We start from the raw sequence: 55,966 nt of genomic DNA, 5'->3' as shown, positions 1-55,966 counted from the left end.
GCGGGCCGCCGATCGCCGCGACGTGGTCCGGGCCGCCGGTCGCCGCGGGGAACACCTTCACGAGGTCGGCGCCCGCCTCGAAGGCGTCGAGCGCCTCGGTCGGCGTGTACGCCCCGACCGCGATCGGCGTCCCGTAGCGGTTCGCGGTGCGGATCGCGCCGCGGTTCACCGTCGGCGTCACGAGGAACTCGGCGCCGGCGAGCTGCGCCGCGCGCGCGGTCTCCGCGTCGAGGACGGTGCCGGCGCCGACGACCGCGTCGTCGACGCGGTCGGCGATCGCCGCGATCGACGCCGTCGCGTCCGGCGTGTCCGCCGTCACCTCCAGCGCCGTCACGCCGGCGTCGACGACCGCGTCCGCGACTCGCACGGCGTCGTCGCGCTCGACGCCGCGGAGGATCGCGATCACGCCGCCGTCCGTGATCCGGTCGAGTCGGTCGGTTCGCATGCGTGGTACCTGCCCGCGGGGGGGCTTAAATCGGCCGTGTGGGGATCGGGCGCGGACGACCGCACCCGCCCGCTATTTAACCGGCGGACGGGCAAGTACGACCGAGGCGACGGACCGGTCCGCGTCGGACGGCGACGGCGACGGACGACGCCCGAGTCCCGCGGCCGTCGGACCGGTCCGGAGACCCCAACACACCATGCACATCACCGACTACGAGCTGTTCGAAGTGCCGCCCCGCTGGCTGTTCCTGAAGCTCACGACGAGCGACGGGACCGTCGGCTGGGGGGAACCGATCGTGGAGGGGCGGTCCCACACGGTCGTCGCGGCCGTCGAGGAGCTGCTCGACGACTACCTGCTCGGCGAGGACCCGGCGCGGATCGAGGACCACTGGCAGGCGATGTACCGCGGCGGCTTCTACCGCGGCGGGCCGGTCCTGATGAGCGCCATCGCCGGCGTCGACCAGGCGCTGTGGGACATCAAGGGGAAGGGGTTCGGCGCGCCCGTCCACGAGCTGCTCGGCGGTCGCGCGCGCGACCGGGTCCGCGTCTACCAGTGGATCGGCGGCGACCGGCCGGCGGACGTGGGCGAGGCCGCCCGCGAGAAGGTCGACGCCGGCTTCTCCGCGCTGAAGATGAACGCCACCCCGGAGCTGGAGTCGATCGACTCGCCGGCCGCGGTCGACGCCGCGGCCGACCGGATCGCGGCCGTCCGGGAGGCGGTGGGCGACGAGGTTGACGTCGGCGTCGACTTCCACGGCCGGGTGGCGAAGCCGATGGCCCGCCGGCTCGCGGCCGCGCTGGAGCCGTACGACCCGATGTTCATCGAGGAGCCGGTGCTGCCCGAGAACAACGACGCGCTGCCGGCGATCCGGGCGTCGACGACGATCCCGATCGCGACCGGCGAGCGGATGTACTCGCGGTGGGACTTCAAGGAAGTGTTGGAGGCGGACGCGGTGGACCTGATCCAGCCGGACGTCTCCCACGCCGGCGGGATCACCGAGCTGAAGAAGATCGCCTCGATGGCCGAGGCGTACGACGTGTCGGTCGCGCCGCACTGCCCGCTCGGCCCGATCGCGCTCGCGTCCTGCATCCAGGTCGACGCCTGCACGCCGAACGCGCTCATCCAGGAGCAGTCGCTCGACATCCACTACAACGAGACGAGCGACGTTTTGGACTACCTCGCCGACCCCTCGGTGTTCGAGTACCGCGACGGGTTCGTGGAGGTCCCCGACGGCGACGGGCTCGGGATCGAGGTCGACGAGGCGCACGTGCGCGAGCAGGCCGAGGAGGCGGTCGACTGGCACAACCCCGTCTGGCGCCACGACGACGGGTCGGTCGCGGAGTGGTGATCTCGATGGCGATCGACCCGCGGCGACGGGGGGAGAACCGATGACCCGTCGACCGGAGTCGCCGACCGAGGGCGCGGTCCCGGGCCGGTTCGCCGGCGAGACCGCGGTCGTGACGGGGTCGACTCGGGGCATCGGCGCCGGCGTCGCGGAGCGGCTGGCCGCCGAGGGGGCGAACGTCGTGGTCAGCGGGCGCTCGGAGGCGGCCGGCGAGGCCGTCGTCGAGCGGATCGCGGCGGGAGGCGAGCGAGGAGACGCGACGTTCGTCCGCGCCGACATGCGCGACCCGGACGACGTGGCCGCGCTGGCGGAGGCGGCCGCCGAGCGCTACGGCTCGGTCGACGTGCTCGTGAACAACGCCGGGGTCCAGACGGAGACGGCCGCCGACGAGGCGACGCTCGACGACTGGGCGTTCGTCGTCGAGACTGACTTCCGGGCGTACTGGCTGGCGGCGCGGGCCGCCCTCGAACACATGGACCGCGGCGCGATCGTGAACGTCTCGTCGAACCACGCGTACGCGACGATGCCGGCGCACTTCCCGTACAACGCGGTCAAGGCGGGCATCAACGGCATGACGCGGTCGTTCGCGGTCGACTTCGGCCCCCAGGTTAGGGTGAACACGGTCGTCCCCGGCTGGGTGGAGGTCGAGCGGACGCGCGAGGAGCTCCCCGAGGGGCGGCTGGAGGAGGTCGAGGCGATCCACCCGGCCGGGCGGATCGGGACGCCGGCCGACGTCGCCGGCGCCGTCTCCTTCCTCGCGAGCGATGACGCCGCCTTCGTCACTGGGGCGGCGCTGCTCGTCGACGGCGGCCGCGGCGCGGTGATGCAGGACGACACCCTCCCGGACTACCGGGCGCGAGAGGACGCGGAGTAGGCGGGGACCGCGCGGTTGAGACTGGGAGGCTGGGCACCGTGAGGGCTCCCGTCACACTCACTGTTCGTATATGATTGTGCCCCGCCCGGCACTCAGAAGTGACTCGCGAATCTCTAACGGGAGAATTAGTAAGTCCCGAAAATTAATACCCAAACTATATTATTAACGCTCGTAAATTAAGAGTATGAGCGAATCAAGGTCGAAAGACGAGACTGAATCAGGCGGTGAGGACACCTCAGCGACGGTGTCTGTATCGTCGTCGGGACAAGCAACGATTCCGAAAAAGTTCCGTGACAAGCTCGGTATTGACGCTCCGGGACAGGTGACGTTCCGCGAGACCGATGACGGTGAGGTGGTGATCGAACGCGTCCGGTCCGCGCAGGAGATGGCTGGATTCGCGGCTCGCTCTGGTGAGCCGTCGACAGACAATCCAGCGAGCGAAATGCTCCGTGAGAAGCGAGAAGCCGACAAAGCCGAGCGTGATTCCGAGTGAGCGGTCGCGAAGTCTACTCGCCGCCGCCCGAGATCGTCTTCGACGCCGAGCCGTTGGTGGCGCACGCGGATGAAGAACCGGGCTATGAGAAGGTTGCCGCATACCTCGATGCTGTTGCGGACGGGGTTTCACAAGGGTATTTGAACCGGGTGAACGCGACCGAAGTACGCTACATCCTCGGCCGAAAATACGGCGAATCCGTCGCTGACGAATACTTCGAGTGGCTCGGCACGATCGGTATCCATCCCACTCAAGGGCAACGCGTTTGGGAGACTGCTTCCGACTACATCCTCGACTACAACCCCGCACTCGGTGACGCATACGCACTCGCAACTGCTGACCGCCTTGGAGCGACGCTACTGATCGGTGGGGACGACGATTACAATGAGATAATTGCTGATGCCGACGCGTGCCTGTCCATCGAACGATTCCGGCACGGAAGCGCATACCCGGAGACCCACTGAGAGCGTGGGCCCGATACTTCTCATATACTGTGAGGGCTACTGACGCACCCGACACTCGTCGGTCGACGGCGATCACCCCCTCTTATAATCGGCCGAGAGTAGCACCCAATATGAACCCGTCCGAGACCTGCGCCGCGGGGTGGCGCCGATGACCGACCTCGTCACGTTCGGCGAGACGATGCTCCGGCTGTCGCCGCCGCGCGGCGAGCGGCTGGAGACGACGCGCGAGTTCACCGTCCAGGCCGGCGGGGCGGAGAGCAACGTCGCGGTCGGGGCCGCGCGGCTCGGCGCCGACGCCCGCTGGCTCTCGAAGCTCCCCGACTCGCCGCTCGGCCGGCGGATCGCGACCGAACTGCAGAGCCACGGCGTCACTCCGAGCGTCGCGTGGGCGGACCCGGACGAGAGCCGCGTGGGGACCTACTACCTCGAACACGGCGGCGAGCCGCGCGGGACGAACGTGATCTACGACCGCGCCGACGCGGCGATCACGACCGTCGAGCCCGACGAGCTCCCCACCGACGCGGTCGCGGAAGCGGACTGGTTCCACACGACGGGGATCACGCCCGCGCTCTCCGAGGCGACCGCCGAGACGACGGGCGCGCTGTTGCGGACCGCCGGCGAGGCGGGGACGACGCGCTCGTTCGACCTGAACTACCGGGCGAAGCTCTGGGACCCGGAGACCGCGCGGGCGGCCTACGAAGACCTGTTCGAGGACGTCGACACGCTGTTCGTCCCGCGGCGAGACGCCCGGGAGGTGCTCGACCGCGAGGGGGGCGCCGTCGAGATAGCCCACGGGCTCGCCACGGAGTTCGGCTTCGACACGGTGGTCGTCACCCGCGGGCTGGAGGGGGCGGTCGCGCTCCACGACGGCTCGGTGTACGAACAGGACGTGTACGAGGCGGAGACGTTCGACGCGATCGGCACCGGCGACGCGTTCGTCGCCGGCTTCGTCGCCGAGCGGCTGCGCGGCGGCGACCTCTCCGCGGCGCTCCGGTGGGGGTCGGCGACCGCGGCGCTGAAACGCACCACCGACGGCGACCTCGCGGTGACGACCCGGGCGGAGGTCCGCGGCGTCATCGACGGCGAGAGCGGGATCGACCGGTGAGCCGGGCGGCGCCGAGCGGAGACTGACGGACTCTCGGGGCGCTGCGCCGGCGCCCGGCGAGGGCGGGTCGGGCCCGGTTCAGGCGGTCAGAGGTCGACCGGGCCGCCGTCGGCGGCGCTCTCGGCGAGCGCGTCGATGACCGCCATGTTGGCGACCGCCTCCTCGCCGCCGGTCAGGGGGGCGCTCCCGTCGGCGACGCGCTCGGCGAAGTGCTCGACCTGGAGCCGGTACTGGTCGACGGCGGGGAACGTCTCGACGCCGTGCCGGCCGTCGATCTCGTACGTCAGTTCGACGGGCTCGTCGGTCGGCGCGTCGAACGCGCGCTCGACTTCGACCCAGCCGTTCGTCGCGTCGACGCGGTACCGCTGGACCAGCTGCGTGTCGAACCCGGACGCGACCCGCGCCGAGCGGCCGTCGTCGTACGAGAGCACCCCCGCGAGCTCCGTGTCGACCCCGGCGCCGCGGGTGTCGCCGGCGTGGGCGTAGGCGCGGTCGGGCTCGCCGAGTATCGTCCGCGCGATCGAGACGGGGTAACAGCCCACGTCCATCAGCGACCCGCCCGCGAGGTCGGCGTCGAGCCGCACGTCGTTCGGGCGGTCGTACAGCGGGAAGCGGAAGGTGGCCGTCACCGTGCGCACGTCGTCGAGGTCGTCCGCCGCGAGCGCGACGGCGCGCTCGGTGCGGGGGTGATAGCGGTACATGAACGCCTCCATCAGCGTGACGCCCCGCTCGTCGCAGCGGGCGACCACGTCGCGCGCCTCGTCAGCGTCTGCGGCCAGCGGCTTCTCGCAGAGGACGTCCAGCCCGGCGTCGGCCGCGCGTTTCGTCCACTCGGCGTGGCTTCCGTTCGGGAGCGGGACGTACACGGCGTCGAGCGCGTCGTCGTCGAGCAGAGCCCCGTAGGAGCCGTAGCTGCGTGGGATTCCGTTCTCGGTCGCGAACCGCTTCGCGCGGGCGGCGTCGCGGGACGCCACCGCGCCGACGGCGTGACTGCTGGCGGCGATCGCCGGGATCACCGCTTTACCGGCGATCGACGCGGTGCCGAGGACGCCGAATTCGAGGCTCGTCGAGCCGGCCGATGAATCGGACATGGCCGGGGCGACGCGCCCCCCGGGCAAGTCGGTTGGGGTCGGTGAGCGCGACGGCGGTCGGGTCCCAAGTCAATCGAGCCGGTCAGTCGCCTCGGCCCATCGCGTAGAACTCGTCGTTGGGGCGCATGTCGGCCACGGTCGCCATGCGGTTAGAGAGGTTGAAGAAGGCAGCCACAGCGGCCACGTCCCACACTTCCTCTTGTGAGAATCCGGCGTCGCGGAGTCGCTGGATATCTTCGGCGGCCACGCTCTCGGGGGAGTTGGTGAGTGTGACAGCGAAGTCCACCATCGCCATGTGGCGGTCCGAGATGTCCGCCTGTCGGTGGTTCGTCGCGAGCTGGTCGGCGAGTTTCGGTGCTCCGGCGTAGATACGACAGAGCGCCCCGTGACCGACCACGCAGTAGAGACAGTCGTTCGCGCCCGACACCGCCACCACGATCATCTCGACTTCCTCACGCGCGAGCGGCGTGTCTGTCACGAGCGCGTCGTAGTACGCGAAGAACGCGCGGAAGTGACTGGGCTTGTAAGCGAACGCCGAGAACACGTTGGGAGTGAATCCAGCGTCCTCGGTCTCCTCGTCAATCCTGTTGCGGAGGTCCTCCGGGAGGTCCTCGTACTCAGGCACTGGGAACCGTCGCATCGCGTCATCGTTCATGATCGCAGGGCCACGCTGAGACAACATAGCCGTTCCCCCTACCGATTCCGCGCCCGTCCGTCCGGAAGCGCGAACGCCTGCGCTCGCGGAACCTCCGGGAGGGCGCGACGTGACAGTTCCCGACGACACGCTTTTTGTTCACCGGTGACCCCCCGGCTGGGCGTTCTCGCGCCGTCGGCCTCGCTATCAGCCGCGCCTACGGCGGAACGCTCGCCGCCGACGACTGCCGAACCGACGAATCCCTCACCGTCGAGGCGACGAGTCATCGAGCGCGCTCGCTCGAAGAGCGTCGACCCGGCCCGAACGACTCCACGCAGGCGGCCTCGGTAGTCGGAGGTCCGCCGGCGGTGAATATTCACTACCGTGATAAACGGAACTCCGGCAGAGGTCACTCATACTCTGTCCGAAGCCGATTCCGTGCTCCGTCGCGCGTTTTGAAGTATCGCCGTTCGCCCTCCGCCGTTCGAACAGCCCAATCGTACGTCTCGCTATCAGGACGGTACCAGTGGTCAGCGTACACGTCGAACGCAGACGCGTCTCCGCCGTCCGAGTAGGTCTGTTCGTCGTCGGTATCGGAGGAGGCTTCGTTCGACCCTTCGGGGCTAGCGTCTGTCTCGGTCTCCGCCGCATCCTCGACGAGGAGCTCCTCCTCGACCAGATCCGTATCGACGATCATCCCCGGACCGTAGCCGTTGTCAAGCGCTGCTTCCGTGGCCGTCATCAGAATCTCTTGGATGTCTCGCACCGATTCGTCGTCGGAAGAGACCGGTTCGTAGGTCCCGTCGCTTTGCATCAGCCATCGACGGCGGTTGTCCGTTAGCGACGCCTCCAAGATGAACCGGAGCTGTTCGCGCAGTTGCGTGTCTTCGACCGGCGTGACCGCTTCCACTCGATAGTCGAGATTCCGGGTCATCCAATCGGCGGACCCGATGTACCACTCGGGGCTGCCCCCGTTCTCGAAATAGAACATCCGCGCGTGTTCGAGGAATCGACCGACGATCGAGTGGACGGTGATGTTCTCACTCAGTCCGTCGATACCGGGACGGAGTCGACAGATGTCCCGGACGATCAAGTCGATCTCGACGCCGGCCATCGAGGCACGGTAGAGTTCCTCGACCATCGACGGGTCCTCGAGTCCGTTTACCTTGACCACCATCCGTGCCCGTCGACCGGCGCGAGCGTGCTCGGCCTCGCGTCTGACCATCTCCGTGAACCGCTCACGCATCGTGACGGGCGCGATCAGGAGCTTCCGGAAGCGATCGTCGATCGTCGGTCCGGTAAAGAAGTTGAACACTTTCGTGAGATCGAACCCGATGTCCCGGTCGGCCGTCAACAGCCCCAAGTCGGAGTACCCTTTCGCGGTCCCGGAATGGTAGTTTCCGGTCCCGATGTGCGAGTAGAGCTGAACGCCGTCGTCTTCCTGGCGCACGACGAGTGCCGTCTTCGTGTGCGTCTTCAGTCCCACAGTGCCGTACGCGACGTGGATCCCTTCCTCCTCAAGTTGCCGTACCCATTCGAGGTTGTTCTTCTCGTCGAAGCGAGCCTTGAGTTCGACCATCACCGCGACCTGCTTCCCGTTGTCGGCGGCGTTGATGAGACTCTGAATGACCTTCGAGTCGCTCGCCGTTCGATAGATTGCCGCCTTCACCGCCAACACGTCGGGGTCGGTCGCCGCCGCGTTGAGGAACCGCTGAACGGTACCCTCGAACGAGTGATACGGATGATGCGCCAGGATGTCGCCGTTCTTGATCTCGTCGAATATCCGCGCCGTCTCGTCGCTGGCCTCGCTCGTCACCGAACCCAGTCGCGGATGCGGCTTGGGTGACCACGCCGGGAGTTTGAGGTCGGGCCGGTCGTGGTCGATGAGTTCGAAGAAGTCCTCGAAGTCGATCGGCCCCTCGCGGTGGAACACCTCCCGGTCGGCGACCTCGAGTTGATCTTTGAGAATCGCCAGCGACTCGTCGGGCATGTCGGCGTCGACCTCCAGCCGGACCACCGTCGCGAAGCGTCGCTGTTCGATAACGTCTTCGACCATATCGACGAGGTCTTCGGCGACCTCTTCGTTCCGCCGCACCTCTGCGTTCCTCGTCACCTTGAACTTCGAGACGTCACGGATGTCGAGGTCCGGAAGTAGCAGATCGAGATTCCGTTCGATGAGGTCCTCGATGAGAACGTACCGGTCTGCCTCACCGGGGACGGTGATAAAGCGGGGTTGGTTCGGCGGGACCTTGATGCGAGTGAACGTCGGCTCGTCGCTCCCGGTCGACGAGAGAACGGCGAGCGAAAGCGAGAGGTTGGAGATGAACGGGAACGGGTGAGCGGGGTCGAACGCGAGCGGCGTCAGCGTCGGTAGGATGGACTCCTCGAAGTGCGTCCGTAGCTGTGCTTGATTCTCGTCGGAGAGTTCGGCAGGGGTACAGATCTCGATCCCGTTGTCAGCGAGCGTGGGCTTGAGAACGGACTGCCAGTACGCTGACTGTTGTGTGAACAGTGGTCGCGCGGCGTCGAGCACCTCGACCCACTGCTCTTTCGGTGTGCGTCCGTCGGGCGTCGTCTTCGTCACGCCGGCGTCGATCTGCTGTTTGAGTCCGCCGACGCGCTTCATGAAAAACTCGTCAGTGTTCTTCGTGAAGAACGCGAGAAACCGGAGCCGTTCGAGCGGCGGATTCCGATCGTCCATTCCCTCTCGGAGAACTCGCTTTTGAAACGCCAACTCGGAGAGTTCTCTGTTGAGGTAGTACTCCGAGTCCGTGAGGTCTCTCTCGGTCACGGCATCACCCGCGCGGAGAGCGTCGATACCGCGGAGCGACTCCGGAACGTGTGAGATGTGAGCTGCCGTGCCGCCGCTGACACGGTGACGGCGGCTCCATCTGGACGAGTGAGCGGCGCTCGGTCGGTGAATCCACCTGAGCGTGGACGGTTACGCCTCAACATCGAACTAGAGAGACGAAACCTCGACGGAAGAGGTTGACGCTGACTGGGACCGTTCGCCGCCGGACAGTGCGCCGTCCGGGAGCCATGTGTCGTCGCGGCCGGTCCACTCTTTGGTCGGGAGTCGGCGGTGGCTCTCCGAGGGCACCACAATTTCGGTCGCGTCCGAAACGATCCCGTACTTCCGGATTGCCACCTTGGGTTCATCGAGATCGTGGCCGCGCAAGTGAGTCTCCGCCTGCGAGGACAGTTTCTGTTTCGAGTACTCGTTTCGTCGGCCTCCAAGCGCGCGGACAGCGTCACAGATCGGACACCGAAGGACCACGGCCGGTTTCATAGCCAATCGGTGAACTGCTAGCTATAAGAATCCCTATTAATAGGTCTATATATCAATATGATATATGTGACAATATACGGTCTAGCTCTCGGCCGAGGCCCAACGTTCGAAACGATCCTCGTGTGAACCGCTGTGCGTGTGTGATAGTGCTGCGGACGATATTCGCCTTGGTAGCCTCGTTGGAGGACCCATGTCTTGATAGCTAATGCTGGCGGAGCTCCGACGCGTCGGCGATCGTCTGAAACTGCGTCGGATCTCGGAGGAACCCCCGTCCTGCGTCGGCGATCGCCGACCGATCGATGTACTCGATGCCGTCGCCATACACCGCCAGGACCGGCTCGTCTCGGAGGTCGCCGATCGGGCGAGACGTGGTACACTCCACTGCGACGTACGTGTCTCCCGGCAGCGTCGGCGCGTCAGCGTACGCTCCCGGGAGGTCGTCTTGGTGAACGGCCGCCAGCATGTGACCGGGGAGGACCCCCACCGCGGTTCGATAGCCGAACGCCGGCTGGGAGAGCATTCCGGCCAGCAGGTACGTGAGGTCCTCACAGTCACCACGGCCGTCGACTAGGGTCTCCTCGACGGTTCGAATGTAGTCCGGCAGTCCCGTCGATTCCGCGTCGGTCACGTACTCGAGCGAGTGGACGAGTCCGATCGCTCCTTCAAACCGAACCGACTCGGGGAGCGACCGGTGAGCGCGGTCATCCGTCACGCTCGCGTCCGCGAGCAGGTCCGTGAGCCGCTCGGCGTGACCGCTCGCCTTCGCCGCCTCGAAGCCGCTCAGGTATCCGTGCGTCTCGTCGACCGCCTGTCTGTACGCGGACCGCTCGAGTCGAAACTCCAGACGCCACTCTCGCCCCGCCCGGTCCGTCCACTCGTACGTCATCGCGTAGCCGTCCGCGGTCCGTTCTCGGGAGGCCGCACCGCCCTCGTCGACGGGTGCTGGCCGCGTCGGTTCGGCAGAGAAGAGAGACGACGCCACGGACCGCAGATCGGACGGGTCGACCACAGAGGAGACGACGGCCCCGAACGCGACTCGATCCAGCGCGGAGCCAAGGAGTTCCCGTCGTTTCAGACCCACCGAGGGATCACCTCAACCTCACCCGTTACCGGGGAAGGCACCTGGGTACTCGTCGGCCGGGGCGGTGGACCTGTCCCGGGCGAACTGCGTCGAACCCCTCGCCCTTCTCTCCGGCCGCGCTCGGGGTGTGTTCGGGCGGTTACCGGAAGCATTCGGGCTCGATGACGGAGTCGAGATCAACCGTCACCCACGCCGACATCCGCTCGTCGTCAGTCGCGTCAGCCGGGAACACCGTGACCCGGTCGGGGCCCGACGAGCGCCTGTCGACCTGATGAACCAGATCTGTGTACGGGGGGGGTCGTCGATTTCGGTCCGGTCGTCTCGGGGGTCGTCGGCGTCCGATTAGTGTCCGTTGTCATCCGTTACTCGGTCGGGGCATTCGGCGGCCGGTGCTTGAACCCTTATAATAGGTGACCGAACGCGTCGGCATCTGACCAGTGGACTATATACTCGTCGTGACCGGTCCGTTACGCTCGGTCTCGCTCGGCGAAGACGACCTCATTCTGAGTGTTAACTACGACTGCCTTCGGTCAAAGTAACACGCCGATGTCGCGGTCTCGGACGTGGTCCGGAACGGTGTCCTTGAGCCACCCGCGAACGCGCTCGGGAGGGCGGTCGAGCGCGCGACCGACGCGGGCCCGTCCGGCGTCCGGTGTTCGGCAGCGTACCCGCGAACACGGCGGTAATCGAGAACCTTCTCCCACGGGTCTGGATACACGCGATCGCCGTGAGTTCGAGCAGGAACTTTCGCCGTGGGGTCCAGAGAAATTAATACACATCAACAATTTTGACTCTCTCCGTCCAATTTTCTACGCTGATACTCATGCCAATAAGTACATAAGGCAGTTAGATGAATGGGTGTATAACCAGCAACCGATCCGAACGAAGACAGAGACAGACAGGCGTCGGCGGCGGCGCTTACGTCTCCGAGATCTCGTTCGTCGGTGGCCGCTGGGTTCAAACAATGAAACCAAGCAACCAATCCAACGCGGACGACAGAGCAGTGAGTCCCGTTATTGGCGTCATCCTCATGGTCGCAATCACTGTCATCCTGGCGGCCGTTATCGGGACGTTCGTGCTCGGACTCGGCGATCAGTTAGGAGATACCGCTCCGCAGGCGTCGTTCACAATTGAGAGCAATTCCACAGACAACATTACCGTAGTCAAAACAGGCGGTGAAGCGATTGAGGGCTCGGACCTCGTCGTTTCCGTTGACGGTCAGCGGGACGGAAACTTTGGAAGCGGTGCGTGGGAAAGCGGTGAGAGCAGAAATGCCACAATATCGAGCGTCAATCCTGCCCCGAGCGGCGACACGGTAGTTCGGATAATCCACGATCCGAGTGGGAACGCGATCTACGAGGAGACCTGGGACTTCAGCTAATCTCGTAGTCCGTTTATTTTCTCCAGCGACTTTCTATCCTTGTTCGATAGCGTAGACCAAGCACGTCCGTATTGAATTGCTGAATCTTCACTGGGTCCAATTCGTTCCGAGCGTTGCGGGTCTACCCTTCCGACCAAATCAAATGAGCGAGCGCGGCGTCAATCACTACGCTCATTGGCGGGTCATCGTCGGGAGCGCTCACCACAACCTCACTCGCTCTTTCGAGCCGTCGCTCGCGTTCGTCGGTGAACTTGAGGTCGGTTCGACGGCTCATTTATACCACATCGTATGTATGGGGTCGCAATCCCGTCTTTCTGGAGTGACTGAACCGGTCCGCGTTGAAGTGGTACCGGCGGGTCGACCACGATCGCTCGGGACGTCGACACCAACCCGACCGATTTCTCTGTACCTCACGCACCGATCGCGGCGAGCGAAGTACATAGATCGCGGTTCGTGAATACATCCGCGTCGGACCCCACGGGGTCGCGTCAAGAACCCCCTTCTGCGAGGTTTCACGCTCGCCCCACGAGTTCAAGTAGCGTTCGCAGTTCACCGTCTTCGGGGAAGCGTACCAGGTACGCGCGCTCGCCCCGCAGATCCGCACCCACGAGTCGCACTCGTGACACCGGTGAGCAGGTCCTTGTCGTCGCCGTGAACTCGACCGAACCACGACAGGAGGTGCGACCCGCACTTCCGACGGACCCCGGACTCGTCCGACTCGATCCGGAGGTCCATCATCCGGAGATCGCCCCGACGTTGGTCGGGTCGATCGGCCGACGCGAAGGGGTCGCGATCGGTGCCGCATTCAACCCGATCTTAGGACCGGGTTTCGAAGAAGACTATTCGTCTGCTTCCGTGGCTTAGCGAGTCGCTGCGACGGAATTGGCAGTGGTCGTGAAGCGGTTCGTGAGGAAGCGGGCACGACGGGATTTGAACCCGCGGCATCTTGGTCCGGAACCAAGTGCTCTGTCCGCTGAGCTACGCGCCCTCACGAGGCGATACCCGCGGCGCGCGTTTAATCCTTCTGACTCGGATCCTCGGCGGGCGGCCACGGGTCAGTCTGCCACTCGAAGGCGTCGGCGTCGACCGCCGCGTCAGTACCGCCGTCGGTCCGGGCGCGGTCAGTCGCGTCGCCCTCGGCATCGACGTCTCGGTGCCGCTCCCGCCAAGTATGTTCGACCATGTCCGCGCCGCCGTCAGAGAGGTGGGGCCTCGCAGCGGCGACGTCTCACGATCCGCGAGGCTTCGTCGGACACCAACGGTGGCACGCGGCCGGGATCCATCGGCTGCGCGACAGTCAATTATCAATTCTGATTCCGACGGCGCGCAGTTTTATGCTATCGTAGTCGTACTATCTAGCAGAACTGACTGTGACCCTCCGGCCATCCGACACGTCGACGCCGGGCCGCGGCGCCGACGAGGGCGACGCTTCGAACACCGACGACCGATCGGCGGTCGACGCCCCCCGCACGGACACCGCATCGGCGTCGGCCGGCGCGGACGCGACGCCCGCCGAGAGCCGGTCCCGGGTCACCGAGGCGGACCGGTTCCTGCTGGCCGTGGCCGTCGACGGCGAAGTCCTGTTCGCGGGGCCGTCGGCGCCGGACGTCGTCGGCGTGGACCGCGGCGAACTCGTGGGCAGCGACCTCCTCGACCGCGTCCACCCGAGCGACCGCGAGCCGGTCGCCGACGCGCTGTCCGCGGTCGCGACGAGCCGGACGGTCACCCACCGCATCCGCCGCGCGAGCGGCGGGTACGCGTGGGTCGAGTCCGTCGTCGACGAGGAGCTCGCCCCGCAGTTCGCCGGGCGGATCGTCACGGTCCGGCGCGTCGACGTCGACCGCACCTTCCCGGAGCGCTACCGCGCCTTCCTGGAGTACGGCAGCGACCTCGTCACAGTCGTCGACGGAGACGGGGTCGTCGTCTACGAGAGCCCCTCCGTCGCGGAGGTGCTCGGCTACGAGCAGGGGTCGACCGTCGGGCGCTCGCCGCTCGGCTACGTCCATCCGGACGATCGCGAGCGCGTGACGGAGCGGTTCTATCGCGCGCTCGACGAGCCGGACGCGTCCCCGACGCTGGAGTACCGCTACCGCACCGCCGACGGCGACTGGGTCTGGCTGGAGTCGCGGACCCGCTCGCTGCCGGCCGACAGCACAGTGGGCGAACTGCTCATCAACTCCCGGGACGTGAGCGCTCGGAAGGCGCGCGAGCGGCGGCTCACGGACCGGAACGAGCGGCTCGACCGCTTCGCGAGCATCGTCTCGCACGACCTGCGGAACCCGCTGTCGGTGATCCGGGGGTCGATCGAGATGGCGCGGCTGCGCGGCGAGACGGAGCCCCTCGAACGCGGCGAGCGCGCCGTCGACCGGATCGACCAGCTCGTCTCGGAGCTGCTCACCCTCGCGCGACAGGGGACCGGCATGGACCAACCGACGGAGTTCGCACTCGCGAGCGTCGCCCGCGACGCCTGGGAGACCGCCACCGAGGGCGAGGAGAACGCGGAGTTGGTCGTCGCCCGCGACGCCCGGGTGTACGGCGACCGCGGTCGGGTGCGACAGGCCTTAGAGAACCTGTTCCGCAACGCGACCGAACACGCGAATCCGGACGCAAACGAGTCTGAGGCACCCGAATCGGGGGAAGACGTGCCCGAGTCCGGCGGCGACGCAGACGACCTCACCGTCCTCGTCACCGCCACCGACGAGGGGTTCCTCGTCGCCGACGACGGGACCGGCATCGACCCCGACGACCGGGAGTCCGTGTTCGACTCCGGGTACACGACGCGAGCGGACGGGACGGGCTACGGGCTCGACATCGTCCGCGAGGTGGTCGAGTCGCACGGGTGGCGCGTCGACCTTCGGACGACCGCGGACGGCCCCGTCGGCCTCGCCGACGGCCGTCGGCTCCGGCCGCCGGACGGCGCCTGCTTCGAGGTGTGCGCGCCCGACCCCGCCGACGCCGACCCGGGCGAGCCCTGGATCGAGGCGTGAGCGAGGCGGCGCGCCGCCGCCCCGGTCGACCCGGCGCGTTTATTCCCCGCGGGCCGCAAACTGACCCGTGAGCGCCGCCGACGTCACGATCCGAGGCGCCGAGTCCGCCGACCTCCTCGCGGTGGTCCGGATCGAGCGGGCCTGCTTCTCGGACCCGTGGCCGCACGACGCCTTCGAGCGGCTGCTCGACGAGCCGGCGTTCCTCGTGGCGGAGCGGGCGGGCGCGGTCGTCGGGTTCGTCGTCGCCGACCGGACCCCGAACCACGGCCGCGACATCGGCCACGTCAAGGACCTCGCCGTTCACCCCGACGCCCGCGGCGAGAGGGTCGGCCGAACCCTCCTCCGGTCGGCGCTGGCCCGCCTCCGTGCGACCGGCGTGGCCGTCGTCCGGCTCGAAGTGCGCGAGGGGAACGACCCGGCGCGGTCGCTGTACGCCGACGAGGGGTTCGAGCCGATCCGCCGGGTCGGCGGCTACTACCGCGACGGCGAGGACGCGCTCGTGCTCGTCGTCGACCTCGCGGCGTGGGCCGAGGGCGATGAAAGCGGCGGACGGGGCGAGCCGCGTTGACACGCCACGGGTGGTTCCGGTTCGCACGCATATCGGTCCGCCGCGCGGGGTTTGACAAGGCTTAGTGTGCGGGAGGCCGACCCGAACGGTATGAGTTCGGTTCCCGAGCGGTCCGAGATCGACACCGAGTACAAGTGGGACCTCGACGGCATCTACGCCGACGACGAGGCGTGGGAGTCGGCCTACGAGACGGTCGCCGACCGGATCGACGAGCTGGCCGCCTACGAGGGGCGGGCGGTCGAGGACGCCGCCACCCTCCTCGAACTGCTCGAACTGCGCGAGGAGATATTCCGCGAGCTCCAGCAGGTGATGACGTACGCCCGCCTGCGCAGCGCCGAGGACACGCGGAACCAGGAGTACCAGGCGATGTCCGCGCGGGCGTCGTCGCTCGGCTCCGAGGCGTCGAGCGCGGTCTCGTACCTCGAACCGGAGATCCAGTCGCTCACGGAGTCGGACGTCGAGGCGTTCGTCGACGACGAGCCCGCCCTCGCCGAGTACGAGCACTACCTCGACGACGTCCTGCGAAAGAAGCCGCACACGCGGTCGAGCGAGGTCGAGGAGGTGCTGGCGGACCTCTCGGAGGTCACCGACGCGCCGAGCGAGATCTACTCGATGCTGACGAACGCCGACATGACCTACGGCGTCGTCGAGGACCCGGACGGCGAGGAGGTCGAGATCACGCAGGCGAACTTCACGAAGCTCCAGACGAACCCGGACCGCGAGTTCCGCGAGCGCGTCCACGAGACGTTCTACGACGAGTGGGCCGACGTGCGCAACACGGTCGGCACCTCCTTGGAGAAGGCCGTCCGCGAGCACGTCACGAGCGCCGAGATCCGCGACTACGACTCCGCGCGGGCCGCCGCCCTCGACGACTCGAACGTCCCGGTCGAGGTGTACGACACCCTCGTCGACACCGTCGACGACAACCTCGACGTGCTCCACCGCCACGCGGAGCTGAAGGCGGCGGCGCTCGGCGTCGACCAGCTCCAGAGCCACGACCTCTACATGTCGCTGACTGGCGACCAGGGGCCGGACGTGGAGTACGAGCAGGCCCGCGAGTGGGTGATCGAGGCGGTCGCGCCGCTCGGCGACGCCTACCAGGAGCGGCTGGCCGAGGGACTCGACTCGCGGTGGGTCGACGTGTACGAGAACCGCGGGAAGCGCTCGGGCGCGTTCTCCTCGGGCACCTACGACACCCAGCCGTACATCATGATGAACTACCAGGACGACATCGCGTCGATGTACACGCTGGCCCACGAGCTGGGCCACTCGATGCACTCCGAGCTCGCCGGCGACGCGCAGCCGTGGCACGACGCGAGCTACGAGATCTTCGTCGCGGAGATCGCCTCGACGGTCAACGAGACGCTGCTCACCCACCACCTGCTCGACACCGTCGAGGACGACGAACTCCGGACGCACGTCCTCGACGAGTACCTCGAACGCTTCCGCTCGACCCTCTTCCGCCAGACGATGTTCGCGACGTTCGAACAGCGGATCCACGAGCGCGTGGAGGCCGGCGACGCGCTCACGCCCGACGCCTTCGACGAGATGTACGGCGACCTGAAGAGCGACTACTACGCGCCCGCCGAGCTGACCGGCGGCATCGAGCGCGAGTGGCAGCGCATCCCGCACTTCTACTACGACTTCTACGTCTACCAGTACGCGACCGGCATCTCCGCCGCGGCCGCCATCGTTGAGCGCGTCCTCGACGAGGGCGAGTCCGCCGCGGCCGACTACCGCGAGATGCTGAAGGCGGGCGGCTCCGAGTACCCGCTCGACGTGGTCGAACTCGCCGGCATCGACATGGCCTCGCCCGACCCGGTCGAGTCCGCGGTCGGCGTCTACGACGACTACCTCGACGAGATCGCGGCGCTGCTCGACCTCGAATAGTCGGCTCGGCGCGATCTGACGGGCGTTCCATTTTATAAATAAAAATGCGGTGGCGCGCCGGTGAGCGGCCGCCACCGGCGGCCGCGAACCGCCCGCGAGGGAGTCGGGCGCACCGAGGGCGACCGCAGGGAGCCCGACGGACGCGCCCGACGAGGCTGGGGAGGCGTGAGGCTGCGGTTGCGGTGCGGGGTGGGACTCAAAGGGGCAGTCGCGAGGGCGAAGCACGGCGACGTAAGCACTGGAACGAGGGAGCGAAGCGACCGAGTGAAGCGCGTGGTTCGAAACGGCGAAGCCGTTTCGTCATCGCCGGAAATCTCCGATTTCCGGCTAGCAGTCAGAACGCTCCGCGTTCTGACGACATCACGAGACGCCGGAGGCGTCTCGAGCGACAGCGAGCCGCGCGAGCCCTCGCGGCTGGGGCTTTGCCGGTGTTCACCGCTAGTCTCCGGTCGAGTGTTTATAAACCACCAACTGAGCGGATAGCGGGACCCGTTCCCGATACGGCGTCGACCGCTTATGAATACTCTCCGTCCCGGCACCGATTTACCGCTCCCCCGCAAGACGAGTACTCATGCACGAACGCGTACGCGAGCACGCCGCGGTGCTCGTCGACTGGAGCGCGCGGGTGGAGGCCGGCGACGACGTCGTCGTCAGCGTCGCGGAGGACGCCCACGAGCTGGGCGTGGCGGTCGCCGAAGCCCTCGGCGAGCGCGGGGCGAACGTCACGATGCTGTACGGCTCCGACGAACTCTCCCGCGCCTATTTAAAAGGCGTCGAGGCCGGAACCGACGGCGACGTCGAGGCCGGCGACTTCGATTCGGACCCCGCCGTCGACCGCGCGATCTTCGAGGCCGCCGACGCCTACCTCCGGATCGGGGGCGGGCGCAACACCACCGCGTCCGCGGACGTGGGCCGGAAGACCCGGCAGGCGTACGCGACGGCCCGCAAGGGCGTCCGCGAGGCGCGGATGGACACCGACTGGGTGTCGACGGTCCACCCGACTCGCTCCCTCGCCCAGCAGGCGGGGATGGCCTACGAGGAGTATCAGGACTTCGTGTACGACGCCGTCCTCCGCGACTGGGAGTCGCTCGCCGAGGAGATGGCGCAGATGAAAGACGTGCTCGACGCGGGCGACGAGGTCCGGATCGTCACCGAGCGCGACGGCGCGCCCGACACCGACATGACGATGTCGATCGCGGGCCGCACGGCGGTCAACTCCGCGGCCTCCGTCGCGTACGACTCCCACAACCTCCCCTCGGGCGAGGTGTTCACGGCGCCGGACGACACCGAGGGCGAGGTCTTCTTCGACGTGCCGATGACCATCGACGCGACGCGCGTCCGGAACGTTCACCTCGCGTTCGAGGGCGGCGAGGTCGTCGACTTCTCGGCCGAGGCGGGCGAGGACGCGCTCGCGGACATCCTCGCCACCGACCCGGGCGCCCGGCGGCTGGGCGAGCTGGGCATCGGGATGAACCGCGGCATCGACCGGTTCACCGACTCGATCCTCTTCGACGAGAAGATGGGCGACACCGTCCACCTCGCGGTCGGCCGCGCCTACGACGCCTGTCTCCCCGAAGACGAGTCCGGGAACGACAGCGCGGTCCACGTCGACATGATCGCCGACGTGAGCGCCGACTCGCGCATGGAGGTCGACGGCGAGGTCGTCCAGCGGAACGGGACGTTCCGGTGGGAAGACGGGTTCGAGGAGTAGGCCGGAAGGACGGTCGCTCCGTGAGAGGCCGCCGGCGCCGTCGAAATCCGCAACTAGTGGCACGTTCCCATAGGCGCGCTGAATGTAGAGCGCGTATTTCCGGCCCTCAGTTGGCGTGTGACCGGACAGTGATGGCGATATTAGAACTGATACGTGGATCGGAATGTATACCACCGTGACAGACCGTCGTGCTGATATGAGTGGCAGTCAGGTCGCCTGCGCCGAAGTGAGCGATGGACGGTAGCCGTGACCGCGGCGTCACTACCGTCGTTGCCACGATTCTCATGGTTGCGATCGTGGTGATAATCGCTGCGACTATCGGCGTCGCCGTTCTTGACTTCGAGAGCGGGCTCCCGGAACCGCAAGAGCTGCGCGGGTTCAGCGACGCCGAGGTAACGCTCGGTCCCGAACACCGAGCGTGGGGCGGGTGGAACGATGGGAACAGTACCCCACCTCGCGGAGACATTGACGTCGTTCGAGTGCCCTACGTCTCGGGGCCGACCTTCCAGGGCGACGAGATCGGTTCGATACTGGTTCGCTGGGAGGGCAGCGACGGCGAGGGCGGTCAGGTCCGGTTCCTGAACCCGAACCGCTTCGACGCAGACACCAATCAGACGTTTCACGACGACGACGTCGGCGAGTTCTGTACCGGCGATTTCGCCGTCGGTGAAACGCTGACGATCCGGATGGCACACAACCGGTATCAAGCGGGGGGAACCGGGACCGATGTGGAAGATATTGGTGAGCAGTACGTCGAGTCGAACCAGAACGACATCGCTCGCGGCGGCGACGAGCCCTTCTTCCGGGTCGAAAACAGGTATCCGGTCTATTTCAGCGGTGACCGCCCGATGGAGCCGGGAGACTCGGTCGAGATCCTCTTCATCGGCGTCAACGACGAACAGCCCATCGCCAAAACGACCGCAGTCGCAACCGCGGCGACTGGCGAACCCACGGAGCGGGACAAGCCGGCGTGTCCCTGAAACTCGTCGACCGTCGCGGAACCACGCACATATTGCCACGGGGTCGACACTGGCCCGGAGGTGATGTCTTCCCCATGATATACGACGCGGCTTCCCGGCTCGCAGGCGGTGTATTCGCTGGTCCACGACGCTACTTGTCCTCTTGTTCGGAAGATCCAGATTTCGCGGTCGAACAGGGTATCGGACGATACAGAGGGTACGCTCTATCGGTTGATACAGCGGTCAAACAAAGATATCGCAGCCCTCGTGCTGACTGTATCCCTTGTATCTCGCACGCAGATCGTGTCAGTCCGAAAGCGTAGTAACGGAGCCACCCAGTCGGAGGCAGGCGGACCGCGGTTACGCCGTCGCCGCCTCGATGGCGGCCTCCAAGTCGGCGACGATGTCCGCGGGGTCCTCGATGCCGACCGACAGGCGCACCATGTCGGCGGTGACGCCGGCGGCCTCCTGTTCTTCCTCGGTCAGCTGCTGGTGCGTGGTCGACGCCGGGTGGATGACGAGCGTCTTGGCGTCGCCGACGTTCGCGACCAGCGAGGCGAGGTCCGCCTCCTCGACGGTCGCGCGCGCCGCCTCGTAGCCCGCCTCCAGCCCGAAGGTGAGCATCCCGCCGTACCCCCCGTCGAGGTACTCCGTCGCCTCCTCGTGGGTCTCGTGGTCCTCCAGGCCGGGGTAGTTCACCCACGCGACCTCGCCGTGGTCCGCGAGGTACTCGGCGACGATCCCGGCGTTCTCGCAGTGACGGTCCATCCGCAGCGGGAGCGACTCGGTCTGCTGGAGCGTGTTCCAGGCGTCGAACGGCGACTGCTGGTCGCCCAGGTCGCGCAGGCCGCGGGTGATCGCGGCGAAGGTGAAGGCGGCGTCACCGAACCGCTCGGCGAAGTTGATCCCGTGGTACGCGGGGTTGTCCTGCGCGATCTCCGGGTACTTCTCGGCGTGATCGGCCCACGGGAACGAGCCGCCGTCGACGACGACCCCGCCCACGGTGGTGCCGTTGCCGGTGAGCCACTTCGTCGTCGACTCCCAGACGAGGTCGGCGCCGTGATCGAGCGGCCGGCAGAGGTACGGCGTCGCGAACGTGTTGTCGACGAACAGCGGGGCGCCGTGCTCGTGGGCGATGTCCGCGATCCGCTGGATGTCCGGGGTGACGAGGGCGGGGTTGCCGATCGTTTCGATGTGGACGTAGGCGGTGTCCTCGTCGATGGCCTCGGCGTACCCCTCGTAGTCGAGCGGGTCGACGAACCGCGTCGAGACGCCGCGGCGCTCGACCGAGTGGGTGAGGTAGGTGTACGTGCCGCCGTACAGCGCCGACGAGGAGACGATGTTGTCGCCCGCCGAGGCGAGCAGGAACGTCGTCACGTCCAGCGCGGCCATGCCCGAGGCGGTCGCGACCGCGCCGACGCCGCCCTCCAGCGAGGCGATCCGTTCTTCGAGGGCGGCGTTGGTCGGGTTCATCAGCCGGGAATAGACGTTGCCGGCCTCTTCGAGGGCGAAGAGGTCCGCCGCGTGGTCGGCGTCGTCGAACTGGTAGGCGGTCGTCTGGTAGATGGGCGTCGCGCGGGCGCCGGTCACCGGGTCCGGGTCCTCGCCGGCGTGGACGCTTCGCGTGCTGAATTTGGGGCCGTCTGTCTCCTCGTCGGATGGCATGCTATCAGGTTCGGCCGCCGCCCAATTAAAGCCGGCCGGCCCGTGCCGACCTTTCCGGTATCTCGGAGTCCGACGCCGCGGGGGAGAATCGACGGGCGCGACGCGGATCGGGCGCGGGCTCGTGCGAACCGTTAACAGCGTCCGGCCGTAACTCCGGGTATGGGAACACAAGGTCCGCGCGGCGAGTCTCCCGAGCTGGAGGACCTGCTGGCGGAGGTCCCGGACGGGGTCTGGCAGTACCTCGCGCTCGGCGTCGCCCTCCTCGTCGGGGTCGCCCTCCTCGGGCAGAGCCTCGTCTTCGGCGTCGCGGCGCTCGCGGTGCTTCTGGCGGCCGTCACGGTCGTCAGCGCCGTCGAGATCGTCGACGCCTACGACAAGGAGGCGCTCACCGTCTTCGGCGAGTACCGCAAGCTGCTGGAGCCGGGCGTTCACATCATCCCGCCGTTCGTCTCCCGGACGTACGCGTTCGACATGCGGACGCAGACGATCGACGTGCCGAGCCAGTCGGCGATCACGCGCGACAACTCGCCGGTGACCGCCGACGCCGTCGTTTACATCAAGGTGATGGACGCGAAGAAGGCGTTCTTAGAGGTCGACGACTACAAGAACGCCGTCTCGAACCTCGCGCAGACCACGCTCCGCGCCGTCATCGGCGACATGGAGCTCGACGACACGCTCTCGCAGCGGGAGCTCATCAACGACCGGATCAACGAGGAGCTGGACGAGCCCACCGACGAGTGGGGGATCCGCGTCGAGGCCGTCGAGGTCCGCGAGGTGAGCCCGTCGCAGGAGGTCCAGCGCGCGATGGAACAGCAGACGGGCGCCGAGCGCCGCCGCCGCGCGATGATCCTCGAAGCGCAGGGGGAACGCCGCTCCGCCGTCGAGCAGGCGGAGGGTGACAAGCAGTCGAACATCATCCGCGCACAGGGCGAAAAGCAGTCCCAGATCCTCGAAGCGCAGGGGGACGCCATCTCGACCGTGCTGCGGGCGCGGTCCGCCGAGTCGATGGGCGAGCGCGCCATCATCGAGCGCGGCATGGAGACGCTCGAAGAGATCGGGAAAGGCGAGTCCACCACGTTCGTCCTCCCGCAGGAGCTCACCAGCCTCGTCGGCCGCTACGGCAAGGCCCTCTCCGGCTCCGACGTTCAGCAGATGGAGGGGCTTGAAGGCAAGGAGTTCGACGCGGAGACGGAGCAGATGCTCGGCTTGGAGGACATCGAGTCCGCGTTGGAGGAACTCGACAGCTACTCCGACGAGAACCTCTCGGCGAGCCGCGACGGCGAGGAGATCCCGGACGCCGAGGTGGAGGAGTTCGAGGTCGACGAGGCCGACATCGACCTCGAAACGGAGAGCGAGCGCCCGAGCGATTAGGCCGAGAGCGGGGTCGCGGCCGCGCGACGACGCGCGTTCTCAGGGCCGCCAGCGCTCGGGGTCGACCGCCCAGAGCAGGCCGACGGCGACCGCACCGCCGAGGCCGCCGGTGGCCAGCGAGACGGGGTCAGAGGCCCCGGCCGCGAGCGCCGCGAGCAGCAGGACCGCGCCGGCGAGGAGCGCGGCCGTGTCCTCGGTCGTCGTCGCGCGGATCACCGGTGCCACGGCGCCCCCGGCGACGACGCCGGTCGCGACGGTGCCGGGTGCCCCGGCGACGGCGGCAGCGAGCGCGTCGGCCTCGACGAGCGCCGGGAGGATCGCCGCGGGCGCGGCGGCGACGCCGGCGACGAGCGCGAACGCGGCGACGCCGCCGAGCGCCGGCGCGAGGAGGGCCGCGCGCGCCGACAGGTCGGCGCTCGCGAGCGCGGCCGCGCCGCCGATCAGGAGCACCGCTCCGACAGCGAGGAGCGGCGGCGTGGCGAGGAACGAGTACGGGGTCGGAGCGATGAGCGACACGGAGTCGGTCGCCGATTCGGGCGGGACCGTGGGCGCGAGAGAGACCGTCGCCGCGAACACGGCCAGCGACGCGACGAGGAGGGCCGAGCCGAGGAGCCGACTGCGGAGTGACATGGTCGGGGAGAGACGTTCCGGCCACAAAACGATCGCGGGACGGAGGCGCGGTCGGTGGGGAAGGCGAGGCGATCCCGACCGTCAGATCGTGATCCCGGCGCGGCCGTCCCCGATGACGACGATCGCCCGCTCCGGCGGGCCGCGCTCGTCCGAGAGCCGCAACAGGAGCGTCTTGACCACCGGGTCGTCGGTCTCGACCTCGCCGCGGACGCCGCTCTGATCGACCGCGATCCGGAGCGAGTGGTCGCCCGTCCGGCTGATCCCGCCGAGCCGGAGCTTGACCTCGGGCGCCGTGAGCCGCTGGGCGATCACCAGCACCGCGTCGCCGCCGTCGTCGACGAAGTCGGTGCGCTCGACGAACTCGCGGGACTCGGTCGCGTCGGGCGTGAGCGCGCCGCGGGCCGCGGCGGCGGAGCGGAAGGAGGCCGCGTGCGTCACCAGCTCCTCGGGGCGGTCAAGGACGCTCTGGCCGTCGACCAACGGGTTCCCGTCGATGAACCGGCTCCGCACGCCGAGGTCGCGGGGGGTGGAGGCGGCGACGTCGTGGAGGCGGTCGACGCACCCGGCGGTGGCGACGGCGAACGTTCCGGCGACCACCGCGCGACGGTACACGATCGCGAGTGTGACACACCGGGGTAAAAACCCCGCCGTCGTAGTGACGCGGACTGAGAATCGGAGCGGCGGTCCGCGGTCGGCGGGCCGCGACCCGCTATTCGTCCATCGCGGGCGCCGGGACGCCCTCGTCGCCCGCGTCGACTTCGAAGGCGCGCCGCAGCTCCGCGATCCGGTCGCGGATGTCCGCCGCCAGCTCGAACTCCAGGTTGCTCGCGGCCTCGTCCATGCGGTCTTCGAGCGCCTCGATCTGCGCTTTCGCCTCGTCTTCGCTCTCCACGTCGCCGACGCTGACGTTCGAGGTGTCCGTCTTCGAGCCGGGGAGGTTCGTCTCGCTGACCGGCTTGTCGATGGTGGTCGCCTCGTAGCCGTGCTCGGCGTTGTACTCCAGTTGGATCTCGCGGCGGCGCTGGGTCTCGTCGATCGCTTCCTGCATCGAGTCGGTGGTCTCGTCGGCGTAGAGGACGACCTCGCCGTTGACGTTGCGGGCGGCCCGTCCCATCGTCTGGACGAGGGTGGTGGTGGAGCGCAGGAACCCCTCCTGGTCGGCGTCGAGGATGGCGACGAGGCTCACCTCCGGGATGTCGAGCCCCTCGCGCAGCAGGTTGATCCCGACGAGCACGTCGATGTTGCCCAGGCGGAGGTCGCGGATGATCTCGTGGCGTTCGAGGGTGTCCGTCTCGTCGTGCATGTACGCCACGTCGACGCCGGCCTCCTCGAGGTACTCCGTGAGGTCCTCGGCCATCCGCTTGGTGAGCGTGGTGACGAGGACGCGCTCGTCGCGCTCGATCCGGTCGTCGACGCGCTCCAAGAGGTCGTCGACCTGCCCCGTCGCGTCGGTCACCTCCACCTTCGGGTCGACGAGGTGCGTCGGGCGGACGATCTGCTCGACGATCCGGTCGGAGGTCTCGCGCTCGTAGTCGCCGGGCGTCGCCGAGACGTAGAGGGTGCGGTCCGTCTTCTCCTCGAACTCCTCGAACGTCAGGGGGCGGTTGTCGTAGGCGGTCGGGAGCCGGAACCCGTTCTCGACCAGCGAGTCCTTCCGCGACTTGTCGCCCTCGTACTGCCCTTTGATCTGGGGGATCGTCTGGTGGGACTCGTCGACGACCGTGAGGAAGTCGTCGGGGAAGTAATCGAGCAGGGTGTAGGGGGCGTCGCCCGACTCGCGGTCGTCCATGTGGACCGAGTAGTTCTCGATCCCCGAGCAGTAGCCCGCCTCGCGAAGCATCTCGATGTCGAAGGTGGTTCGCTCCTCGATGCGCTGGGCCGCCACGAGGTCGCCCTGCCGCTCGAAGTAGCTGACCCGCTTCTCCATCAGGTCCTCGATCTCGGCGATCGCCTGTTCCAGCTTGTCGTCCGGGATCGAGTAGTGCTCCGCCGGGTGGAGCATCACCGCCGGCTCCTCGCTCACGACCTCGCCGTGCATCGGGTCGACCTTGATCATCCGGTCGATCTCGTCGCCCCACAGCTCCACCCTGACGGCGTACCGGCCGTACATCGGGTAGATCTCGACTGTGTCGCCGCGCACGCGGAACGTGCCCTGCGTGAAGTCCACGTCGTTGCGCTCGTAGTTCAGGTCGACGAGCCGGGTGAGCAGCTCCTCGCGGCCGATCCGCTCGCCGACCTCCAAGCGCAGCGCCATGTCGCGGTAGTTCTGGGGGTCCCCGAGCCCGTAGATGGCCGAGACGGAGGCGACGACGATCACGTCGTCGCGGGTCAAAAGGGAGCGCGTCGCGGAGTGGCGGAGGCGGTCGATCTCCTCGTTGATCGACATCTCCTTGTCGATGAACGTGTCCGTCTGCTCGACGTACGCCTCCGGCTGGTAGTAGTCGTAGTAGGAGACGAAGTACTCGACGGCGTTGTCCGGGAACAGCTCGCGGAACTCCTCGTACAGCTGGGCCGCGAGCGTCTTGTTGTGGGCCAAGACGAGCGTCGGCTGGTCGAGCTCCTCGGCGACCCACGAGACGGTGTTCGTCTTCCCGGACCCCGTCACGCCGAGGAGCGTCTGCTTCTCGGCGCCCGACTCGAACCCCTCGACCAGCCCCTCGATGGCCTCGGGCTGGTCGCCCGCGGGCTCGAACGGGGCGTCGACACGGAGGGGGCGGTCGACGGTCGGGCGGTCCTCCGAGAGGGGGGAGTCGGCGTCGCTCACGATACGCGTCGTTGGGCGGCGATACACTTGAGCGGCGCGCTCAGGCGGCCGGTCCGCGGCAGGTTCGTCGCGTTTCGGTGGAAAGCACTTACGGCTTCCGTGCGAACTCGGGGCCGTGAAACGAAGGTCCCTCCTCGCCTGTGCGCTGCCCGCGGCCATCGCGGGCTGTGCCGGTGACGCGCTGCTCGGTAGAGACGAGGAACCGGGCGGTGGCGAAAGCGAGTCCGGCGGTGGAAGCGACGGGTCCGACGGCGAGGGCAACGAGACGAGTGATAGCGGAGGCGACGGCGTGGAGGTGGGGTACACGGTCGGCGTCGAAGCGCCGGTGTCGGACCCGGGCGACAGTGTGGTCTGCGAGTTCGAGTCGCTCCCGGACGCGGCACGGGAGGAGTTCGAGGCCGCGATCGAGGGGGTCGACTTCGAGACCGACGACCGCGGGTATTACTCGTCGGAGAACTCCCCGGCGCTGTTGAACACGGACTGTTACAACGCCTACATCGCGTACGAGGACGAGTACTACTGGGTCAGCGTCGACGCCGTGGGCGGGTGAGTTCCCTCGTAGCGGTGCGATCGGCTCGAATCCTCTCTCAGCCGATTCGAGGCTCGTCCAAGGGTCGGCACCAACGTCGGGCGGGGACAGACGGTTAACCGACTGTTCGGGGACAAGAGCCATCACCGAGCGGTCGGAACGCTGGATCGTGTCCCTCCAACTCACGCCCGTCGTCGCCGTCGGCGTCCTCTGCTTCCTGCTCGTCTGGGTCGCCATCGGCGCGTGGGTCAACTTCGACGCCCACGCTCGCGGAAGCGACCACCCAGGCGTCTGGGGCGTCCTCGCGCCGCTCTCGGGGATCGTACTGTTGTACTACCTGCTGTGGTGGCGCCCCGGACGGGGCCGCCGGTATCCCCCGTCACGGTGGGAGCGAGGGGCGGCCGCCGTCGCAGTCGCCGGTCCCGCGGGGCTGGTCGCCGCGAGCCTCGTCTCGCCGCCCGACCCGGCCTCGCAGTTGACCGTCTGGCCGGTCGCGTTCGCCGGCTGTCTCCCCCTCGCGTACTTGGTGGTCGGAAGGAGGTTCGACGCGACCGGCGGCTCGCCTATGAATAATCGATTGTAGATCGACGGCAGACACCCCAAAGCGCCGGTCGCTCGCTCACAAACGGCCGCTCACGGACCGGCCGCGAACACCTCCAAAGCCCCAGCCGCGGGGGCCGCGTACACTCGCTGTGCTCCTCACTCGGTCACTCACTCCGTTCGCTCCCTCGTTGCGGTGCTTACTTCGTCTACGCGGCCCCCGCGACTGCCCCTTCGAGTCCCGCCCCTCCGGAAGACGGTCCTGCTCGCTCACTCCGTTCGCTGCGCGGGCTGCGACTTCCGTGCTCCCGCGCGCTGCGCTCGCGGGAACGCACAGCCCCGCACCTCACGCCTCCCCAGCCTCGTCACCGGACTACGTCCGGTTTCAAGCGAGAGCTTCGCTCTCGCCCTGTCGCTCACTTCGTTCTCCAGTGAGGGACCGAAGGTCCCTCTGGCAGCCGGGCGGAGCCCGACGACCTCGCGCGTGCTCCTCGCGCCCTCAGGGCGCTCGGAGGCACGCGCCACGGCGTTTGTTTGTAAACAGTCCCGCGTCGACACCCGCCTCGCGCTCCGGACGAAAACGTTTCCCCCTGTCCCCGCGAGGCGTGGCGTATGCGCATCGCCGTCCCCAACAAGGGCCGCCTACACGAGCCGACGCTCTCGCTGTTGGAGCGCGCCGGGCTCCACGTCGAGGAGACCGCCGACCGCCAGCTGTACGCCGACACCGTCGACGAGGACGTGACGGTGCTGTTCGCGCGGGCGGCCGATATCCCGGAGTACGTCCGGGACGGCGCCGCCGACCTCGGCGTCACCGGCCTCGACCAGGCGGCCGAGTCGGGCGGCGTCGTCGGCTCCGCGGACGAGGCGGCCGACGGCGACCTCGTCGACCTGCTCGACCTGGGCTACGGCTCCTGTCGGCTCGTCCTCGCGGCGCCGGAGGACGGCGACGTGGCGGCCGTCGAGGACATTGCCGGACGGACGGTCGCCACCGAGTTCCCGAGCGTCACGGAGGCGTACCTCGACCGCGTGGGCGTCGACGCCGACGTGGTCACCGTGACGGGCGCGACCGAACTCACGCCGCACGTCGACATGGCCGACGCCATCGTCGACATCACCTCGACGGGGACGACGCTGAAGGTGAACCGCTTGGCCGTGATCGACGACGTGCTCGACTCCTCGGTGCGGCTGTTCGCCCGCCCGGACGTGGTCGACGGCCCGAAAGTCGAGCAGGTGCTGACCGCCTTCGAGTCGGTCCTCGCGGCGGACGGCCGCCGCTACCTGATGATGAACGCCCCGAAGGCGCGGCTCGACGAGGTGAAGGACGTGATCCCCGGGCTCGGAGGGCCGACCGTGATGGACGTCGAGGCCGACGAGAACGGCAACGGGATGGTCGCGGTCCACGCCGTCGTCGACGAGCGCGACGTGTTCGAGACCATCTCGGAGCTGCGCTCGGTGGGCGCGACCGGCATCCTCGTCACGGAGATCGAACGGCTCGTGGAGTGAGGCCGGGACGGGGCCCTACTCGTCGTCGATCAGCCGCTCCTTCTCGGCGCGCGACAGCGACTTGACGGCGTGCTCCCGCGACATCGCCGCCGACCGCGAGTCGAACGACTCGACGTGACGCAGCGTTACGGGGGTCCGACCGCGGGTGTACTTCGCGCCCTCTCCGGCGTCGTGTTCGGCGACGCGGCGCTCGACGTCGGTCGTGTACCCGGTGTAGAGGGTGCCGTCGGCGCACTCGATCACGTACACGTAGTGGTCGGCCACGAACGGCCGTGCGAGCGCGAGCGCAAAGTGAGTAGGGATGTGCCCGGCGGGGGGACCCGGACGGAGCCGCCGCTCCCCGTGCGCTCGGTCTCACACCGGCGGTTCGGCGGTCAGTCCCCGGTTCGCGTCCGCTCGCGAGACACCTCGGCGATGCCCGCGTTCGCGGAGCACTTCGGGCACGCGTTCAGGTCGCCGTGCTCGTCCGCGAAGACGCGCGCGAAGCGGTCCGAGACGTGCGACCCGCAGTGGTCACAGCGTGGCATGTGATGCCGACGTGCGTCGGCACGATCGATAGGGGCTGGACGAACAAATACCCTTTCTCGGGCCCGTCGACTTCCGGTATTCGCGCGTTTAATGCGAGCCGAGATCCGGGCCGGAGCCCGCGGTCGGCGGGCCCCCCTACTCGGCCCGGGCCGCGTCGACCGCGCGGGCGATCAGGCCGGCCTGCGCGCCGGCGACGAACCCGGCGTCGACGTTGACGGTTGTGAGCACGGAACACGACTGGAGCGCGCACTCGAGCGCCGCGACCCCCTCGCCGCCGACCCCGTAGCCGGTCGAGACCGGGGCGGCGATCACGGGGGCGTCGACGAGACCGGCGACGACGGTCGGGAGGGCGCCCTCGCGGCCGGCCGCGACCACGACGGCGTCGGCCTCGCGGACCCGGTCGACCTGGTCGAGGATCCGGTCGAGGTTGGCGACCCCCACGTCGTCGACCCGGTCGACCGCGGCCCCGACCTCGCGGGCGACGACCGCCGCCTCGCCGGCGACCGCCGCGTCCGCGGTGCCGGCGGCCACGACCGCGACCGCGGCGTCGAGCGACGGCGGCTCGAAGTCGGCCGCGTGGACGACGACGGTGCCCGCGCGGTCGTCGCGGTCGACCGTCGCGTCCGCCTCGACGTCGCCGACCGCCGCCGCGACCGCGGACGCGGCGGCCTCGTCCGCGCGGGTCACGAGCGCCCGGCCGGTGGTGTCGAGCGCCGTGGTCGCCAGCGCGGCGACCTCCGCGGGCGTCTTCCCCTCCGCGAGGATCGCCTCGGGGATCCCGCGCCGCCGCTCGCGGGCGGCGTCGAACCGCCCCGCGTCCGTGGTCGCGTAGCCCGCGAGCCGCGACTCCGCCTCCTCGATCCCGATGTCGCCCGCCTCGAGCGCCGCCAGCGTCTCTCGCATGGACGGTGGTGCGCGGCGGCCCCGGTCGAACCTGTCGGTTCGGGTCCGGCCCGCCGCGCGCCGACTTCGGCCGGGGGCGGAGCGGGCCCCCGGGCGTCACGCGACGGGGGACGCGGCCCGAGCGAGGCCGGACCGACCCGGGGTCAGCGGCGGTTCCGAGCGTCGTCGGAGCGGAGCGCGGACGAGAATCCCACAAGGCTTATAAGCGACTATCCTCGCAACCCCCCGCGAACCGGCGTCACGGCGCCCCTCGCGGGCGAATTCAGGAACTCTTATTAACCATCACCGGGTAGGCCCGATCGCATGGCAGACCTCATTGTCAAAGCGGCCGTCAAGGAAGCCCTGGACGACAAGAACGTCGCTTCGGACTTCTACGACGCGCTGGACGACGAAGTGGACGAGCTGCTCGAAGACGCCGCGCGCCGCGCCGAGGCCAACGACCGGAAGACGGTCCAGCCGCGCGACCTGTAAGGCGGACCCGTTTCCGTTCCACTTTATTTGGACGCCGACCGGCCAGCGGCCGCGCCGTCGCTCGCGTCGCCGCTCGGCGACGGTTCAGACCTCGTCGATCCGGACGCCGGACTCCGTACCGACGTGAACCTCGTCCGCGAGCCCGACGAAGAGCCCGTGCTCGACGACGCCCGGGACCGCCGACAGCGTCGCCGACAGGGCGGCCGGGTCGGCGATCTCGCCGAACGCGCAGTCCGTCACGAGGTTCCCGTTGTCCGTCACGACGGGGCCGTCCTTCCGCTCCGCGCGGCGCAGCGTCGGCTCCCCGCCCGCGTCTCGCACCGCCGCGGCGACCGCGGTCCGCCCCGCTGACAGCACCTCGACCGGCACCGACCGGTCCAGTCGCGGCGACTCCTTCGAGGGGTCGGCGACGACGAGGAAGCGGTCCGCGGCGGCGTCGACGAGCTTCTCGCGGGCGTGGGCCGCGCCGCCCCCCTTGATCAGCGCGCCGCCGGAGAGGGGGTCGTCGCCCGCGGCGCCGGTGGCCACCTGATCGGCGCCGTCGATCGCGACGTCGATCCCCGGGCCCTCGGGCCCGACCGCGTCGGGGAGATCGAGGAGCGGAATCCCCGCCTCGGCCGCGAGTTCGCGGCTCGCGAAGGAGGTGGGGACGCCGCGCACGTCGAGGCCGGCGTCGGCCCGCTCGCCGAGGCGCCGGATGGCGTGCGCCGCGGTCGACCCGGTCCCCAGCCCGACCACGTCCCCGTCGGTCACCGCCTCGGCCGCCGACTCGCCGGCGCGTCGCTTCGCCGCGTCGCTCCCGCCGCTCGTCTTCATGTGGTCGAGTGCGTGCGGCGGCGTTGAAAAGGCGTCGGGGAGGAAGACGGCGGGGCGGAGAGGGCGATACGAGGCGGAGACGGCGGGACGGGGCGGGACCGCTCACTCCAACCGGTCCAGCACCGCCTCCGCGTCGTAGGCGAGGGAGAGCTCGCGAGAGCGGCCGCGGCCGTCGACGTCGGCGTACTCGGCGTCGATCACGCCGAGCTGGTCGAGCTTGTTGATGATCTCCGAGTAGCGGGTGTAGCCGAGGTCGGTCGCGTCGTTGAAGGCGTCGTACACCGCGCCGGCGCGCTCGCCGTCGTGTTCGGCGAGGACGCGGACGAGGTCGCGCTCGGAGTCGGAGAGGCCGCGGAGCGACCGCGAGAGGTGGACGTGCTTCGACTTGTCGTAGGCGTCCTCGACGTCCGCCTCCGAGACCGTCTTCGAGGCGCGCATCTCGGCGTTGAGTCCCGCCCGGCGCAGGAGGTCGATCCCGACACGGAGGTCGCCGCTCTCGGCGGTGAGGTCCGCGACGCGCTCCAGTTCGGCGTCGCCGATGACCCCCTCGTGGAAGCCGCGCTTGGCGCGCTCCGCGAGGATGTCGTAGATCTCGGTCGCGTCGTAGACCGGGAAGTACACCTCCTCGGGGCGGAAGACGGACTGGACCCGGGTGTCGAGGTCGTCGATCACGTCGAGCCCGAGGTCGGAGGAGACGACGATGACGCCGATCTTCGCGCCGGAGTGCGCCTCGTGGGCCCGCAGGAGCGAGTAGAGGGTGTCGGAGGCTTCGTTCTCGTAGAACAGGTAGTTCACGTCGTCTAAGGCGACGACGAGGACCTCGTCCTCCTCGACGAGCCGGTCCGTGATCTGTCCGAACAGCTTCTTGAACGAGATCCCCGAGGAGGGCGGCTCGTACTCGAATATCCCTTCGAACAGCCGGGAGAACACCGCGTAGCGCGTGGAGTCGACCTGGCAGTTGACGCGGACCGTGCGCACCTCGGTACGGGCGCCGAGCTCGCCGAACAGCTTCTGGACCGCGGTGGTCTTGCCGGTCCCGGGCGGGCCGCGGACCATCGTGTTGAGGGGGCGGGAGCCGCGGACCGCGGGGCGGAGCGCGTACTTCAGGTTCTCCAGCTGGCTCTCCCGGTGGCGGAACGTCTCGGGGACGTGGTCGATCTCGAACACCGACTCGTCGCGGAACACGGACTCGTCCCACGAGAGCATGTCCCCGGCGTCCCCGGTCATGCGAGTACCACGAGAGGCCGCGCACTTAACCGTTGCCCGGCGCCGGGGCGAAACTGAAACTTGTCGCGCGAGCCCCGGAGAGAATCGATTCCGCCGATCGGTCGTTCACTCTCGGTCCGGCGGGATCCCCGCCGCGCTCGCCGCCGATCACCTCGCGTCGCCGCGGCGCAGCACCAGCACGTGCCGCGTCAGCGAGCGGTGGACCCGGCGCTCGAACGCCGCGTCGACCGTCCAGCCGGCGGCGCGGGCGGGGGCGCGCCAGTCGCGGTCCGCGACCAGCACCGCGCGCGGCGCGACCCGGGCGGCCTCGTCGAGCGCGCCCCCGACGAGGTCCGCCAGTTCGTGGCGAGCGATCTTCGACTGCCGGCCGTACGGGGCGTCGAACGCGACGCCGTCGACGGCGTCGTCGGGGAGGGGGAGCGCGGTCGCGTCGCCGCGCGCGACGTGCCAGTCGGGGGACTCGTCGCCGCCGGCCTCGCCCAGGTACTCGCGGAGGTTCCGCCGCGCGCCGCGGACCATCTTCGCCTGCGCGTCGCAGGCGACGGCGTCGGCGCCGACGAGGCCGGCCTCCAGCGGGAGGCCGCCGGTGCCGCACATCGGGTCGAGGAGGGTCCGGCCCGGGGCCGCGCCCGCGAGGTTGGCGTAGGCGCGGGCGTCGGCCGGAGCCATGCTCCCCGGCTGGAAGAAGGGGCGGTCGGTGGGGTCCGGCGCGAAGTCGCGGGCCGCCTCGACCGCGACCCAGCCGAGGGCGCACAGGTCCGCGTCGCCGCCGTCCGCGCCGGCCACCGCGTCGTGCTCGGCGCGCGGGCCGGCCGCGAACAGCGCGCGGAGGACGTGGTCCGGGTCGTCGAGGTCGACCTCGAACCCGCGGTCGACGAGGACGCCGCCGAGCGCGCGCTCGGCCGCCCCCGTCGAGACGCCGGAGGTGGCCCGGACGTCGCGGGCGCGAACCGCCACGCTCCCGGATCGGTCGAGCGACGCGGCCCGGAGCGCGGCGGCCGCGGCGTCGACGTCGGCGTCCGTCCGCGCGATCGCCTCGTGCGCGGCGCGAGTGTACGCGAGCCGGCCGGCGTGATCGGGATCGATCCCGCCGGTGCGCGCGACTCCCGGCGCGAGGAGGTCGACGCCGGTCGCGGCGGTCGCGGCCTCGCGGGCCGCGAAGGCGTCCGTCTCGCCGGCGAGTTCGAGCCAGTACACGCCGACGGCTCCGCGCGGCGGCGGCAATAGCGTGGCGGTTCCGGCCGGCCACCATTTAAGTGCGTTCGGGCGAGAATCGAGGTGATGACGGCCGACCCGAAGGAGACGATCACCGTAGAGAACGTCGTTGCCTCCACGGGGATCGGACAGGAGCTCGATCTCCAGAGCGTCGCGATGGACCTCGAGGGCGCCGACTACGACCCAGAGCAGTTCCCCGGGCTCGTCTACCGGACCACGGACCCGAAATCGGCCGCTCTGATCTTCCGGTCGGGGAAGATCGTCTGTACGGGGGCGAACTCGATCGAGGCGGTCCACGAGAGCCTCGACACCGTGTTCGGGGAGCTCCGCGCGCTCCAGATCCCGATCGAGGACCCGGACATAACGGTCCAGAACATCGTCACCTCGGCCGACCTCGGCGAGAGCCTGAACCTGAACGCGATCGCGATCGGCCTCGGCTTGGAGCACATCGAGTACGAGCCGGAGCAGTTCCCCGGGCTCGTCTACCGCCTCGACGAGCCGGAGGTCGTCGCGCTGCTGTTCGGCAGCGGCAAGGTCGTCGTCACCGGCGGCACCAGCGCCGACGACGCGGCCGCCGCCGTCGACGTGATCGTCGAGGAGCTGAACGGGCTCGGACTGCTGGGGTGACGCCGCGACCCCGCGACGGGAGCGGGACCGACGCGGCCGCGTTCCGCGACCACTTTTAGTCGTCGCCCCGTAGACCGACCATGCTCTTACAGACGGTGACGCCGGTCTCCGTGCTCGGGACGACCGTCCTGTTGGCGCTGTTCCTCTCCGTGACCGCGCACATCGCGGCCCGGAACGTCCTCGGCGACGTCGACCCCCGGCGCGCCCTCTACGTCGGGCCCCTGCCCGCCGTGATCAGCGTCGTCGGGAACGCGTTCGAACTCTCCGGGGCGCTCATCCTCCTCGCGGCGCTCCTCGTCGACGGGACGATGTTCTGGTGGAGCTACGAGCAGCCGCGGCGGACGGTGCTCGCGATGACGCTGATCCACGGCGTGGTCACGACGCTGCTCAGCGGGCTCCTGCTCGTGGCCTCGATCCTGATCGCGTCGATGCCGGGGTAGGGTCGCCGGCGGTCCTCGCGAACGACCGCGGCGCGGCGGCGGACCCCGCCCGCGACCGCCTCACGGCGACGGCGGCTGGCCGTCGTAGGCGTCGTGGTCCTGGTAGAAGTTCAGCATCGCGAACTTCAGCTTCGTCGGGTCGACGTCGAGCAGCTCCTCGCGCTCCTCGGGCGGGAACGCGGACCGGACCGAGTACTTCCCCATGTCGGCGGTCGTGTAGCGGCGGTCCGCGAGGATTCGAACCCCGAAGTCGTCGGGCCCGCGGATCACGCGCCCGAGCGCCTGCCGCGTCTTGCGGATCGTCGGGATCTCGACCGCGTAGGTCCACCCCGAGTCGCGGGCGCGGTCGCGGTCCGCGAACGCCCGGTCGTAGGCGTCCTGAACGGCCTGGGTGCGGTCCGAGAGGTGCGGGTACGGGACGCCCACGACGACGACCGTGCGTGCGTCGTCGCCGTCGAAGCTCACCCCCTCGCCGAGCGTCCCCCACAGCGACGTGAACAGCGCGGCGCCGTCGCTCTCGACGAACTCGCTGCGGAGCCGCTCCTCGTCCACGCCCGGGCCGTCGAGGTAGACGGTTCCGAGGTCGGCCGCGCCCGCCTTGCCGGAGCCCTCGGCGACGCCGCCGGACGCCGCCCCGCCCGGGCCGGTGAGCCGCTCGTGGTAGCGCTCGGCCTCCGCGTACGAGGGGAAGAAGGCGAGCGTGTTGCCCGGCGTGAATCGGATCGCGTCGCGGAGCAGCGACGACACCGCCTCTTGGGTCTCCGGGTCGTTGCGGTCCGAGGCGAAAAGCGGCGGCACGTCGGCGGCGAACGTCCGGCGGTTCGCCTCGGGGTAGCCCATCTCGTAGGCCATCGACGCGACGTCCTCCAACCCCAGCACGTCCTCGGTCACGTCGAACGGGCGCAGCGTCGCGCTCATCAGGACCGAGGCGGCCACCTCGTCGAACAGCTCGCCGGTGACGCTCCGCGGGATACAGGTGTACAGCTCCGCCCGCCCGTACACCTCGTCGGTGCCCGCGTCGCGCCGGACGGAGACCACCGGGTACTGGCCGAACTCGGCCCCCTCGTCCATCCACGTCGCGACGAACCGGGCGGCCGCGAGCGTCTGCGACTCCGAGCGGGTCGTCGCCTCGCCGTCGCGGTAGCGGCGCTCGTACTCCTCGTCTATCGCCTGGCCGAGCTGGACGGCGAGCTCGGCCTCGGCGTCGATCCCTCGCCCCTCGTAGTTGCGGAGGAACGCCAGCGTGAGGTCGTCGCGGCGGTCGTCGTTGGCGATCGAGACGTCCTCCCAGTTCTCGTCGACTCCGCCGAACCCGAGCCCGTCCTCGTAGGTCTCGACGAGGGCGTCGCGGAAGGCGCGGAGGACGTTCTCCGCGGGCTCGGCGCGGGAGTCGTCGCTGTCGGCCAGCTCGTCGAGCGCGGCGTCTAAGGTGTTCTCGGTCAGCGTCCGGGTGGCGTGGTCGCGCGCGGCGTCCTCGATGTTGTGCGCCTCGTCGAAGACGGTGATTATCTCGCTCGGGTCGCGGTCGATCCAGCGGAAGAACTGCTCGCGGATGTTCGGGTCGAGCAGGTGGTGGTAGTTACAGACGACGAGGTCGACGCCCTCCATCCCCTCCTTCAGCAGCTCGTAGCCGCACAGCTCGCGCTCGTCGGCGTACGCGTACACGTCTTCGGGGGTCCGGACGTCCTCGAACAGCCAGCCGAAGAACTCGTCGGTGTCGCGGGTGAGGTTGTTCCGGTAGTGTTCGCAGACGTTCGCGGCCTCGTACTCGTCGAGCTCGCCCTCCAGCTCGTCGAGCTCGTCCATGATCGCCTCGCGGGCCTCCGCGGCGCTCGCGTCGCCCTCGCGGCTCTCGGCTAACAGCTCGCGCTGTCGCGACTCCAGTTCGCGGACCTCCGACTCCGTCTCGACCATCTCGCGGGTGGTGTCCCGGAGGGTCTGACACTCCTGATAGTCGACGTCGATGTGGCACATCGACGACTTCCCCTTGAAGACGACGGCGCGGATCGGCTCCTCGCGGGTGATGGCGCGGGCGTCCTCGACGAACTGCCGCATCTGCTGGTGGACGTTGGTCGTGATGACGACCGTGCGGTCGTGCTCGCGGGCGTGTTCCAAGGCGGGCACGAGCGCGGAGAGCGTCTTGCCCGTCCCGGGCGCCCCCTCGAACAGCACGTCCTGCCCCCGGTCTAACGCGTTGGCGACCCTGTCCATCGCCTCGCGCTGGTTCGGGTAGGGCTCCTCGTACGGGAAGAACCGCAGGTGCGGCGACTCTGACACGGGGTGGGGTTCGGCGCCACCGGCCAAAAGGGGTGGGGTGGCGAGGCGGAAGTGGTCCGGCGGGGGGCGAGCCGATTTTAGTCCGTATTTGAGGCTTCAACAAATATATATTTCTTTGGGGTCGGTGCGAGCGAGTCGCATTATTCCGGCATCTATTACCGGTTCTCAGGCCACCTCGGTAGTGACATGGCCACAGAAACTGCGACTGCGACCGACGTACCGACCGAGACCGGACGCTGGCAGGCGGGCGTGACCGGCGGCATCGTCGGAGCGCTCGCCTTCGGCGCGATGATGTCGATACTGACGCCCGGCGTCCTCAAGATGGGGATCCCGGCGATGTACGGCATCGCGGGGCCCGCCGGCGCCCTCGGCTGGGTGATCCACGTGTCCCACGGCGCGATCATCGGTCTCGGACTCGTCGCGATCGCGAGCCTGAGACCCGCTCTCGGCGACTCGATCGGGACAGGCGTCGGCGCCGGCGCGGGCTACGGCCTCGTCGTGTGGGTCGCGCTCGCCGTCGTCGTGATGCCGATCTGGCTGGGCGCCGTTGGCTTCGCGGGCGCGCCTCCGCTGCCGAACGTCGGGGTCGAGAGCCTCGTCGGCCACGTCGTCTACGGCGCAGTCCTCGGGGGCGTCTACTCGGCGATGGCGAACTGACCGCTGCGACGGGACCCCGTTTTTTAACCCCTCGTATCGCCGATCCGTAGCAACGAATGTTCGACGAGATCCTCGAGAAGTTCGAGGGGTCACCCAGCCAGCAGGCGGTGATCCGGCTGTTCCTGGAGCGCGGCTTCTCCGTCAACGAGGAGGGCCGGGTCGTCTCCGGCGGGATCGAGATCCCGTACACCGGCATCGCGCGGGAGCTCGACGTCGACCGCCGCGTCGTCGACTCGACGACGGACGCGATCCTGGCCGACCCCGAGCTGAAGCGCATCTTCACCAACATCTCGTCGGTGCCGAGCCTGATGGACTTAGCGCCCGTCCTGGACCTCACGGTGCTCACCATCGAGGTCGCGGCCGCCGACGAGGCCGGGATCGTCGCCGAGGTGACCGGAATCCTAGCCGACCGCGGCGTCTCGATCCGACAGGTGCTGAGCGAGGACCCCGAGTTCACCGACGACCCGAAGCTGTACGTGATCACCGACGCCGACCTGTCGGGCGACCTGCTCGTGGAGATCCGCGACCTCGACTACGTCCGCCGCGTCGGCTTCTGAGGCCCCCTCGGTCGGCGTCGCGACCGCCCGGCCGACCAGTTTCACCGGCCGGTCGGGGCGTCCGCTCCGGCGAGTCCGTTCGAGAGCGAGCGAACCGCGAGCGAGCGGACTCGCTGCGTCCGTTTCACTTTCACTCGGGTGTAAACCAGTCTTTATACCCGATGGCGAACAAGAACCGTGTACATGCCTGAAGACGAACTCGAGGACCTCCCCGGCGTCGGCCCGGCGACCGCGGACAAGCTCGTGGACAACGGATTCGAGAGCTACCAGTCGATCGCGGTCGCGAGCCCCGGCGAGATGTCCAACACCGCCGACATCGGCGAGTCGTCCGCCGCGGACATCATCAACGCCGCCCGCGACGCCGCCGACGTGGGCGGGTTCGAGACGGGCGCGAGCGTGCTTGAGCGCCGCCAGGAGATCGGCAAGCTCTCCTGGCAGATCGACGAGGTCGACGACCTCCTCGGCGGCGGCATCGAGACCCAGTCGATCACCGAGGTGTACGGCGAGTTCGGGTCCGGCAAGTCGCAGGTCACCCACCAGATGGCGGTCAACGTCCAGCTGGAGCCGGAGAACGGCGGCCTCGACGGCGGCTGTATCTTCGTCGACTCCGAGGACACGTTCCGCCCGGAGCGGATCGACGACATGGTCCGGGGGCTCGACGACGAGATCCTCGCCGACGAGATGGAGCGCCGCGAGATCGAGGGCACGCCCTCGGACGAGGAGGCGTTAGCGGCGCTCGTCGAGGCGTTCCTCGACCAGATTCACGTCGCGAAGGCGTTCAACTCCAACCACCAGATCCTCCTCGCCGAGAAGGCGAAGGAGCTTGCCGGCGAACACGAGGAGACGGAGTGGCCGATCCGGATCGTCTGCGTCGACTCGCTCACCGCGCACTTCCGCGCGGAGTACGTCGGCCGCGGCGAGCTCGCCGAGCGACAGCAGAAGCTCAACAAGCACCTCCACGACCTGATGCGCCTCGGCGACCTGTACAACACCGCCATCCTCGTCACCAACCAGGTCGCGTCGAACCCGGACTCCTACTTCGGCGACCCGACCCAGGCGATCGGCGGCAACATCCTTGGGCACGCCTCTACCTTCCGGATCTACCTCCGGAAGTCGAAGGGCGACAAGCGGATCGTCCGCCTCGTCGACGCGCCGAACCTCGCCGACGGCGAGGCCGTGATGCGCGTCCAGAACGAGGGGCTGAAGCCCGAGTGACCGGCGGGTCGGTCTCCCCGCGGGCGGCGCGTCGGGCGGGCGGCTCGCGCGGATCGGACGGGCGGTCGCCCGACCGCGCGGCCGGTTGACGAACGTCAACTTTCTTCGAACGCCGCCGAAACGCCCGATATCGACAGGTAGGGGGCCTTTTTCACCGGTAGACGCGATTTGGCTGTGGCGATTTTTGCCACGACCGCCCGCGCCTCGGCGCGATGCGCCGGATTCCACCCGATCGGCGGCGAAATAGCAACTTTTTGATAATACGTCCGTTCGGTTCTCTCGCAACGATTGCCGCGGAATCCCGCGTTAAACATCCTTATATTACATATCCTCGTCTTTATATCTGACGTGCGGCGTATTATCAAACACATTTTTTGAGAAACCCAACTCAAACGTTTATATGTGGGCGTTCCCGGGAGTCGAGACGTGATTCAACGCATGAACACGAGCGAAACACGGTTCGAACCAGACGCGCGTTCAGTAGAGGTGAGTGAAGCGTGACGGCCGGCGTCCTCGCGGCGATCGACCCGAGCACGTTCGCGTCCGCGATGAACGGAACGTGGATCCTCGTCGTCACTTTCCTCATCTTCTTCATGCACGCCGGCTTCGCCATGCTGGAGGCGGGCCAGGTACGCTCGAAGAACGTCGCGAACCAGCTGACGAAGAACCTCCTGACCTGGAGCGTCGGGGTGACGGTGTTCTTCCTCATCGGCACGACGTTCACGAGCCTCGTGAACGGGTCGGCGGGGATCACGTCGGCGGCGGGCGCGCTGTTCTCCGGCGGCGAGATGGCCGTCGAGTCCGGCGTCGTCGGCCCGTACGTCAACTGGCTCTACGGCGCCGTCTTCGCGATGACCGCCGCGACGATCGTCTCCGGGGCGGTCGCGGGGCGCGCGAAGCTCCGCGCGTACGTCACGTACACGTTCCTGCTGGCCGCGGTCATCTACCCGATGGTCATCGCGTTCACCTGGTCGGCCTCCGGTGACGGGCTCGTCGCTCAGCTGACCGGCGTCGCGTTCCACGACTTCGCGGGCGGCATGATCGTCCACGGCATGGGCGGTATCGCGGGCCTCACGGCCGCGGCCGTCCTCGGTCCGCGGATGGACCGCTACGCGAAGGACGGCTCGACGAACGTCATCCCCGGCCACTCGCTGACGTTCGCCGTGCTGGGGACGCTCGTCCTCGCGTTCGGCTGGTACGGCTTCAACGTCGGCACGGCGTCCGTCGTCAGCGGCGGCGTGTTCAACACGCTGACGCTCAACCTCGTCGCGATGGGGACGACGATCGCGATGGCGTCGGGCGGGATCGGCGCCGCGCTCGTCGTGTGGCTCAAGACCGGGAAGGTCGACACGCTGTACGTCGCGAACGGCCTGCTCGCCGGCCTCGTCGGCATCACCGCCATCCCCGACACCACGGCGTGGTGGGGCGCCGTCGTCGTCGGCGGCCTCGCAGGCGCGCAGCTCCCGATCGTCTTCGAGTTCGTCTCCGACACGCTGAAGATCGACGACGTCTGCGCGGTGTTCCCGGTCCACGGGAGCGCGGGCGTGCTCGGCACGCTGCTGTTCCCGTTCGTCGCCGCGCCGGGCCAGCTCAGCGCCGGCATCGGCGCGCACTTCGTCGCCCAGCTCGTGGGCGTGGTCATCATCGGCGGCTGGACGATCACCGCGACCGCCGCGGTCTGGTACGTGCTCAAGGCGTCCGGCGAGGCGCGCGTCACGCCGGAGCACGAACAGGAGGGGCTCGACATCTCCGAGCACGGCGTCGAGACCTACCCCGAGTTCGGCGGCGACCGCGTCGCCACCGACGGCGGCCCGTCCGTCGTCGACACGACCGAGTCCGACGGCGGGTCGCCGCGCGCCGACGGCGGCGCGGCGGCGGGCGCGCAGATCAAGATGGTCACGGCGGTCGTCCGGCCCGACAAGCTCGGCGACATCAAGCAGGCGCTCGCCGAGGTGCAGGCGCCGTCGCTCACCGTCACGAACGTCTCCGGTCGCGGCTCCCAGCCCGCGAAGACCGGCCAGTGGCGCGGCGAGGAGTTCACTGTCGACCTCCACCAGAAGGTGAAAGTCGAGGTCGTCGTCGCCGACATCCCGGCCGACGAGGTCGCGAACGCCATCGCCGACGCCGCGAAGACCGGCGAGGCGGGCGACGGCAAGGTGTTCATCATGCCCGTCGAGGACGCGCTACAGGTCCGGACGGGCGCGACCGGTCCGGAGGCGGTGTAGGCGCGCGACGCGCGGTCCGACGGGTCGTTTTCTCGGCGTCCGAAGCGGTTCGCCCGGTTCGGCAACTACTTTCAGCCCGACGCCCCAACCGATCGGTATGAACCACGAGCGCTCGCGCGGGCTGTACGACCGCGCGCTGTCGGCGATGCCCGGCGGCGTCAACTCCTCCGTCCGGGCGACGATGCCGCATCCGTTCTTCGTCGAGCGCGGCGACGGCGGCCACGTGATCGACGCGGACGGGAACCGCTACGTCGACTGGGTGATGGGGTACGGGCCGCTGCTGTACGGCCACGACCTCCCCGACCCGGTCGAGGCGGCGGTCCAGTCCCACGTCGCGGAGGGGCCCATGTACGGCGCGCCCACGGAGGTCGAGGTCGAACACGCCGAGTTCGTCGCTCGCCACGTCCCCAGCGTGGAGTCGATCCGCTTCGTCAACTCCGGCACGGAGGCGACGGTGTCGGCGGTGCGGCTCGCCCGCGGCCACACCGACCGCGACAAGATCGTCGTGATGCAGGGCGGCTACCACGGCGCGCAGGAGTCGACCCTCGTCGAGGGGTCGCCGGGGGACGCGCACCCCTCGACGGCGGGGATCCCCGAGTCGTTCGCCGAACACACCCTGCCGATCCCGTTCAACGACCCGGCGGCGGCCAAGGAGGTGTTCGCGGAGCACGGCGACGACATCGCCGCCGTCCTCGTGGAGCCAATCTTAGCCAACATGGGGATCGTGATGCCCGTCGACGGCTACCACGAGACGCTGCGGGACCTCTGTGACGACCACGGCTCGCTTCTGATCTTCGACGAGGTGATCACCGGGTTCCGGGTGGGCGGCCTCGGCTGCGCGCAGTCGAAGTTCGGCGTCACCCCCGACGTGACGACGTTCGGCAAGATCATCGGCGGCGGCTTCCCCGTCGGCGCCATCGGCGGGAAGGCGGAGATTATCGAGGGGTTCACCCCGGCCGGCGAGGTGTTCCAGTCCGGGACCTTCTCCGGGCACCCGGTGACGATGGCCGCCGGGAAGGCCGGCCTGGAGTACGCCGCCGAGAACGACGTGTACGAACACGTCAACCGCCTCGGTCGGAAGCTCCGCGAGGGGATCGCCGAGATCTGCGCCGAGCGCGCGCCGGAGTACACCGTCGTCGGCACCGACTCGATGTTCAAGACGGTGTTCACCCGCGAGGCGCCCGACGACGTCGACGCCTGCTGCGCGGGCGGCTGCCGACAGGACCCCGACTGCGCCCGGTACGACGCCTGCCCGAAGACGGGCGCCGACGTGGCCGACGCCGCGACCGACCGCTGGGAGCGCGTGTTCTGGCAGGAGATGAAAGACCGCGGCGTGTTCCTCACCGCGAACCAGTTCGAGTGCCAGTTCACCTCCTACGCGCACACCGAGGAGGACGTCGAGAAGACGCTGGCGGCGTACCGCGAGGCGCTGTAGTCGGGCGGACGCCCTCGGGAACCGGTCCGGCAAGCCTTGCGACGGTCGAGCGGTGCGGAACAGTTTTATACCGGAGATCGGATACGTACACGTGATGACCGCAGCGGCTCGTCTCGACGCCGCCCTTCTCCGAGACCGACGAGCCCTGCGACCGCGACGAGATGTCCGACCGCCGCGACCGGCCTCCGGCGCGGCGCGACGACGAGGCCCTTCGGGCCAGTAATCCTCACCTCTCGTCGCGTTCGCGCCGCTCCGTTCCGAAGAGTCTCGACTCCGCGTTCCGCGAGCGGCCGCTTCGCCTTTTTCTTACAATATTTAAACCGCTGAATTTAAGGGCGTAGGGAGGGTGTACTCTGGTAATGACGAGCGTTGCACTCGCGTTCAGCGGGGGACTCGACACCACGGTCTGCGTACCGCTGCTGAAAGAGGAGTACGGCTACGACGAGGTCATCGGCGTCAACGTCGACGTCGGCCAGCCGACGGAGGAGTTCGACGAGGCAGAAGAGACCGCGGAGGCGCTGGGGCTCGACATCCACGTCGTCGACGCGAAGGAGGAGTTCGCGGACCTCTGTTTCGATGCGGTGAAGGCGAACGCCAGCTACCAGGGCTACCCGCTCGGCACCGCCCTCGCGCGTCCGGTCATCGCCGAGGCGATCCTCGGCGTCGCCGAGGAGCAGGGCTGCGACGCCATCGCGCACGGCTGTACGGGGAAGGGCAACGACCAGCTCCGCTTCGAGGCGGTCTGGCGCGGCTCCGACCTCGACGTGATCGCCCCCGTGCGCGAGCTGGGCCTCACCCGCGAGTGGGAGATCGACTACGCCGCCGAGAAGGACCTTCCCGTCGAGGCCGGCGACGGCGGCGTCTGGTCCATCGACGAGAACATCTGGTCGCGCGCGGTCGAGGGCGGGAAGCTGGAGAACCCGGACTACGAGCCGCCGGAGGACATCTACGAGTGGACCGCGGAGCCCGAGGGCGAGACCACCATCGAGGTGACGTTCGAGGCGGGCGTCCCGGTCGCGGTCGACGGCGAGGCGATGGACCCGGTCCCGCTCATCCAGCACCTCAACGAGTACGCCGGCGGCTACGGCGTCGGCCGCACCGACGTGATGGAGGACCGCATGCTCGGGCTGAAGGTGCGCGAGAACTACGAGCACCCGGCCGCGACCGTCCTCTTGACCGCCCACCAGGCGCTCGAAGACCTCGTTTTGACGAAGAACGAGCGCTCGTTCAAGAAGGGGATCGAGCAGGAGTGGTCCGAGAAGGCCTACGAGGGGCTCGTGTTCGCGCCCGTCGTCGACGCGCTGAACGCCTTCGTCGACGAGACGCAGGACGTGGTCACCGGCACGGCGACGGTGAAGGTCTCGGGCGGCGACTGCCGCGTCGTCGCGCGCGACTCCGAGTACGCCGTCTACTCCGAGGAGATGGCCTCGTTCAACACCGAGGACGTGGCGGGCATCGCGCAGTCCGACGCGACGGGCGTCGCGAAGTACCACGGCCTCCAGGAGCGCCTCGCGAACGACGTGAAGGCGAGCGTCTCGAAGCCCGAACTGGCCACCGACGGATCCGGTGAACCGGACGCGACGGACGACGGGAAGTAGATGACCGACGACGATCCCGACGCCGCGGCGGACGCCGACGGCGGAGCGAGCGGCGGGAGCGACACCGCCGTCCGCCGCGACCGCTTCAGCGGCGGCCCCGCCCGCGAGTTCCTGTCGAGCCTCGCGGCCGACGCGGCCATCTTCGAGGCGGACCTCGCGGTCGACCGCGCGCACGTGGTCATGCTCGCGGAACAGGGGATCGTCGACGACGCGGTCGCGGGCGAGATCCTCGGCGCGCTCGACGCCGTCGAGGCCGCCGGGCACGGCGAACTCCCCGCCGGCGAGGACGTCCACGAGGCAATCGAGACCGCGGTCATCGACCGGGTCGGCCCGGACGGCGGCCGGATGCACACCGCCCGCTCGCGCAACGACGAGGTGGCGACGTGTATCCGCTACCGCCTGCGCGATGACCTGCTCGACGCCGTCGAGGCGACGGTCGCGGCCCGCGAGGCCCTCGTCGAGGTCGCCGAAGAGCACGCGGAGACGGTGATGCCGGGGTACACCCACCTCCAGCCGGCCCAGCCGACGACGGTCGGACACTACCTGCTGTCGTACGAGGGCGGGCTCGCGCGCGACACGGAGCGGCTGCTCGACGCGTACGACCGCGTGAACCGGTCGCCCCTCGGCGCGGCCGCGTTCGCGGGGACCCCGTTCGACGTCGACCGCGACCGCACCGCCGGGCTGCTCGGCTTCGACGGGACGGTCCGCAACTCGATGGACGCCGCCTCCGCGCGCGACTTCCTCGCGGAGTCGGCGAGCGCGCTCGCGACGCTCGCGACGACGCTGTCGGGGCTCGCGGAGGACCTGATCGTCTTCTCGAACAAGGGCGTCGTCGAACTGGCCGACGCGTACGCCTCCACCTCCTCGATCATGCCCCAGAAGAAGAACCCCGACACGCTGGAGCTGACCCGCGGCGTGGCGGGCGACGCGATCGGCGAGGCGACCGGCACGCTGAGCCTGCTGAAGGGGCTCCCGCGCGCCTACAACCGCGACCTCCAGCGCGCTCACGCGAGCGTCTTCGAGGTCGCGGGCGACGTGCGGGAGGCGACCGAGGTCGCCGCGGGCGCGGTCGCGACCGCCGAGTGGGACGAGGCGGCGCTCGCGACGGCCGCCGGAGAGGGGTTCTCGACGGCCACGGGCGTCGCCGACCTGCTCGCGACCGGCGGGTTACCCTTCCGGACGGCCCACGAGATCGTCGCGGCCGCGGCGGAGACGGTCGCGGACGACGACTCGCCGGCCGCGGCGGCCGCAAAAGTTGACGAGGCCGCTCGAAAGGTGACGGGCGAGCCCCTCTCCGCGTACGTGAGCCGCGAGGACGTGGAGTCGACGCTCGACCCGGCCGAAAGCGTCGCGAGCCGCGACTCCGTCGGGGGACCGGCGCCCGACGCGCTCGCCGACGCGCTCGCCGACGCCGAGGCGGGGATCGAGGGAGACGAGGCCGCGCTGACGGCCGAGCGCGACGCGCTCGCCGACGCGAGCGAGGCGCTGGACGCGGAGGTCGACCGCTATGTCTGAGCCGCGACGCCCGCGAGGTCGGCGTCGGCTCGGTCGGGACCGACCCGACCGACGACGACGACCGTCCCCGTAGGGGGACATACTTACTACCGAGATCTGACATTCGATCTCGTCACGCCGGTATTTCGCCGATATTCTTCCGTTAGCGGCCGATCCACTTTGTATAAATTATCTTATAAGTTCGAAGCCTTTATGCCCGTTCACGGCGGAGATGTGGGCACGATGACGAGCGACACCGACACCCTGACCGCGGAGGACCCGATCACGGGCGAGGAGATCGAGATCCCGGCCGACGTCGAGGTCGGCGAGATCATCGACAGTCCGGTCACCGGGACCGAACTGGAGGTCATCTCGCTCGACCCGGTCGTCTTGGAGGAGGCGCCGGAGCTCGAGGAGGACTGGGGCGAGTAGATGGCGACGACCGCCACGGCCGCGACACGCGAGTGGTCGACATGCGCGTAGGGGTCCTCTACTCTCGGATCCGGAAAGACGAGAAGCTCCTCCTCGACGAGCTTCGCGACCGGGGCCACGCGGTCGAGAAGATCGACGTCCGGACGGAGCGGTTCGGGCTGGAGTCCACGACGGCGGTGGTCGACGACCTCGACCTCGTCGTCGACCGCTGCCTGTCGACGAGCCGGTCGCTGTACGCGACCCGCTTCCTCGACAGCTACGGCGTCCCGGTGGTGAACTCCCCCGAGACGGGCGACGTCTGCGCCGACAAGGCGAGGAACTCGCTCGCGCTCGCCGAGGCGGACGTGCCGACCCCGGCGACGGAGGTGGCGTTCACGAAGGAGGCCGCCTTGGAAGCGATCGAGGAGTTCGGCTACCCGTGCGTCCTCAAGCCGGTCACTGGTTCGTGGGGCCGGCTGATGGCGAAGATCGACTCGCGCAACGCCGCCGAGGCGATACTGGAACACAAGGAGACGCTCGGCCACTACGAGCACAAGGTGTTCTACGTCCAGGAGTTCGTCGACAAGCCCGGCCGCGACGTCCGCGTCCTGGCGGTCGACGGCGAGCCGGTCGCGGCGATGACGCGGTCGTCCGACCACTGGCTCACGAACGCCGCGAAGGGCGGCGAGACGGAGTCGTTCGACCTCGACGAGCGGGCGACGGAACTGGTCGAGAAGGCCTCGGACGCGGTCGGCGGCGGCATGCTCGGCGTCGACCTGATGGAAGTGGGCGTCGACGCGGACGCCGACCCCGCCGAGGGCGGCGCGGAGGACTACACCGTCCACGAGGTGAACCACACCGTCGAGTTCAAGGCGCTCGACGCGGCCACCGACGTGGACGTTCCGGCGCGGGTCGTCGACTGGCTGGAGGCGAAAGCGGGCGAGTTCGCCGAGGGATCGGTCGCGGGGGTGGACGCGTGAACACGACCGACGGCGGCGACGCGACCGCGGAGACGTACACCGCGAGCGTCGTCGGCGGCACCGGCTTCACCGGCGGCGAGCTGCTGCGGCTCCTCGCCGGCCACCCGGGATTCGAGGTCGTCCAGGCCACCTCGCGGTCGGCCGACAACATGACCGTCGGGCGCTCGCACCCGAACCTGCGCGGGCTCGACCTGCGCTTCTCGGACCCCGACGATCTAGAGTCGGTCGACGTGCTGTTCGCGGCGACGCCCCACGGCGTCTCGATGGGCCGGGTCGACGAGTTCTTGCAGGCGGCCGACACGGTCGTCGACCTCTCGGCGGACTTCCGGCTCCCCGAGGCCGACGCCTACGACGAGTGGTACGACGGCCACGAGTCGCCCGAGTACCTGGAACGCGCCGAGTACGCGCTCCCGGAGATCAACCGCGAAAATCTCCCCGGCGCCGACCTGATCGCCGGCGGCGGCTGCAACGCGACCGCGGCGATCCTCGGGCTGAAGCCGCTCGTCGACGCGGGCGCGCTCGGTCCCGAGGCCGGCGAGGTCGTCGTGGACGTGAAGGTCGGCTCCTCGGAGGGCGGCGCCGGCGGCGGCGCGGCCTCCTCGCATCCGGAGCGGTCGGGCGTCGTGCGCCCGTACGCGCCCACGGGGCACCGCCACGAGGCGGAGATCGAGGCGTACCTCGGCCTCTCCGTCTCCTTCACCGTCCACGCGGTCGACATGGTGCGCGGCGCGAGCGCGACCTGCCACGTCTTCCCCGACGAGCCGGTCTCGAAGGGGGACCTGTGGGGCGCGTACCGCGACGCCTACGCCGACGAGCCGTTCATGCGGATCGTCTCGGGCGGGGGCGGCGTCTACCGCTACCCCGAGCCGAAGTCGGTCGCCGGGACGAACCACGGCGAGGTCGGCTTCGAGCTCGACCCCGGGAACCGGCGCGTCGTCGTCTTCTCGGCTATCGACAACATGACCAAGGGCTCGGCGGGCCAGGCGGTCCACGCGGCGAACGTCGCGCTCGGGCTGCCCGAGACCGCCGGCCTCGAGTTCGACGGGCTCCACCCGGTGGGGTCGCCATGAGCGGGGAGCGGACCGGCGGCGCGGCCGCCGACGAGCCCCCGGTCGTCGTGAAGGTCGGCGGCGCGAAGGCGGTCGACCCCGCCGGCGCGGTCGGCGACGTGGCGCACCTGGCGGCCAACGGCCGCGAGGTCGTCGTCGTCCACGGCGGCTCGACGGTCGTCGACGAGACGCTCGAACGGCTCGGCATCGAGCCCGAGTACGTCGAGTCCGCCTCCGGCGTCACCGGCCGCTTCACCGACGCGGAGACGATGGAGGCGTTCGCGATGGCGATGGCGGGCAAGCTCAACACCGAGCTGACGGCGCGGTTCCGGTCGGCCGGGGTCGACGCGGTCGGCCTCTCGGGCGTCGACGGCGGTCTCCTCTCCGGGCCCCGCAAGTCGGCGGTCCGCGTCGTCGAGGACGGCAAGCGGAAGATCCGCCGCGGCGACCACTCCGGAACGATCGAGTCGGTGAACGCCTCCCTGCTCGCCGGCCTCCTCGACGACGGCTACACCCCGGTCGTCTCGCCGCCGATGGCGGGCGACGAGGGCGACAGCGAGGTGACCCCCGTCAACGCGGACGCCGACCGCGCGGCCGCGGCGGTCGCCGGCGCGCTCGGCGCCGACCTCGTCCTCCTGACCGACGTGTCGGGCGTGTACGCCGACCCGGACGACCCCGAGACCCGCATCGACGCGGCCGCGACGCCCGAGGAGCTGGCGGCCGTCGAGGACGCCGCCGAGGGGTTCATGGGCAAGAAGGTGATGGCCGCGACGGAGGCGCTCGAGGGCGGCGCCGGCCGCGTCGTGATCGCGGACGCCAACGTCCGCAACCCGGTCGTCGCCGCGCTCGGCGGCGAGGGGACGGCCATCGAGCGGTCCGCGCTCGGCGACGGCGCGGGCGACGACGCCGGCGGCGGCGAGGCCCCCGAGGAAGGGGGTGAGACCGCGTGAGCGGCTTCGTCTTCTCCGAGAAGCCGATCGAGATCGCCTCGGGCGACGGGGTCCACCTCACGGACGCGAACGGCACCGAGTACCTCGACTTCGGCGCCAGCTACGCCTGTACGCCGGTCGGCCACTGCCACCCCGAGGTCGTCGACGCCGCGACGAGCCAGCTGGAGGAGCTCATGTACGTCCAGGCGTCGTACCCGCACGCGGCGCGGACGGCGCTGTACGAGCGGCTGGCCGAGCTCGCGCCCGTCGACGTCGACAACGTCTGGCTCTGTAACTCCGGCACGGAGGCGAACGAGGCCGCGCTGAAGTTCGCCCGGCACGCGACGGGCCGCGAGAAGATCGTCGCGACCACGCAGGGGTTCCACGGCCGGACGATGGGGACGCTCGCGACGACCTGGAAGGACAAGTACAAGCAGGGGTTCGGCCCGCTCGCGGGCGGCGTCGAGTTCGTCGAGTACGGCGACGCCGACGCGATGCGCGAGGCCGTCGACGAGGACACCGCCGCGGTCATCCTGGAACCGCTCCAGGGCGAGGGCGGGATCAACCCCGTCCCGACCGAGTACCTCCAGGCCGTCCGGGTCGCGACCGCGACGAGCGGCGCCGCGATGATCCTCGACGAGATCCAGACCGGGCTCGGCCGGACCGGGTCGATGTGGGCCGCGGAGAATCACGACGTGGTCCCGGACATCCTCACGACCGCGAAGGGGCTCGGCAGCGGGCTCCCGATCGGCGCGACGCTGTGCCGCGACTGGATCGCCGCGGACGCCGGCGACCACGGCTCGACGTTCTCCGGTGGCCCGGTCGTCTCCGCGGCCGCGGGCGCCACCCTCGACGTGATCGAGCGCGAGGACCTGCCCGCGCACGCCGACGAGGTGGGGTCGTACCTCCGCGGCGAGCTCCGGGACCGCCTCGGCGACGACGTGCGCGACGTGCGCGGCGACGGGCTGATGGTGGGGATCGAGGTGCGCCGCGGCTCGAACCGGCTGCTGCGCGACCTCGCCATCGAGCACCAGATCCTCGCGCTCCCCGCGGGGCGGACCGTGCTCCGCCTGCTCCCGCCGCTGACGATCGAGCGCGAGCACGCCGACGCGGTCGTCGACGCGATCGAGGAGGTGATCGGCTGATGGCGGCCGGGAAGGGACGTGAGGCCGACGCCGCGTCCGAGGAGGGCGGCGACGTGGTCGCCGGCGGCGGCTACCCGGCGGCCTGCGACACGCCCGCCCGGAAGCTGCTGTACGACATGGTCTCGATCCCCTCGCCGTCGGGCGAGGAGGAGCGGGCCGCGGAGCGGCTCGTCGACTTCTTCGAGGCGAACGGCCGGGAGGCGTGGATCGACGACGCCGGGAACGTCCGCGCGCCGGCGGACGACGCCGTCCTCCTCACCTCCCACGTCGACACGGTGCCGGGCGACATCCCCGTCGAGGTGCGGCCGGCGCCGCCCGAGGGCGAGCTGCCCGAGCCCTCGGACGTGCGCGTCGGCGAGCCCGGCGACCCCGTGCTGTGGGGCCGCGGCGCGGTCGACGCGACCGGCCCGCTCGTCGCGATGGCGGTCGCGGCGGTGAAGACGGGCGTCTCGTTCGCGGGCGTCGTCCGCGAGGAGGTCGACTCCGGCGGCGCGCGCGCCCTCATCGGCGACCGCGACGCGCCCGAGGCGGTGATCAACGGCGAGCCGTCGGGCTGGCGGGGGATCACCCTCGGCTACCGCGGCCTGCTGGAGGGGACGTACGTGAACACGAGCGAGTCGGGCCACTCCTCGCGGCCGGAGCCGAACGCGATCCAGCACGCGATCGACTGGTGGCACGGCGTCGAGGAGACGTTCACCCCCGACGACGACGAGACCGCCGTCTTCGACCAGGTGACGACGAAGCCCATCTCGGTCGACGGCGGCCTGAGCGGCGACGGGCTCGCCGTCGAGGCGACGATGGACGTCCAGCTCCGGGTCCCGCCCTCGCGGCCGGTCGACGAGATCCACGAGCTGGCGGAGGCCGAGCTGACCACCGGCTCGGTCCACTGGGGCGAGCCGATGCCGCCGGTGATGGAGAGCCCCCGGACCGACCTCGCGCGGGCGTTCCGCGTCGCGATCCGGGGCGCCGGCGGCGACGTGCGCCTGCTCCGGAAGACCGGCACGAGCGACATGAACCTCTTCGCGGCCGCGTGGGACTGCCCGATGGTCACCTACGGCCCCGGCAACTCCGACCTCGACCACGCGCCCGACGAGCGGCTCCCGCTGCCCGACCTCGACCGCGCCGTGTCCGTGCTGACCGAGGTCTGCCGCGAGCGACGCTGACCGACCGCCGCGACCTTCGAACTCGACCGGTCTCCAACGACACCACACCACCCAACGATGCCACTCGCCACCGACGACTTCCTCGACATCGACGACGTGACGCCCGCCGAACTGGACGCCCTGCTCGACCGCGCCGCCGCGATGAAGGCGGGCGAGACCGACCCCCGACTGGCGGACGCGACGCTCGGGATGATCTTCGAGAAGCCCTCGACGCGCACCCGCGTCTCCTTCGAGACCGGGATGACGCGGCTCGGCGGCCACGCCATGTTCCTCGGCCCCGACGACATCCAACTGGGCCACGGCGAGCCGCTGCGCGACACCGCGCGCGTCCTCGGCCGCTACGTCGACGGCGTGATGGCGCGCCTCTTCGACCACGCGGACGTCGAGGTGCTCGCGGGGTACGCCGACTGCGCCGTGATCAACGGACTCACCGACGAGGCGCACCCCTGCCAGACGCTCGCGGACCTCCTCACGATCCGCGAAACGGTCGGCGCGGACGCCACGGTGGCGTGGGTCGGCGACGGCAACAACGTCGGGCAGTCGTTCGTCGTCGGCGCCGCGATGGCGGGCATTGACGTGGAGGTGGCCACCCCCGCCGACTACGGGATGAACCCCTCCGTCTTCGACCGCGCCGCCGAGTTCGGGCTGGACGTGACGCCGACGACCGACCCCGAGGCCGCCGTCGAGGACGCCGACGTGGTGTACACCGACGTGTGGATCTCGATGGGCCAAGAGGACGTGCGCGACGAGAAGCTCGCCGCCTTCGACGGGTTCCAAGTGAACGCCGACCTGCTCGCCGGCACCGACGCGAGGGTGATGCACTGCCTCCCCGCGCACCGCGGCGAGGAGATCACCGACGACGTGCTCGAATCCGACCGCGCGCTCGTCTGGGACCAAGCGGAGAACCGGATGCACGCGCAGAACGCCCTGCTCGTCGAACTGCTCGGCGACGACTGAGGCCTGCGGGCGCTCGGCGGGCGACGCGTCGGGGGGCCGCCGCGTCCTCACTGACGCCGCGGCGGGTCGCGGTCGTCCATGAGGAAGACGCTGTCCTGATGCGGGTCGAAGTACACCTCCAGCGCGCGGAGGGCGCCCACGTACGCCGCGATCGCGGCGAACACGAACGAGACCGCTGCCGGAACGAGGAGACCGAGGACCATACGCGACCGTTCGCTCGTCCGGCGACAAAGGCGTATCGACGGCGCGCGCCCGTGAGCGGCCGCCGGTGGCGGCCGCGAACAGCACCGCGCGAGGGAGTCGGCCGACCGGAGGGAGGCCGACGAGGCTGGGGAGGCGCGAGGTGCGGTCTGTGCGGAGCGGGACGCAAAGGGGCAGCCGTGAGCGGGCACGGGCCTTCACGAGGGCAACCGCTCGTGAGCCAATCAGAACGCTCCGCGCTCTGATGACGACGGCAGCCCGCAGGGAGCGAGCAGCGCGAGCGACTGAGGAGCACAGCGAGCGTGCGCCCGTCTCACGGCGGGGGCATTGGCGGTGTCCGCCGACGATCCGTTATCACGGCTCCGTTGAAACCCTAAAGAACGGATAGGATCGCCGTGCGAGATACAGAGCGTGTATCTATCACGGCATCGGATTAACGGGCCCGGCGTGACCGGTAACCGATCATCACGATTGAGCGGAATTCCGGGCTTTTTGCGGCGGATCGTCTCTTAACTACTTGTTCGACGACTTGCTTCTGAACTCTTTTTTCAGATGCATCCAGCCGAGCACCGGCATGTTCTTCAGGAAGTCCCAGACAGCTCTCGGGCCCGCCTCAACTAGCACTCGGATGGCACCCTTCTTTCGGGTGAAAAAAAGCGGCCGCCCCCGGTAGATATCCCGTTTGTATATCCGATCGTCCTCCCGTCGCTCAAGTATCTCCCTGACCTTGCTCACGTGGTTCCAGTCGCCCCGCATCACAACGACTCCGTCCGGGGTGATGACGTGCACCGAATTCGGCATACCGCCGTACTTCCGGTGGCCCGTTCCTTCGATATCGTCCACGAGGACCGTGCGCTCGACATCGTAGTCGGCCTCAAACTTCCTCGCGCGTTCCAGTTTGTCCTGGAACGAGTGGTGCGCCTCGCAGTTCTCTCCTGGGTGGGCCTCCCGCGTGTACAAGAGGATGAATACGACGTCTTCGAACTTTTGAGAGAGTTTATCCATAGCCTGGACCTTCGAATCGGCAATCGGACACGTGAGGCTTCCCGTCTCTAAGACTACCCAGGATCCCCCGAAGTCGGAGAGGCTGACGGCATTCCCATCGAGCGTGGTCGCCTCGAAATCGGGGGCCTCGTCACCCGGTCTGGGACCGTCGAACCGCTTGAAATCGTAGTACTCCGGCCCGAAATGCCGGTAGTTGTACGTATCTGTGACATCTCTGCGGGCTGTTTCGGGCGTTTCCATGGCACTCATAGCAGTTGGGTACGGTGGGGGGAAGAGTTAGGCTACTGCCTAGCACTATCGGTAGTATATATGAGAGCCGGTGAGAGAGGCGTTGATTGGTGTCCGCAGCGAGGACCGAAGCGAGAAACGTACGTCGTATGAGAGCGGTCACGTTCACCCTCGGACAGCCTTCCGGTTCGCATATCTCCTCTCGGATGTTCGGCCCGGACTCGGAGTTCGAACGGGATCGAATTTATCACCTGAACATCCTGGCGGACGAAACCGTTGTCCTGCTCGGCCGGCTGCGCGGTGATATGGACGACGCGGCGAGGTTGTTGAGCGAAAACGCGGACGTCCTCGGTCACAGCATCTCCAGCGAGCAGGGCGGGAGCGCGCTTGTGTACGTCCATGCCCACCCACCACCCGAACTCAAGGAGTTCCTCAAGTTACCACGTACGCACGAGGTGTTCTTCGACTTCCCCATCGGGAGCACGCAAGACGGGCGACACCGAGTGGTTCTGATCGGGGAAACGAACCAGGTGATACAGGAGGCCCTCGCCGATCTACCACCAACACTCGACGTGTCGATTGAACGGATCGGACCCTATTTGGAGGCAGGGACGCCGCTGCCTGTCCAGTTGACGGACCGTCAACGGGAGGTGCTCAATGTCGCCCTCGATCTCGGGTATTATGACGTACCACGCCAAGTGACCCATCAGGATATCGCCGACCGATTGGAGCTTTCTGCTGGAACGGTAGGCGAACACCTCCAGAAAATCGAGTCTCGGGTGTTCGAGGCATTCCGTTCCTAAACCAACTCGGTCGCGCGAGCCTCCGTATCCGGTAGGATTCGACTCCATGAATGGGTGATGAAAACGATCGATAGATTACTTTTCGAGGTGA

55 protein-coding genes, 1 tRNA gene and 2 pseudogenes (1 of these 58 cut by a window edge) are annotated in these 55,966 nt (G+C 69.1%); 33 read left to right on the top strand and 25 right to left on the bottom strand.

Translation table 11 applies throughout. The features are described from left to right. Positions 1-445, bottom strand: the 5' portion of a protein-coding gene (locus tag EXE48_RS05485; protein WP_137710949.1) for a bifunctional 4-hydroxy-2-oxoglutarate aldolase/2-dehydro-3-deoxy-phosphogluconate aldolase. Its footprint begins 194 nt before the window's first position; the window shows 445 of its 639 coding nt (coding positions 1-445); it begins with the start codon at positions 443-445; its stop codon lies beyond the left edge, outside the window. 196 nt (positions 446-641) lie between these two features. On the opposite strand from EXE48_RS05485, the gene dgoD reads away from it, so the two are divergent. The 5 genes from dgoD (at position 642) to kdgK1 (ending at position 4,726) form a co-directional block, all read left to right on the top strand. Further along, a complete protein-coding gene (gene dgoD, locus EXE48_RS05480; RefSeq protein WP_137710948.1) occupies positions 642-1,793 on the top strand; it encodes a galactonate dehydratase in 1,152 nt (383 codons plus the stop codon). A gap of 40 nt (positions 1,794-1,833) precedes the next feature. Continuing rightward, positions 1,834-2,664 (top strand): SDR family NAD(P)-dependent oxidoreductase, encoded by an 831-nt coding sequence (locus EXE48_RS05475; protein ID WP_137710947.1) that lies wholly within the window; start codon positions 1,834-1,836, stop codon positions 2,662-2,664. 184 nt (positions 2,665-2,848) lie between these two features. Further along, positions 2,849-3,157, top strand: coding sequence for an AbrB/MazE/SpoVT family DNA-binding domain-containing protein (locus EXE48_RS05470; RefSeq protein ID WP_137704991.1), 309 nt, complete (start codon positions 2,849-2,851; stop codon positions 3,155-3,157). Beyond that, the gene (locus EXE48_RS05465; RefSeq protein WP_241991955.1) at positions 3,154-3,621 is read left to right on the top strand and encodes a type II toxin-antitoxin system VapC family toxin; all 468 of its coding nucleotides are present in this window, start codon (positions 3,154-3,156) and stop codon (positions 3,619-3,621) included. Before EXE48_RS05470 ends, EXE48_RS05465 begins: the two co-directional genes overlap by 4 nt. 148 nt (positions 3,622-3,769) lie before the next feature. Then, a complete protein-coding gene (kdgK1, locus tag EXE48_RS05460; protein WP_137710946.1) occupies positions 3,770-4,726 on the top strand; it encodes a bifunctional 2-dehydro-3-deoxygluconokinase/2-dehydro-3-deoxygalactonokinase in 957 nt (318 codons plus the stop codon). A gap of 86 nt (positions 4,727-4,812) precedes the next feature. Here the strand turns inward: kdgK1 and EXE48_RS05455 are convergent, their stop codons facing one another. The 7 genes and pseudogenes from EXE48_RS05455 to EXE48_RS19015 all read right to left on the bottom strand — a co-directional run. Next, positions 4,813-5,817 (bottom strand): Gfo/Idh/MocA family protein, encoded by a 1,005-nt coding sequence (locus tag EXE48_RS05455; protein WP_137710945.1) that lies wholly within the window; start codon positions 5,815-5,817, stop codon positions 4,813-4,815. An 82-nt stretch (positions 5,818-5,899) separates the two neighbouring features. Next, complete coding sequence (locus EXE48_RS05450) at positions 5,900-6,472, bottom strand: peroxidase-related enzyme (protein WP_053770380.1); 573 nt, start codon at positions 6,470-6,472, stop codon at positions 5,900-5,902. A gap of 388 nt (positions 6,473-6,860) precedes the next feature. After that, the gene (gene ppk1 / locus EXE48_RS05445; RefSeq protein WP_199236351.1) at positions 6,861-9,242 is read right to left on the bottom strand and encodes a polyphosphate kinase 1; all 2,382 of its coding nucleotides are present in this window, start codon (positions 9,240-9,242) and stop codon (positions 6,861-6,863) included. Positions 9,243-9,410: 168 nt separating this feature from the next. Beyond that, positions 9,411-9,740, bottom strand: coding sequence for a hypothetical protein (locus EXE48_RS05440; protein WP_053770378.1), 330 nt, complete (start codon positions 9,738-9,740; stop codon positions 9,411-9,413). A gap of 202 nt (positions 9,741-9,942) precedes the next feature. Then, complete coding sequence (locus EXE48_RS05435) at positions 9,943-10,821, bottom strand: hypothetical protein (protein ID WP_241991954.1); 879 nt, start codon at positions 10,819-10,821, stop codon at positions 9,943-9,945. Positions 10,822-10,960: 139 nt separating this feature from the next. After that, positions 10,961-11,053, bottom strand: coding sequence for a DUF7511 domain-containing protein (locus EXE48_RS19400; RefSeq protein WP_443984486.1), 93 nt, complete (start codon positions 11,051-11,053; stop codon positions 10,961-10,963). 325 nt (positions 11,054-11,378) lie between these two features. Next, positions 11,379-11,584: pseudogene (locus EXE48_RS19015) on the bottom strand (hypothetical protein); the annotation flags it as partial. Positions 11,585-11,785: 201 nt separating this feature from the next. Between EXE48_RS19015 and EXE48_RS05420 the strand changes: the two are divergent. Then, the gene (locus EXE48_RS05420; protein WP_137711038.1) at positions 11,786-12,202 is read left to right on the top strand and encodes a type IV pilin domain-containing protein; all 417 of its coding nucleotides are present in this window, start codon (positions 11,786-11,788) and stop codon (positions 12,200-12,202) included. Positions 12,203-12,215: 13 nt separating this feature from the next. On the opposite strand, the pseudogene EXE48_RS19395 reads toward EXE48_RS05420, so the two are convergent. From EXE48_RS19395 to EXE48_RS18380, 3 genes and pseudogenes are all read right to left on the bottom strand, one after another. After that, a pseudogene (locus EXE48_RS19395) lies at positions 12,216-12,476 on the bottom strand (DUF7386 family protein). Between the two features lie 641 nt (positions 12,477-13,117). Then, positions 13,118-13,190: transfer RNA gene (locus tag EXE48_RS05410), tRNA-Arg, on the bottom strand. Positions 13,191-13,217: 27 nt separating this feature from the next. Next, positions 13,218-13,385: a hypothetical protein gene (locus EXE48_RS18380; protein ID WP_158293541.1), complete on the bottom strand. Its 168-nt coding sequence runs from the start codon at positions 13,383-13,385 to the stop codon at positions 13,218-13,220. 187 nt (positions 13,386-13,572) lie between these two features. Between EXE48_RS18380 and EXE48_RS05405 the strand changes: the two genes are divergently transcribed. From EXE48_RS05405 to EXE48_RS05385, 5 genes are all read left to right on the top strand, one after another. Continuing rightward, positions 13,573-15,189, top strand: coding sequence for a PAS domain-containing sensor histidine kinase (locus tag EXE48_RS05405; RefSeq protein ID WP_137710943.1), 1,617 nt, complete (start codon positions 13,573-13,575; stop codon positions 15,187-15,189). Between the two features lie 67 nt (positions 15,190-15,256). Then, positions 15,257-15,757, top strand: a complete 501-nt coding sequence (gene rimI / locus EXE48_RS05400; protein ID WP_137710942.1) for a ribosomal protein S18-alanine N-acetyltransferase — start codon at positions 15,257-15,259, stop codon at positions 15,755-15,757. Between the two features lie 90 nt (positions 15,758-15,847). Further along, complete coding sequence (gene pepF / locus EXE48_RS05395; RefSeq protein WP_137710941.1) at positions 15,848-17,647, top strand: oligoendopeptidase F; 1,800 nt, start codon at positions 15,848-15,850, stop codon at positions 17,645-17,647. 571 nt (positions 17,648-18,218) lie between these two features. Further along, positions 18,219-19,358 (top strand): aminopeptidase, encoded by a 1,140-nt coding sequence (locus tag EXE48_RS05390; protein ID WP_137710940.1) that lies wholly within the window; start codon positions 18,219-18,221, stop codon positions 19,356-19,358. A 233-nt stretch (positions 19,359-19,591) separates the two neighbouring features. Next, positions 19,592-20,338: an archaellin/type IV pilin N-terminal domain-containing protein gene (locus EXE48_RS05385; RefSeq protein WP_137710939.1), complete on the top strand. Its 747-nt coding sequence runs from the start codon at positions 19,592-19,594 to the stop codon at positions 20,336-20,338. Between the two features lie 339 nt (positions 20,339-20,677). Here the strand turns inward: EXE48_RS05385 and EXE48_RS05380 are convergent, their stop codons facing one another. Further along, on the bottom strand, positions 20,678-21,982 hold the full coding sequence (locus EXE48_RS05380) for an O-acetylhomoserine aminocarboxypropyltransferase/cysteine synthase family protein (protein WP_137710938.1): 1,305 nt from the start codon (positions 21,980-21,982) through the stop codon (positions 20,678-20,680). Positions 21,983-22,141: 159 nt separating this feature from the next. Here EXE48_RS05380 and EXE48_RS05375 point away from each other — a divergent pair, with 159 nt between their 5' ends. Continuing rightward, complete coding sequence (locus EXE48_RS05375; protein ID WP_137710937.1) at positions 22,142-23,353, top strand: SPFH domain-containing protein; 1,212 nt, start codon at positions 22,142-22,144, stop codon at positions 23,351-23,353. Between the two features lie 39 nt (positions 23,354-23,392). Here the strand turns inward: EXE48_RS05375 and EXE48_RS05370 are convergent, their stop codons facing one another. The 3 genes from EXE48_RS05370 to uvrB form a co-directional block, all read right to left on the bottom strand. Then, on the bottom strand, positions 23,393-23,983 hold the full coding sequence (locus EXE48_RS05370) for a hypothetical protein (RefSeq protein ID WP_137710936.1): 591 nt from the start codon (positions 23,981-23,983) through the stop codon (positions 23,393-23,395). Between the two features lie 81 nt (positions 23,984-24,064). Then, on the bottom strand, positions 24,065-24,595 hold the full coding sequence (locus EXE48_RS05365) for a hypothetical protein (protein WP_137705624.1): 531 nt from the start codon (positions 24,593-24,595) through the stop codon (positions 24,065-24,067). Positions 24,596-24,692: 97 nt separating this feature from the next. Next, a complete protein-coding gene (gene uvrB, locus EXE48_RS05360) occupies positions 24,693-26,747 on the bottom strand; it encodes an excinuclease ABC subunit UvrB (protein WP_137710935.1) in 2,055 nt (684 codons plus the stop codon). A gap of 115 nt (positions 26,748-26,862) precedes the next feature. On the opposite strand from uvrB, the gene EXE48_RS05355 reads away from it, so the two are divergent. From EXE48_RS05355 to hisG, 3 genes are all read left to right on the top strand, one after another. Further along, complete coding sequence (locus EXE48_RS05355) at positions 26,863-27,297, top strand: DUF7979 domain-containing protein (RefSeq protein WP_137710934.1); 435 nt, start codon at positions 26,863-26,865, stop codon at positions 27,295-27,297. 148 nt (positions 27,298-27,445) lie between these two features. After that, positions 27,446-27,859 (top strand): hypothetical protein, encoded by a 414-nt coding sequence (locus tag EXE48_RS05350; RefSeq protein ID WP_137710933.1) that lies wholly within the window; start codon positions 27,446-27,448, stop codon positions 27,857-27,859. Positions 27,860-28,428: 569 nt separating this feature from the next. Further along, positions 28,429-29,319, top strand: a complete 891-nt coding sequence (hisG, locus tag EXE48_RS05345) for an ATP phosphoribosyltransferase (protein WP_137710932.1) — start codon at positions 28,429-28,431, stop codon at positions 29,317-29,319. Positions 29,320-29,334: 15 nt separating this feature from the next. Here the strand turns inward: hisG and EXE48_RS05340 are convergent, their stop codons facing one another. The 3 genes from EXE48_RS05340 to larB all read right to left on the bottom strand — a co-directional run bounded on the left by EXE48_RS05340 (position 29,335) and on the right by larB (position 30,750). Then, positions 29,335-29,583 (bottom strand): GIY-YIG nuclease family protein, encoded by a 249-nt coding sequence (locus tag EXE48_RS05340; RefSeq protein WP_053770364.1) that lies wholly within the window; start codon positions 29,581-29,583, stop codon positions 29,335-29,337. 110 nt (positions 29,584-29,693) lie between these two features. Next, a complete protein-coding gene (locus EXE48_RS18725) occupies positions 29,694-29,846 on the bottom strand; it encodes a DUF7563 family protein (protein WP_004599353.1) in 153 nt (50 codons plus the stop codon). A 136-nt stretch (positions 29,847-29,982) separates the two neighbouring features. After that, entirely contained in the window at positions 29,983-30,750 is a 768-nt protein-coding gene (larB, locus tag EXE48_RS05335; RefSeq protein ID WP_137710931.1) for a nickel pincer cofactor biosynthesis protein LarB, read from the bottom strand. A 303-nt stretch (positions 30,751-31,053) separates the two neighbouring features. Here larB and EXE48_RS05330 point away from each other — a divergent pair, with 303 nt between their 5' ends. Then, complete coding sequence (locus tag EXE48_RS05330; protein WP_004047560.1) at positions 31,054-31,221, top strand: DUF1931 family protein; 168 nt, start codon at positions 31,054-31,056, stop codon at positions 31,219-31,221. A gap of 84 nt (positions 31,222-31,305) precedes the next feature. On the opposite strand, the gene rpiA is transcribed toward EXE48_RS05330, so the two are convergent. The 3 genes from rpiA to EXE48_RS05315 all read right to left on the bottom strand — a co-directional run bounded on the left by rpiA (position 31,306) and on the right by EXE48_RS05315 (position 34,461). Further along, the gene (rpiA, locus tag EXE48_RS05325; RefSeq protein WP_137710930.1) at positions 31,306-32,037 is read right to left on the bottom strand and encodes a ribose-5-phosphate isomerase RpiA; all 732 of its coding nucleotides are present in this window, start codon (positions 32,035-32,037) and stop codon (positions 31,306-31,308) included. Between the two features lie 102 nt (positions 32,038-32,139). After that, positions 32,140-33,264, bottom strand: coding sequence for an ORC1-type DNA replication protein (locus EXE48_RS05320; RefSeq protein WP_053770361.1), 1,125 nt, complete (start codon positions 33,262-33,264; stop codon positions 32,140-32,142). Between the two features lie 147 nt (positions 33,265-33,411). Next, positions 33,412-34,461: a methyltransferase domain-containing protein gene (locus EXE48_RS05315; protein ID WP_137710929.1), complete on the bottom strand. Its 1,050-nt coding sequence runs from the start codon at positions 34,459-34,461 to the stop codon at positions 33,412-33,414. Between the two features lie 84 nt (positions 34,462-34,545). Between EXE48_RS05315 and EXE48_RS05310 the strand changes: the two genes are divergently transcribed. Further along, complete coding sequence (locus EXE48_RS05310) at positions 34,546-35,106, top strand: TATA-box-binding protein (protein WP_137705621.1); 561 nt, start codon at positions 34,546-34,548, stop codon at positions 35,104-35,106. A gap of 80 nt (positions 35,107-35,186) precedes the next feature. Next, on the top strand, positions 35,187-35,546 hold the full coding sequence (locus EXE48_RS05305) for a DUF7473 family protein (RefSeq protein ID WP_053770358.1): 360 nt from the start codon (positions 35,187-35,189) through the stop codon (positions 35,544-35,546). Positions 35,547-35,606: 60 nt separating this feature from the next. Here the strand turns inward: EXE48_RS05305 and EXE48_RS05300 are convergent, their stop codons facing one another. Then, a complete protein-coding gene (locus EXE48_RS05300) occupies positions 35,607-37,823 on the bottom strand; it encodes an ATP-dependent DNA helicase (protein ID WP_137710928.1) in 2,217 nt (738 codons plus the stop codon). Positions 37,824-38,009: 186 nt separating this feature from the next. On the opposite strand from EXE48_RS05300, the gene EXE48_RS05295 reads away from it, so the two are divergent. The 3 genes from EXE48_RS05295 to radA all read left to right on the top strand — a co-directional run bounded on the left by EXE48_RS05295 (position 38,010) and on the right by radA (position 40,252). After that, positions 38,010-38,480 carry a hypothetical protein gene (locus tag EXE48_RS05295; RefSeq protein WP_053770356.1) on the top strand — a complete coding sequence of 157 codons (471 nt, stop codon included), beginning with the start codon at positions 38,010-38,012 and terminating at the stop codon, positions 38,478-38,480. A 56-nt stretch (positions 38,481-38,536) separates the two neighbouring features. Then, positions 38,537-39,037 carry a TrpY family transcription regulator gene (gene trpY, locus EXE48_RS05290; RefSeq protein WP_053770355.1) on the top strand — a complete coding sequence of 167 codons (501 nt, stop codon included), beginning with the start codon at positions 38,537-38,539 and terminating at the stop codon, positions 39,035-39,037. A gap of 183 nt (positions 39,038-39,220) precedes the next feature. Continuing rightward, positions 39,221-40,252, top strand: coding sequence for a DNA repair and recombination protein RadA (radA, locus tag EXE48_RS05285; protein ID WP_053770354.1), 1,032 nt, complete (start codon positions 39,221-39,223; stop codon positions 40,250-40,252). A 95-nt stretch (positions 40,253-40,347) separates the two neighbouring features. Here the strand turns inward: radA and EXE48_RS05280 are convergent, their stop codons facing one another. Continuing rightward, the gene (locus EXE48_RS05280; protein WP_137710927.1) at positions 40,348-40,566 is read right to left on the bottom strand and encodes a hypothetical protein; all 219 of its coding nucleotides are present in this window, start codon (positions 40,564-40,566) and stop codon (positions 40,348-40,350) included. A 183-nt stretch (positions 40,567-40,749) separates the two neighbouring features. On the opposite strand from EXE48_RS05280, the gene EXE48_RS05275 reads away from it, so the two are divergent. The 11 genes from EXE48_RS05275 (at position 40,750) to argF (ending at position 53,638) form a co-directional block, all read left to right on the top strand. Continuing rightward, the gene (locus EXE48_RS05275) at positions 40,750-42,477 is read left to right on the top strand and encodes an ammonium transporter (RefSeq protein ID WP_199236350.1); all 1,728 of its coding nucleotides are present in this window, start codon (positions 40,750-40,752) and stop codon (positions 42,475-42,477) included. A gap of 97 nt (positions 42,478-42,574) precedes the next feature. Continuing rightward, the gene (gene hemL / locus EXE48_RS05270; RefSeq protein WP_137710926.1) at positions 42,575-43,912 is read left to right on the top strand and encodes a glutamate-1-semialdehyde 2,1-aminomutase; all 1,338 of its coding nucleotides are present in this window, start codon (positions 42,575-42,577) and stop codon (positions 43,910-43,912) included. A 359-nt stretch (positions 43,913-44,271) separates the two neighbouring features. Continuing rightward, positions 44,272-45,510: an argininosuccinate synthase gene (locus EXE48_RS05265; RefSeq protein WP_137705115.1), complete on the top strand. Its 1,239-nt coding sequence runs from the start codon at positions 44,272-44,274 to the stop codon at positions 45,508-45,510. After that, complete coding sequence (argH, locus tag EXE48_RS05260) at positions 45,511-47,025, top strand: argininosuccinate lyase (protein WP_053770350.1); 1,515 nt, start codon at positions 45,511-45,513, stop codon at positions 47,023-47,025. Positions 47,026-47,247: 222 nt separating this feature from the next. Next, positions 47,248-47,436, top strand: a complete 189-nt coding sequence (lysW, locus tag EXE48_RS05255; protein WP_004599337.1) for a lysine biosynthesis protein LysW — start codon at positions 47,248-47,250, stop codon at positions 47,434-47,436. A 41-nt stretch (positions 47,437-47,477) separates the two neighbouring features. Continuing rightward, positions 47,478-48,395, top strand: a complete 918-nt coding sequence (lysX, locus tag EXE48_RS05250) for a lysine biosynthesis protein LysX (protein ID WP_137710925.1) — start codon at positions 47,478-47,480, stop codon at positions 48,393-48,395. After that, positions 48,392-49,465 (top strand): N-acetyl-gamma-glutamyl-phosphate reductase, encoded by a 1,074-nt coding sequence (gene argC, locus EXE48_RS05245; protein WP_121599923.1) that lies wholly within the window; start codon positions 48,392-48,394, stop codon positions 49,463-49,465. The genes lysX and argC overlap by 4 nt, the downstream gene beginning before the upstream one ends. Beyond that, positions 49,462-50,394, top strand: a complete 933-nt coding sequence (locus EXE48_RS05240; protein WP_137710924.1) for an acetylglutamate/acetylaminoadipate kinase — start codon at positions 49,462-49,464, stop codon at positions 50,392-50,394. The genes argC and EXE48_RS05240 overlap by 4 nt, the downstream gene beginning before the upstream one ends. Further along, positions 50,391-51,518 (top strand): aspartate aminotransferase family protein, encoded by a 1,128-nt coding sequence (locus EXE48_RS05235; protein WP_137705110.1) that lies wholly within the window; start codon positions 50,391-50,393, stop codon positions 51,516-51,518. Before EXE48_RS05240 ends, EXE48_RS05235 begins: the two co-directional genes overlap by 4 nt. After that, the gene (locus EXE48_RS05230; RefSeq protein ID WP_137710923.1) at positions 51,518-52,681 is read left to right on the top strand and encodes a [LysW]-lysine hydrolase; all 1,164 of its coding nucleotides are present in this window, start codon (positions 51,518-51,520) and stop codon (positions 52,679-52,681) included. Before EXE48_RS05235 ends, EXE48_RS05230 begins: the two co-directional genes overlap by 1 nt. A 57-nt stretch (positions 52,682-52,738) precedes the next feature. Next, entirely contained in the window at positions 52,739-53,638 is a 900-nt protein-coding gene (gene argF / locus EXE48_RS05225) for an ornithine carbamoyltransferase (RefSeq protein WP_137710922.1), read from the top strand. A gap of 47 nt (positions 53,639-53,685) precedes the next feature. Here the strand turns inward: argF and EXE48_RS18720 are convergent, their stop codons facing one another. Both EXE48_RS18720 and EXE48_RS05220 read right to left on the bottom strand, forming a co-directional pair. After that, positions 53,686-53,841 (bottom strand): hypothetical protein, encoded by a 156-nt coding sequence (locus EXE48_RS18720; protein WP_167551886.1) that lies wholly within the window; start codon positions 53,839-53,841, stop codon positions 53,686-53,688. Positions 53,842-54,352: 511 nt separating this feature from the next. Next, on the bottom strand, positions 54,353-55,084 hold the full coding sequence (locus EXE48_RS05220) for a TlpA family protein disulfide reductase (RefSeq protein WP_158295104.1): 732 nt from the start codon (positions 55,082-55,084) through the stop codon (positions 54,353-54,355). Positions 55,085-55,221: 137 nt separating this feature from the next. On the opposite strand from EXE48_RS05220, the gene EXE48_RS05215 reads away from it, so the two are divergent. Further along, entirely contained in the window at positions 55,222-55,875 is a 654-nt protein-coding gene (locus tag EXE48_RS05215) for a helix-turn-helix domain-containing protein (protein ID WP_137710920.1), read from the top strand. Positions 55,876-55,966 lie beyond the last annotated feature (91 nt).

The sequence above is a fragment of the Halorubrum sp. ASP1 genome (assembly GCF_005435135.1).
GTDB lineage: Archaea > Halobacteriota > Halobacteria > Halobacteriales > Haloferacaceae > Halorubrum > Halorubrum tropicale.
Note: the sequence above shows the minus strand (reverse complement) of the source record. Positions and strands in the feature narration are given on the sequence as shown.

What these genes read in the sequence shown, in the direction of transcription:
- EXE48_RS05280 (WP_137710927.1), bottom strand. Translation starts at nt 40,566, where the DNA reads ATGTTTAACGCGGGATTCCGCGGCAATCGTTGCGAGAGAACCGAACGG.
- EXE48_RS05265 (WP_137705115.1), top strand. Translation starts at nt 44,272, where the DNA reads ATGACGAGCGTTGCACTCGCGTTCAGCGGGGGACTCGACACCACGGTC.
- EXE48_RS05420 (WP_137711038.1), top strand. Translation starts at nt 11,786, where the DNA reads ATGAAACCAAGCAACCAATCCAACGCGGACGACAGAGCAGTGAGTCCC.
- lysW (WP_004599337.1), top strand. Translation starts at nt 47,248, where the DNA reads ATGACGAGCGACACCGACACCCTGACCGCGGAGGACCCGATCACGGGC.
- EXE48_RS18380 (WP_158293541.1), bottom strand. Translation starts at nt 13,385, where the DNA reads ATGGTCGAACATACTTGGCGGGAGCGGCACCGAGACGTCGATGCCGAG.
- argF (WP_137710922.1), top strand. Translation starts at nt 52,739, where the DNA reads ATGCCACTCGCCACCGACGACTTCCTCGACATCGACGACGTGACGCCC.
- kdgK1 (WP_137710946.1), top strand. Translation starts at nt 3,770, where the DNA reads ATGACCGACCTCGTCACGTTCGGCGAGACGATGCTCCGGCTGTCGCCG.
- EXE48_RS05380 (WP_137710938.1), bottom strand. Translation starts at nt 21,982, where the DNA reads ATGCCATCCGACGAGGAGACAGACGGCCCCAAATTCAGCACGCGAAGC.
- EXE48_RS05475 (WP_137710947.1), top strand. Translation starts at nt 1,834, where the DNA reads ATGACCCGTCGACCGGAGTCGCCGACCGAGGGCGCGGTCCCGGGCCGG.
- EXE48_RS05390 (WP_137710940.1), top strand. Translation starts at nt 18,219, where the DNA reads ATGCACGAACGCGTACGCGAGCACGCCGCGGTGCTCGTCGACTGGAGC.
- EXE48_RS05385 (WP_137710939.1), top strand. Translation starts at nt 19,592, where the DNA reads ATGGACGGTAGCCGTGACCGCGGCGTCACTACCGTCGTTGCCACGATT.
- rpiA (WP_137710930.1), bottom strand. Translation starts at nt 32,037, where the DNA reads ATGAAGACGAGCGGCGGGAGCGACGCGGCGAAGCGACGCGCCGGCGAG.
- EXE48_RS05330 (WP_004047560.1), top strand. Translation starts at nt 31,054, where the DNA reads ATGGCAGACCTCATTGTCAAAGCGGCCGTCAAGGAAGCCCTGGACGAC.
- EXE48_RS05470 (WP_137704991.1), top strand. Translation starts at nt 2,849, where the DNA reads ATGAGCGAATCAAGGTCGAAAGACGAGACTGAATCAGGCGGTGAGGAC.
- EXE48_RS05370 (WP_137710936.1), bottom strand. Translation starts at nt 23,983, where the DNA reads ATGTCACTCCGCAGTCGGCTCCTCGGCTCGGCCCTCCTCGTCGCGTCG.
- radA (WP_053770354.1), top strand. Translation starts at nt 39,221, where the DNA reads ATGCCTGAAGACGAACTCGAGGACCTCCCCGGCGTCGGCCCGGCGACC.
- EXE48_RS18725 (WP_004599353.1), bottom strand. Translation starts at nt 29,846, where the DNA reads ATGCCACGCTGTGACCACTGCGGGTCGCACGTCTCGGACCGCTTCGCG.
- hisG (WP_137710932.1), top strand. Translation starts at nt 28,429, where the DNA reads ATGCGCATCGCCGTCCCCAACAAGGGCCGCCTACACGAGCCGACGCTC.
- dgoD (WP_137710948.1), top strand. Translation starts at nt 642, where the DNA reads ATGCACATCACCGACTACGAGCTGTTCGAAGTGCCGCCCCGCTGGCTG.
- EXE48_RS05295 (WP_053770356.1), top strand. Translation starts at nt 38,010, where the DNA reads ATGGCCACAGAAACTGCGACTGCGACCGACGTACCGACCGAGACCGGA.
- EXE48_RS05240 (WP_137710924.1), top strand. Translation starts at nt 49,462, where the DNA reads ATGAGCGGGGAGCGGACCGGCGGCGCGGCCGCCGACGAGCCCCCGGTC.
- larB (WP_137710931.1), bottom strand. Translation starts at nt 30,750, where the DNA reads ATGCGAGAGACGCTGGCGGCGCTCGAGGCGGGCGACATCGGGATCGAG.
- EXE48_RS05215 (WP_137710920.1), top strand. Translation starts at nt 55,222, where the DNA reads ATGAGAGCGGTCACGTTCACCCTCGGACAGCCTTCCGGTTCGCATATC.
- trpY (WP_053770355.1), top strand. Translation starts at nt 38,537, where the DNA reads ATGTTCGACGAGATCCTCGAGAAGTTCGAGGGGTCACCCAGCCAGCAG.
- EXE48_RS05220 (WP_158295104.1), bottom strand. Translation starts at nt 55,084, where the DNA reads ATGGAAACGCCCGAAACAGCCCGCAGAGATGTCACAGATACGTACAAC.
- EXE48_RS05375 (WP_137710937.1), top strand. Translation starts at nt 22,142, where the DNA reads ATGGGAACACAAGGTCCGCGCGGCGAGTCTCCCGAGCTGGAGGACCTG.
- EXE48_RS05455 (WP_137710945.1), bottom strand. Translation starts at nt 5,817, where the DNA reads ATGTCCGATTCATCGGCCGGCTCGACGAGCCTCGAATTCGGCGTCCTC.
- EXE48_RS05440 (WP_053770378.1), bottom strand. Translation starts at nt 9,740, where the DNA reads ATGAAACCGGCCGTGGTCCTTCGGTGTCCGATCTGTGACGCTGTCCGC.
- lysX (WP_137710925.1), top strand. Translation starts at nt 47,478, where the DNA reads ATGCGCGTAGGGGTCCTCTACTCTCGGATCCGGAAAGACGAGAAGCTC.
- pepF (WP_137710941.1), top strand. Translation starts at nt 15,848, where the DNA reads ATGAGTTCGGTTCCCGAGCGGTCCGAGATCGACACCGAGTACAAGTGG.
- argH (WP_053770350.1), top strand. Translation starts at nt 45,511, where the DNA reads ATGACCGACGACGATCCCGACGCCGCGGCGGACGCCGACGGCGGAGCG.
- EXE48_RS05305 (WP_053770358.1), top strand. Translation starts at nt 35,187, where the DNA reads ATGCTCTTACAGACGGTGACGCCGGTCTCCGTGCTCGGGACGACCGTC.
- EXE48_RS05320 (WP_053770361.1), bottom strand. Translation starts at nt 33,264, where the DNA reads ATGACCGGGGACGCCGGGGACATGCTCTCGTGGGACGAGTCCGTGTTC.
- EXE48_RS05450 (WP_053770380.1), bottom strand. Translation starts at nt 6,472, where the DNA reads ATGAACGATGACGCGATGCGACGGTTCCCAGTGCCTGAGTACGAGGAC.
- EXE48_RS18720 (WP_167551886.1), bottom strand. Translation starts at nt 53,841, where the DNA reads ATGGTCCTCGGTCTCCTCGTTCCGGCAGCGGTCTCGTTCGTGTTCGCC.
- EXE48_RS05230 (WP_137710923.1), top strand. Translation starts at nt 51,518, where the DNA reads ATGGCGGCCGGGAAGGGACGTGAGGCCGACGCCGCGTCCGAGGAGGGC.
- EXE48_RS05310 (WP_137705621.1), top strand. Translation starts at nt 34,546, where the DNA reads ATGACGGCCGACCCGAAGGAGACGATCACCGTAGAGAACGTCGTTGCC.
- hemL (WP_137710926.1), top strand. Translation starts at nt 42,575, where the DNA reads ATGAACCACGAGCGCTCGCGCGGGCTGTACGACCGCGCGCTGTCGGCG.